Source organism: Bradyrhizobium sp. UFLA05-109 (assembly GCF_054185165.1).
This window is the reverse complement of record NZ_JBBIAR010000034.1, coordinates 1-57494: the sequence shown is the minus strand read 5'-3', so window position 1 is coordinate 57494 and position 57494 is coordinate 1. Positions and strand designations below refer to the sequence as shown.

Sequence of the window (57494 nt, the reverse complement as noted above, 5' to 3'; positions counted from 1 at the left end):
CCGCCTCTTTCATTTTGATCTACGCGCGATCCAAGCCGTCATTGCAATCAGGGGAAAGAGCAACATGACCGAGAAAGACCTGCACTTCTACGAGCCCGCCAAGGGCCATGGCCTCAAGCATGATCCCTTCAACGCCATCATCGCGCCGCGGCCGATCGGCTGGATCTCCTCCCGTGACACGAACGGGCACGTCAACCTCGCGCCCTACAGCTTCTTCAACGCCTTCTGCTACACCCCGCCGATCATCGGCTTTTCCTCCACCAACTGGAAGGACACCGTCGGCAATATCGAAGCGACGAAAGAGTTCGTCTGGAATCTCGCCACCATGGACCTGGCGAAGCAGATGAACGCGACCGCCGCCCACGTCGCCCCCGAGGTCGACGAATTCGAGATCGCGGGGCTCACCGCCGTGCCCGGCAGGCTCGTCAACGTGCCGCGCGTCGGCGAGAGCCCGGTTGCCTTTGAATGCAGAGTGTCCGACATCGTGCGCCTCAAGGGCGCCGACGGCCGGCAGGCCGATGCCTGGCTGACGCTCGGCGAGGTCGTCGCCGTCCACATCGACAAGGCCTTCATCAAGGACGGCGTCTACCAGACGGCTGCGCCCCGTCCGATCGTCCGCGCGGGACGGCGCGGCGACTATTTCGAGATCAAGCTGGAAAACATGTTCGAGATGATCAGGCCGGATTGATCTCTCTCTCTCTCTCGTCGATGCGTGGCCCGGATGGAGCGCAGCCAAATCCGCGTAATTCTTGCACGGCTCCCCGGATTGCGCTTCGCTCCATCCGGGCTACGAAAACATCCTCAAACGAGAGACGCATGACCGAACAGACCAATATCGAACCGCGTGGTGATCTCTGCATCCGTACCCTCGCGATGCCCGCCGACACCAACGCCAACGGCGACATCTTCGGCGGCTGGCTGCTCAGCCAGATGGACGTCGGCGGCGGCGTGTTCGCCTCGAAGGTCGCGAAGTCGCGCACCGTGACGGTCGCGATCGAGGCGATGAATTTTCGTAAAGCGGTCTATGTCGGAGATCTTGTGTCGGTCTACGCCAATCTCGTGCGCGTGGGGCGCACTTCGCTCACCGTGCATCTCGAAGCCTGGGCGCTGCGTCGCGGCGAACAGCATCCGTTCCTCGTCACCGACGGCAATTTCACCTATGTGTCGATCGACGAGCACGGCCGCCCGCAGACCGTCAGCCGCACCGAACCGCCGATCGCGACGTAAGCGCGCAGGGCCCAGCGGCTGTGTTGCCTTAACGCATGTGGTGATCGTGCGCCGCGGATGTCGCGGCTTCGCCAAGAACAAGTCATAAAACGGATGAGGTCGCAGCGTACTCCATTGCGTGTCGATTCGGGGTGGAAACGGTCCGCAACGCCCATAGGAACCTTTGGGTAGGAGCACCGTTATTTGCCCGCACTCGAGGAATCACGGGCAATGCCGGACAGCTACATCATCGAAGTCAATTCGCAGACCGCAGGTATCGTCGTACGCAACCCGGAAGGATACCGCTTCTTCGCTTCCTCCCACCGCTTCAACCGCCTCGAAGGCCAGATCTTCCGCAACGCTCGCGAAGCGGAACGTGCCGCGCGGCGGTTGGCAAACGGAGATTTGAAGGAAGCGGCGTGAGGAGTTCGCACAATGCTTCCCTTCTTCCCTTGCAAGGGGAGAGGGGAAGTACATCATAGTTTCGTCGCGGCGCGCGACAGCAGCTTCCAGTCGTCGCCCTGCTTCTGCCAGTTCATCAGGATGTGAAGGTTGGTCGGCACTTTTTTCCCATCCGCTGCCATCTCCTGTTCGGCGATCCAGTGGAAGCGCACGATAGCGGCGGGGCCAACGACCTTGATGGTCGGATCCTTGTACTCAATCGACAGGAATTTCGATTTTCCATCCGTTGCGTTGGCGATGAAGGTCGCCTTGTCCTCGACCTTGCCGCTGGAATGGCTGTAGCTGAGATCGTCCCAGCAGAGCGCGCCGAGTGCCTTGGGATCCGCCGCAATCTGGGCAAGACGAAAGGCCTCGACCTTTTTCGCCACCGCTTCCTCATCCGCCGAGCCAGCAAGCACGGGAGCCGCGCCGACTGCCGTCAGTACAAGGGCCGCGGCGGCCAGTTCGCGCCGATTGATGGTCATCGTTTCCTCCTTTTTGCTCTTTCCGCAAGTGTTACAGCCGCGCGGTATTTTGTCGAGCGCCATCCTCCGCCGCGCCTTTCGGCGCGTCCCCGCAATGACGAACGAGTATTTCTCCGCTATTGGTGCGTTGCGACTTGAGAGGAATCACCGGAATGTCAGAGGCCATGGGCCAGGCGCTGTTGTTCGACATCGACGGCACGCTCGCCGATACCGACGCGCTGCATCGCGAGGCGTTCAATCAGATCTTCGGCCCGCGCGGTCATGTGTTCGACCACGCCAGGTTTTCCAAGGAGTTGCAGGGCTTCTCCAATGTGTCGATCGGCGAGCGATTCTTGGCCGACGAGCTGCCAGAGCGGCGCGCGGCGATCCTCGACGAGAAAGAGCAGATCTTCCGCACGCTGGTGGCCGGGCAGATCAAGCCGGTGCCGGGCCTGATGGCGCTGCTCGACAAGGCGGACGCGAGGGGTATTCCCATGGTCGCCGTCACCAACGCGCCGCGGCTGAATGCGGAGATGCTGCTGTCGGGGCTCGGCATCATGGATCGCTTCAAGGCGATCGTGATCGGCGACGAACTGCCGCACGGCAAGCCGCATCCGCTGCCTTATCTGGAAGGGTTGCGCTTCGCCGCCGCTGCCGCCCATGCCTCGATCGCGTTCGAGGATTCTCGCTCCGGAATTCAATCGGCCGCCGCCGCGGGCATACCGACGATCGGCATGCGGACGTCGCTCAGTCACGACGATCTGGTCGCTGTCGGCGCCGTCGCCTCGGCCAGCACTTACGATGATGATGCCCTGATGAAGCTGGTCGCGGCCGCCATGAAGTGGTGAGGGCAGGGCGCCGACGCGCTGTTCGTTAACTTTACCGTGCTCTCTCGTTGACCTAGGCGTCGAACCGCCGCACCATGCAAAACTCTGATGTGAGGTTGCCGCCGTGACCGGATTGACCCATCGCCAGGCCGAAATCCTCAACATCGCCCGCGCCTCGGGCCGTGTGATGGTCGAGGAACTTGCGCGCCGTTTCGAGGTTTCGGCGCAGACCATCCGAAAAGATCTCAACGATCTCTGCGAGCGCCGCTCTCTGACCCGGATCCACGGCGGCGCCATCATCGCCTCAGGCGTCGAAAACCTCGCCTACGAGGCGCGCCGCTTCGTCGCCGCCGATGAGAAGAAGGCGATCGGGGCTGCGGCCGCCTCTCTCATCCCGAACGGCTGCTCGCTCTTCATCAACATCGGCACTACGACGGAAGAGGTCGCAAGCGCGCTGACCTCGCATGAGGACCTGCTCGTCATCACCAACAATCTCAACGTCGCGATGCTGCTCTATCGCCATCCCCGCATCGAGGTGGTGGTCGCCGGTGGCACCGTGCGGCGCGCCGACGGTGCGGTGGTCGGCTCGACCGCGACGCAGCTGATCGGCCAGTTCAAGGTCGACTACGCCATCATCGGTGCGTCTGCGATCGATGAAGAAGGCGCGCTGCTCGACTTCGACTATCGCGAGGTGCAGGTGGCACAGGCGATCATTGCGAATGCGCGCAGCGTCATGCTGGTTGCCGATTCCACAAAGCTTCGCCGCAGCGCGCCGGTGCGCATCGCTCATATCAGCCAGATCCAGACCTTCGTCACCGACCAGGAATTGCCCGAGCGCCTCGCTACGATCTGCCACAGCAAGGGCATCGAGGTGGTCGAGGCGATGCCGAAAGGCTCGCCCGACGACGACGTCGCGACGGAACCTGCACAGGATTCCGCGCCGGAGGCGGCGCCGGTGGTGCGGTTGAGGTAGTCACTCATTCCCAGCCCACATTTCCGCGTGCTCTATGTGAACTTCACAACGGGAGAGGGCGGCAGGACTGCCCACCCTTTCATCTAACTGCGCAGCAAAAGCCCCCCAATTGCCCACGAAAAAAGTTCCATTTTCGCTTTCTTTCGCCTTGCTTTCGTTTTCGGTTCTGATCTAATCGAAAGCGAAAGCAAAATCGCCCAAGCGAATGGGCGATCGCCGGGGGATGCGTCTGTTGGAGCGTATTTTCGACCTCGCCATTATTGGAGGCGGTGTTAACGGTTGCGGCATCGCTCGCGATGCGGTTGGCCGGGGCAACACGGTTTTCCTGTGCGAAATGAACGACCTGGCGAGCGGGACGTCGTCCTGGTCGACCAAGCTCGTGCATGGCGGCCTGCGCTATCTCGAATATTACGAATTCCGCCTGGTCCGCGAAGCGCTGATCGAGCGCGAGATCCTCTGGGGCGTGGCGCCCCACATCATCCGCCCCCTGCGTTTCGTTTTGCCGCACCACGCCGGCCTGCGCCCGGCCTGGCTCTTGCGGCTCGGTCTCTTTCTCTACGACCATATCGGCGGCCGCCATCTGTTGCCGGCGACGCGTTCGGTCGATCTGACCAAGGATGAAGTCGGTCGTCCGCTGATCCCGAACCGCTATTCACGCGCTTTCGAATATTCCGACTGTTTCGTCGACGACGCCCGCCTCGTCGTGCTCAACGCGCGCGATGCCGCCGACAAGGGTGCGGAGATCCGCACCCGCACCCGTGCCACCGAAATCCGCCAGTCCGACGGCGTCTGGACCGTCAGCATGGTCGACGCCATCACCGGCGCACGCTCGATGATCCGCGCCCGCGCACTGGTCAATGCCGGCGGTCCCTGGGTCGAGGATGTGCTCGGCCGTGGCGCCGGCGTGAACGCGAAGGCAAAAGTCCGCCTGGTGCAGGGCTCGCACATCGTCGTGAAAAAGCTCTACGACCACGACCGCGCCTACATGTTCCAGAATGCGGACGGCCGCATCATCTTCGTCATTCCCTACCAGGACGACTTCACGCTGATCGGCACCACCGACCGCGACTACGACGGCGATCCCGCCAAGGTGAAGGCAACGGCCGAAGAGATCCAATATCTCTGCGCCGCCGCGAGCGAATATCTGGCCAAGCCGGTGAAGCCCGAGGACGTCGTCTGGACCTATTCCGGCGTGCGCCCGCTCTATGACGATGGCGCCAGCGAGGCCAAGGCCGCGACCCGCGACTACGTCTTCGAGCTCGACACGCCCGGCGGCGCTCCGCTGCTGTCGATCTATGGCGGCAAGATCACGACCTATCGCCGCCTTGCCGAGGAGGCACTCGAGCGTCTCGCTCCCTATTTGCGTAGCGCCAAGGCGCGCGAGGGCTGGACCGGCAAATGGCCGCTGCCCGGCGGCGACATGGACGTGTCGGCGGTCGACGCGCTGATCGCGGACCTGCAGCGCGGCTATCCCTTCCTCTCCGTCGAGCATGCCCGCCGCCTGGCGCGGGCCTATGGCACCCGCGCCATCAAGCTCCTGGGCGATGCCAGATCGGCGGCCGATCTCGGCCAGTCCTTCGGCGCGACGCTGACGGAACGCGAGGTTCGCTATCTCATGAACAACGAATGGGCGGTGACCGCCGAGGATATCGTCTGGCGGCGCTCCAAGCTTGGCCTGCGACTAAGTGCCGATCAGATCGCGGCACTTGACGACTGGATCGCCAGCCATGCCGTGCCGCAAAGTCCCCTGCTCGAAGCAGGAGGACGCTCATGACCGTCACACTGGATCACGTCAGCCGTTCTGTGGACGGTGTTCCGCATATCCGCGACGTCTCGCTGATGCTCGACGGCGGCACGCTCAACGTGCTGCTCGGGCCGACGCTGTCGGGCAAGACCTCGATCATGCGGCTGCTCGCAGGGCTCGACAAGCCGACTTCCGGCAGGGTGCTGGTCAACGGCAAGGATGTCACTGGCATCGATGTGCGCCAGCGCTCGGTTGCGATGGTCTACCAGCAGTTCATCAACTACCCCTCGCTCACGGTCTATGAGAACATTGCCTCGCCGCTTCGCGTGCAGGGCAAGCCGCGCGAGGAGATCGAGAAGCGAGTTGCGGAGGCCGCACGGCTGCTGCGGCTCGAGCCGTTCCTGAAGCGCACGCCGCTCCAGCTCTCCGGCGGCCAGCAGCAGCGCACCGCGATCGCGCGCGCGCTTGTGAAGGGCGCCGATCTCGTGCTGCTCGACGAGCCGCTCGCCAATCTCGACTACAAGCTCCGCGAGGAGCTGCGCGCCGAGCTGCCGCGCATCTTCGAGGCCTCGGGCGCGATCTTCGTCTATGCGACGACGGAGCCCTCCGAAGCGCTGCTGCTCGGTGGCAACACCGTCTGCATGTGGGAGGGACGTGCGCTCCAGATGGGCGAGACCTCGAACGTCTACCGCCGCCCGCAAACGCTGCGCGTTGCCCAGGTATTTTCGGACCCGCCGCTCAATCTGGTCGGCATCGAGAAGAAGAATGGGCAGGTCGCATATGCCGGCGGCAGCTTGGCGCCGGCCTCCGGCCTCTATGCCGGACTTGCCGACGGACCGTATCGCGTTGGCTTTCGCGCCCATCAGCTCGGGCTCGCCAATGGCCAGACCGATCGCCACGCCTTCCACGCCACAGTGACGGTGACCGAGATCACCGGATCGGAGAGTTTCGTGCATCTGACCCGCGACGGATCGAACTGGGTTGCGGTGCTGCATGGCGTGCATGAGTTCGAGCCCGGCCAGACGCTCGACGCCGTGCTCGATCCGCAGGATGTCTTCGTGTTCGACGCGGCCGACCGCCTGGTCGCCGCGCCTGGTCCGATAGCGTTTTCAAGCGAAGTGCCTAGCGGTTCGCGTGAAGAAAACGCGTCAAAGAAGAACTCGTGAGGGAGGTGCGCCATGGCCCGCATTGACCTCGTCGATCTCGCGCACTCCTACAGCGGCAATGATGCTGCGCCCGAAAGCTTTGCGCTGAAGCCGGTGACCATGACCTGGCGGCAGGGCGGCGCCTATGCGCTGCTTGGGCCCTCGGGCTGCGGCAAGACCACGCTGCTCAACGTCATCTCCGGCATCATCACGCCCTCCCGTGGAAAAATCCTGTTCGACGGCAAGGACATCACACCGCTGTCAACCCAGAAGCGCAACATCGCCCAGGTGTTCCAGTTTCCGGTGATCTACGACACCATGACGGTGGGGGAGAACCTGGCGTTTCCGCTGAAGAACCGCGGCGTGCCGAAGGCCGATATCGACAAACGCGTGACCCAGATCGGCCGCCTGCTCGACCTCGAGCCCTATCTGAACCGCAAGGCGACGCGGCTCACGGCGGACGCCAAGCAGAAGATCTCGCTCGGCCGGGGCCTCGTGCGCAACGACGTCGCCGCCGTGCTGTTCGACGAGCCGCTGACGGTGATCGATCCCGAGCTGAAGTGGCAGCTGCGCTCGAAGCTGAAGGCGCTGCATCGCGAGCTCGACCTCACGATGATCTACGTCACGCACGACCAGACCGAGGCGCTGACCTTCGCCGACACCGTGGTGGTGATGCATGACGGCCGCGTGGTGCAGAGCGGCACGCCGGCCGAGCTGTTCGACAAGCCCGCGCATACCTTCGTCGGTTATTTCATCGGCTCGCCCGGCATGAACATCATGCCGGCGGAGGTGAAGGGTCGCGAAGCGCGGATCGACGGCCATGTCATCGCGCTCAACCGCAGCTACGACAACCTGCCCACGGGGGCCAAGATCGAGATCGGCGTGCGTCCGGAATTCGTCGACGTGGTCGCGCCGGCGCCGGGGCTGCTCACCTCGAAGATCGACCGGATCGATGATCTCGGCCGCATCCGTTTCGCCCGCGTGCGCGTCGGCGATGCCAAGCTCGCTGCCCGCGCGCCGGGCGGCTTCACCAGCTCCGACGGCTCCGCCGGGCTGAAATTCGATCCGTCCCATGTCCACGTCTATGCGGACAGCCTTCTGGTAGAGGGAGCCGTCTGATGGACAAGACCGTCAATCAAAAAGCCTGGTTCCTGGTTCTGCCGGTGTTCCTGGTCGTCGCCTTCTCTGCGGTGATTCCGTTGATGACGGTGGTGAACTATTCGATGCAGGACACCTTCGGCAACAACCAGTTCTTCTGGAACGGCGTCGGCTGGTTCAAGGAGCTGCTCGATCCCTCGACCGATCTCGGCGGTCGCTTCCTGGCCTCGCTCGGCCGCAACCTGTTCTTCTCGCTCGTCATCCTCGCCATCGAGGTGCCGCTCGGCATCGTCATCGCACTGTCGATGCCGCGCGAGGGCTGGACGGTGGCCGCCTGCCTCGTGATCCTCGCGCTGCCGCTGTTGATTCCGTGGAATGTGGTCGGCACCATCTGGCAGATCTTCGGCCGGCCCGACATCGGCCTACTCGGCTATACGCTGAACAGCCTCGGCATCAACTACAACTACGTCGCGAACGAGATCGACGCCTGGGTCACCGTCATCGTGATGGATGTCTGGCACTGGACCAGCCTGGTCGCGCTGCTGTGCTACGCCGGCCTGAAGTCGATCCCCGACGCCTATTACCAGGCGGCGCAGATCGACGGCGCCTCGCGCTGGGCGGTGTTCACGGCGATCCAGCTGCCGAAGATGAATCGCGTGCTGCTGATCGCGGTGCTGCTGCGCTTCATGGACAGCTTCATGATCTACACCGAGCCGTTCGTCGTCACCGGCGGCGGTCCGGGTAATTCCACGACCTTCGTCTCGATCGAGCTCGTCAAGATCGCGCTCGGCCAGTTCGATCTCGGCAAGGCCGCGGCCCTGTCGCTGGTCTACAATCTGATCATCCTGATCGTCTGCTGGGTGTTCTACACCGTGATGACCAACGCCGGCGTCGAGCGCAAGACGCAGGCGGAGAAAGAGCCTGCGGCGGAGCTCAAGCCCGCCGGCGCGCTCCAGCCCGCGCATGCGCTTCAGCCCAAGGAAGGAGTGGCCTGATGCACTCGATCCCCGGCCGACGCGTCATCATGGTGGCGTTCCTGATCTTCCTGCTGTTGCCGATCTACTGGCTCGTCAACATGAGCTTCAAGACCAACGGCGAGATCGTCTCGACGATGACGCTATGGCCGCACGCGCCGACGCTGCAGCACTACAAGCGCATCTTTACCGACGAGAGCTGGTATTCCGGCTACATCAATTCGCTCGAATACGTCGTCCTCAACACCCTGATCTCGATCACGGTGGCGCTGCCGGCAGCCTACGCCTTCTCGCGCTACCGCTTCCTCGGCGACAAGCACCTGTTCTTCTGGCTGCTGTCGAACCGCATGGCGCCGGCCGCGGTCTATGCGCTGCCCTTCTTCAACCTCTATTCGGCGATCGGGCTGTTCGATACGCCCTGGGCGGTTGCGCTCGCGCACTGCATCTTCAACGTGCCGCTGGCGGTATGGATCCTCGAAGGCTTCGTGTCCGGCGTGCCGCGCGAGATCGACGAGACGGCGTTCCTCGACGGCTATTCCTTCCCGCGCTTCTTCGTGAAGATCCTGATCCCGCTGATCGCAAGCGGCATCGGCGTCGCTGCGTTCTTCTGCTTCATGTTCTCCTGGGTCGAGCTCCTGCTCGCGCGCACGTTGACCTCGGTGCAGGCCAAGCCGATTGCGGCGATCATGACGCGCACGGTGTCCGCGGCCGGCATGGATTGGGGGCTGCTCGCAGCCGCCGGCGTGCTCACCATCATTCCGGGCGCGCTCGTGATCTGGTTCGTCCGCAACTATATCGCGCGCGGTTTCGCGCTCGGCCGCGTGTAAGGAGGCGACCATGGAATCGATCGCATGGATGGCCTGGACGATACCGACCGCGATCTTCTTCGGCGCGCTCGCCTGCACGCTCGCAGTGATGACGTATCTCGCCGCGGTCTATCCCGAGGCGGAGCGCGTCGGCGTTCTGCGCATTCCGACCACGCGTGGCGACCGCCTGTTCATCTCGCTGATCACGGCGGCCATCATCCACCTCGCGTGGATCGGCCTCGTCGGCACCGACACGATCGCAACGCTGCCGGTCGGGGAGGAGGGATTTGAGCTCTCGAGCCTGTGGCTCGCATCAGGAATTTCGCTTGTCACGGCCGCGCTCATATTCCGCACGGTCTGAAGCTCGCGAAGAAGACCAGATCCGGGGTCAACCCGGGCCTGTTAGAGTTTGTCGCTGCAACGGAGGAACAACATGCGACAGTTTAGGAGAAGGAAAGGTCCATTGACCAAGATCAGCTTTCTGACGGTATCTAGTGCCGCAGCTATCATTGCGGCTGCATTCACGACCTCGGCGCCGGTTCGCGCCGCTGACGACGCCACGATCGAGAAGTGGATCGCGGAATTCCAGCCCTCGACCCTGTCGAAGGACGACCAGAAGAAGGAGCTCGAGTGGTTCGCCAAGGCCGCCGAACCCTTCAAGGGCATGGAGATCAACGTCGTCTCGGAAACGATCGCGACTCACGAATACGAGTCGCAGACGCTCGCCAAGGCGTTCACTGAACTCACCGGCATCAAGCTCAAGCACGACATCATCCAGGAAGGTGACGTCGTCGAGAAGCTGCAGACCCAGATGCAGTCCGGCAAGAACGTGTACGACGGCTGGATCAACGACTCCGACCTGATCGGCACCCACTTCCGCTACGGCCAGACCATCGTGCTGTCGGACTACATGACGGGCGAGGGCAAGGACGTCACCGACCCGATGCTCGACGTCAACGACTTCATCGGCAAGTCCTTCGGTACGGCGCCGGACGGCAAGCTCTATCAGCTGCCCGACCAGCAGTTCGCGAACCTCTACTGGTTCCGCTACGACTGGTTCACCAACCCGGACTACAAGGCCAAGTTCAAGGCCAAGTATGGCTACGAGCTCGGCGTGCCCGTGAACTGGTCGGCCTATGAAGACATCGCCGAGTTCTTCACCAACGACATCAAGGAGATCAACGGCGTCAAGGTCTACGGCCATATGGACTATGGCAAGAAGGACCCCTCGCTCGGATGGCGTTTCACCGACGCCTGGCTCTCGATGGCCGGCAACGGTGACAAGGGCATTCCGAACGGTCTGCCGGTCGACGAATGGGGCATCCGCATGGAAGGCTGCCGTCCGGTCGGCTCGAGCGTCGATCGCGGTGGTGACACCAACGGTCCGGCCTCGGTCTACGCCATCACGAAGTATCTCGAATGGCTGAAGAAGTATGCGCCGCCGCAGGCGCAGGGCATGACCTTCTCTGAGTCAGGTCCAGTGCCGGCGCAGGGCAACATCGCCCAGCAGATCTTCTGGTACACCGCCTTCACCGCCGACATGGTGAAGCCGGGCATCGCCGTGATGAACGCGGACGGTACGCCGAAGTGGCGTATGGCTCCGTCGCCGCACGGCGCGTACTGGAAGGACGGCATGAAGCTCGGCTATCAGGACGCGGGTTCGCTCACGCTTCTGAAGTCGACCCCGGCTGACCGTCGCAAGGCGGCCTGGCTCTATCTCCAGTTCATCGTCTCCAAGTCGGTGTCCCTGAAGAAGAGCCATGTCGGTCTCACCTTCATCCGTGAATCCGACATCTGGGACAAGTCGTTCACTGAGCGTGCGCCGAAGCTCGGCGGCCTGATCGAGTTCTACCGTTCGCCCGCCCGCGTGCAGTGGACCCCGACCGGCAACAACGTGCCTGACTATCCGAAGCTCGCGCAGCTCTGGTGGCAGAACATCGGCGATGCGTCGTCGGGTGCCAAGACGGCGCAAGCCGCGATGGACTCGCTCGCCGCCGCGCAGGACTCCGTCATGGAACGCATCGAGAAGTCGGGCGTGCAGGGTGCCTGCGGTCCGAAGCTCCACAAGAAGGAGTCGGCCGAGTTCTGGTTCGCGAAGGCCGAGAAGGACGGCACCATCGCGCCCCAGCGCAAGCTTGCGAACGAGAAGCCGAAGGGCGAAACGATCGACTACGACACGCTGATCAAGTCGTGGCCGGCCACTCCGCCCAAGCGCGCGGAAGTGAAGTAAGCCTCGGGCATCACGTCATCCAAAACGAAAGGCCGGGAGCGATCCCGGCCTTTTTCTTTTCGGCGCGTCACTACGCTCGCGATGCGAAGTGAGGGGCATTGCCTCCCCAAAGTCGTGCTGGCGAAAGTCTGGACCCATTGCTCCGACTGCCTGTGTGACAATGACGCTCGGGTCACCCGCCTCTATCGCCGCTCCTTTTTCTCCTTCGGTGGCGGTGCGGGCTTGCGTGGCGCTGGCCGTTGCAGGCCAGGAAGCCGCTGCTGCAATCCGCCTTGGTGCTGCACGCCGCCTTGCGGCGGCTGGACGGCGGGCGGGCTGGATTGACCCTGCTGGCCGGCCCGCGGTGTCTGCTGTTGAGGCGTCGCGCCTGCCGGAGCTTGCCCGCTGTGCGGCGCTTGCGGATTGATCGCCCCGCCTGGCGGCGTCTGTCCCGTGCGCGGCGCACCCTGCTGCTGGCCTTGTCCGGTGCGCGGCGTGCCCGGCTGACCCGCGCTGCCTTGTCCTTGGCGCTGCGGCTGCTGCTTGCCCTGACGGTTCGGCGCACCCGGCTGCTGCTGGCCTGGACGGTTGTTCTGTCCGGGCTGGCCACCCGGCCGCTGCGGCTGCGGTCCAGGCTGACCGTTCGGCCGCGGCTGTTGCTGCGGTTGAGCCGGCTGGACCGGCCGCGGAATGCGCGGGGTCGCGCCCGGATTGGCCCTTCGGAATTCGCGCTGCTCGGTCACGATCTGCCGGCCGGTGGTCTGGGCCTGATGCACCTGGCTCACGAAGACGCGGTCGCGTGCGACCTGTTGCGGGGCAATCGTGATCGGCACCGCGGCAAAGCGCGCACCACCGGTGCCGGGGCGGATCGCAAAGCCCGACGCGCCTTGCGTCAGCGCGCCGAGCCGCGCGCCGCTTGTGCGGTCGTTGACGTCGATGTGGCCGACCCTGCCGTCAGCGTCGGGATAGAGCTTGATGTTGACGTTGTTGGCCGCAGCCGTCGCAGCACTTGCGTTGGCCGGCACGTCGATGACGCCGGTGGTGCCGCGGATGCCGAGCGTCGCGGTCGGCGTCGTGATCTTCATGTCGCCGGTCTTGGCGACCGCTGCGGCAACGAAGGCAACCGTGCCCTTGCCGATGTCGAAGATCGCGGAATTCTGCTTGCCGCCGTCCTCGTAGACGTAGTTGTCGATCGTGATCTTGGCGCTGGCCGACAGATTGAACGTGGTGGAATCGTTGAAGGCGATGCTGAGCGAGGAGTTCGAGGCGGTCTGCACGACGTCGTTGAGATAGATGTCGTCGCGCACCCTCAGCGGATAAGAATTCTTGTCGCGGATCACCGTGGCGATTCCCGTCACGGTCGCGACGTTGCCGATCGGCTCTTCAGGCGCGGCGGTTTGCGTGTCAGTCGCTGGTGTCGCGGGTGCCTGCGAGGGAGACGGTGTCGGCGTCACCTGCGGCGCCGGCTGCACCTGCGCGAGCAGGGTCGCATCGGATGCGCATGCGTCCGTCGCGCCAGCCAGCGACAAGACCAGCAGCGGAAGCGCGAGCACGCAGCGGCGCCAAGCCAGCATCAAAGCCACAGTGAGGTCCCGGTGAAGACACGAGGCGAGATCAGCCGATTTCAGCCTGAGACGGCTGAATGGCGGATGAACATCAGTCGCACGGGCGTTGCCAACGTTCAAACGCCACGTCCCGGATTTCGGGACGTGGCGCCATCATAAGAACAAGAAGGCTTGCCAGCGGCGTCGATGACGCCTTCGTCGTCAGATCACGCGCTTCCAGGTCTGGCCGCCGCAGAATATGCCGCCGAAGGCACAGCCCTGCACGTGGAGCAGGTTCGGGCCCTTCATCGCAATCGTGGAGTCATAGTTGCGGCCCGAGTCGGGATCGTGAATGCGGCCGCTCCACCTGGCGCCGTCAGGCTGCATGTTGATCAAGATCTTCTCGTTGGTCTTCTCGGCGTAGCCGCAGAGGTTGGCGCCGCATTGCTCGACGCGCACATTGCCCTTGTCCTCCTCGGTCGCCCACAGGCCGAGCGGCGTGGTCGGAGCGGGCGCAGCCGCAACCGGGGCCGGAGCGGGCGCGGTCACGACCGGTGCGGCAACGGGAGCCGGCGGTGCAATGGGCGCGGCCTGTTGCGTGACGTTGGCGGCCGCATTGGTGGTTGGTGAGGCAGCGGTCGTGGACGGCGCAGGCGGCACAGCCACGACTGGCGCGGCAGGCGCGGTCGCCTGCACCTGTGGCTGCGGCGCAGGTTGCCGTGCGGCGGGTGCCGGAGACGGCGGGGCCGTTGTTGTCGTGCCCGACGACGTTGTGTCGTCATCGTCCTTGGAGCCAAAACCGCTGAGGTTGATGTTATTCAGCCTGATCGGCTTGCCCGACAGGCCGGGCACCACGATGGAGACACAGTCCAGCGAGGCGCAGTTGCTCGGAGCCTGGATGTGGATGCTCTGCCCGTCGATCTCGAAGGAGATCGCATTGCCGGCATGGGCAATGGCGGTCGAAGCGAGGAAGAGCGCGGTAGCGGCGACAGAAAGCCTGGTCATGGCAGCCTCTTGAATGCAGTGTGGAAACGGTGTGGCCGGATGTCGGTTATCGACTGAGCATGGTTCGATCCTACGCGGAGCCCACGCGGCTTCCGTGACTGATGTCACAACGGCTGGTCCCGCTCGCGTGAGTTGCGTCACAATTCGGCGCGAGAACGCGTTCCCGCTTCTGTCCAATTTGTAATCGCTGTTCGTCGAACCGCTCTCGCCTTTGCTGGCGACCGATCACTGAAGATCGCTGCAAGGGAGAGCCAACATGTCCCGCCTCATTCTCGTCGCCGCACTGCTGGTTTGCAGCGTCATTGCGGCGCATGCTGACAACGACATCTATCGCAACGCGCTCAAGCGGCAGCGCGGTCCTGACGAGCTGCAAGTGGACGGTGCATTCTGTGACGTGCAGTTCGGCAGGCCGCAGAACGGCACGCTGACCTCGCGCGAGTACAAGCGCTGCATGCTGTCGCGCGGCTGGCGCTTCAGCCATACCGTTCGACAGAGGGACGACCGTTATCCCGACCCCGACAATCCCGGCATGATGTGCCGCGATTTCAAGATCGGCGGCGTCACGGGATCGGAGTGCTCGAATTACGACTAAGCTGTGCCGTGTCTGGCTCGGCGCGCCATGACCACGCATGCGAGATCGCGCGAGGCGGCCCCGCCTGCCGTCGTCGATGTCTGGAAACTAGATCACGCCGAGCACAATGGCTCCGACAAAGGCTATTGCGAGGTACGCAGTCACAACGCTCAGTCTGCCGACGAACGTCATAAGGGAGCTCCTCTGTTCGCGCGTCTTTGCGCGCAACTGAGAACATTAACAGCGAGTCTGTCAGCGAAAAAGCCAGCCTTGCTGTCGCTCGCCCGCCGCGCGCGCCGGCTCGCATGGTTAAAGAAACGTAAAATCAAAGCGTTGAAGAGTCTTTAAGTAAATTCACCGAACCTGTGCGCATGACGCGCGGAGTTCGTTTGTATCTCGTCGGCTCCATCGTCCTTGTTTCGCTTGCGGGTTGCGGACGCGGCTTCTTCCAGGCCGAGCGCGAACCGTGGCGGGCCGAGGCGGAAGCCGCCTGCCTGAAGTCAGGCGCGGTGAAAGAGAGTGCCGAGATCGTCCGCATCGAGCCGATCTCCGGCCCCGGCGCCTGCGGTGCCGAATTTCCGCTGAAAGTGGCCGCCATCGGCGAAGCCTCCGGCACCTTTGGTTTTGCCGATGAGGAACTGCGCCCGCCGGCGAGCATTGGCAACCAGCCGCGCTGGCCGGGAACTCAGCCCAGCTATCCGCAAGGCCAGAACTATCCGAACCAATCCTATCCGAACGCCTCGATCTATCCGCAGGGCCAAAACCAGCCGTCCGGCTATGGTGGAGCCTCAGGCCCGATCTCGCTCAGCGCGCCCGGCGTCGCACCGCCGCAGGAGGACGAGATCGACCTGCCGCCGGAGGGCACCGATGCGGCGGGAGCGGCGCGCTACATGAACGCGCCGAGCTATCCGGCGCGGCCGAATTACTCGTCGCAGTCGCAGCCATCTTATTCGCAGCGCCCCGAGCAGCAGCCCCTGCCGCGGCTTGGTCCAGCGCAGGGCAGTCCCGTCGGCACCGTCGGCCCGGTCGCGGTGAAGCCGACCGCGACGCTGGCCTGTCCGATCGTCTCAGAACTCGACCGCTGGTTCGCCGACACCGTGCAGCCGTCGGCGATGCGCTGGTTCGGCCAGCGCGTGGTCGAGATCAAGCAGATCTCCGCCTATTCCTGCCGCGGCATGAACGGCAATCCGCATGCCCATATCTCGGAGCACGCCTTCGGCAACGCGCTCGACATCGCAGCCTTCACGCTCGGCGATGGCCGCCGTATCTCGGTGAAGGACGGCTGGCGCGGCTTGCCGGAGGAGCAGGGTTTTCTGCGCGACGTGCAGTCGGGCGCGTGCGCGCATTTCACGACCGTGCTCGCGCCGGGCTCCAACGTCTATCACTACGATCACATCCACGTCGACTTGATGCGTCGCGCCAGCCGCCGCCTGATCTGCCAGCCGGCCGCCGTCTCCGGAGAAGAGGTCGCCGCGCGCGCGCAAGCGCGTAATCCCTACGCCAACTCCCGCGATCCCTACGTGACCGGCTCGCTCGGTCGGAAGGGCAAGCGCGAGAAGGTCAATGAGGAAGACGAGTTCGAGGACGAGTAGGGCGCTCGTACGCGTGTGATCGTTGAACTTACTTTGCGGCCCGCATCGATGGTGCCGGAACCAGCCCCATGCAGCGCTGCACCTCACCCGGCACGTTGTAGTCGCGCATGACGGGACGGCTGTCGCGTATGCCGCAAGCCTCCCGCTGCACCACGAACATCCAGAGCGCGTGGCCCGCCTCCATCACCAGGGCGCGCCGCGCCTGTTGCGTCGATGCCGGCGTGTCCAAAGGCGGATGGGCCGCATCGAAGTCCCGCAAGCGGGCGAGGGCTTGTTCCAGCGCTCGCCCCATCCGCCCGAACGCAGAGGCCTGCTCCTGGACGATCTCATAGTTGAGAACATCGACCGGCGTGCGGTGAAGGCGAAGGTCAGGGGGCATGGCTTATGTATAGCGTCAGGGGGGACGCTAGCAACGTCGTGGTTAGAGAAACGCCCTGCGCTACGGCGGTGGCACTAGCTCACTTCGCCCGGTAAGCCGCCAAAAACATCCGCGTCGCGCTGTCAACCACGGCCGTGATGCGCTCCTCCGTCGGGGCCGGCGCGGCCTGGAAGATGAAGGGGAGGAACAGCGAGGCCTTGCACACCTCCATGAACTGGGAGGCGGCGAGGTCGCAATCGTCGATGGCGAGATCGCCCGGCGCAACATGCGCCTTCAGATAGTCGGCGAGCCGGTTGACGGTCTTGTCCAGCACGCACGCGTAATAGCGGCGGCCGAGCTCGGGCATGCGCTCGGCGATCGCCATCACGGTGCGGATCGCCGATCCCCCGCCGGGCCGGCAGAGCAAATGGATATAGGCCTTGCCGAACTCCTTCAGCGTGGTCTCGGCATCGCGCGAGGGGTCGAAGTTGAACACGACCTGGCCGTGCTGGAGCGCTTCCTCCTCGAGGATGGCTCCGAACAGCGCGCATTTGTCGGCGAAGTAGACGTAGAGTGTGCCCTTGGAGACGGCAGCTGCGCGCGCGATCTCGCCCATGCTGGCGCCGTCGAATCCGAGGTCCATGAACACCTTGCGGGCGCCGTCGAGGATCTGGCGGCGCTTGGAGCTGTCCTCCTCTGAGACGATAGCGACAGTGTCGCGAACGGCTGCAACCATTGATTCAGGGTTCCCTGAGGTTTTTGGCGCCGGAACCCCAAAGAAACTGAAAGAAAGGATTCCGGCCACTAGGGTCCGATGGGGCTATAATCTATATTGACCGAACGGTTCGGTCAATGATATTTATCAATTGGCGAAGGCAAGGGGGCCGCGTCGTGGCCCGCCCGATCGCGTGTTTTTGTGGGGAGGCCTTCATGGCCGTATCGAGAGACCAGGCCGCTCGCGTCCTTCGCCAGGATTCCCTGGAGCAGGCGCCAGCTCGGGGCGACGCTGCGAGCGACGATCCGGCGGCACTGGCCGAGCAGCTGCGGACCGTGGCCGAAGAGGGCAAGCGCCGCACGGCCGACACACCGGAGAAGCCGGCAATCGAGAAGCCCGCCCCGAGCATGCCGGCAACCGGCGCGCCTGCGCCGAGCGCTGCCCCGCCGAAATCCGGCAAACGCAAATTCATTCTGATGGGCGTCGGCCTTCTGCTTGCGCTCGCGGCCGCGAGCTATGCCGGCTACTACACGCTGGTTGGCCGCTTCTACGTCTCGACCGACGACGCCTATGTGCGCGCCAACAACACCATGCTGGGTGCGCGCGTTGCTGGCCACATCTCCTCGATCCTGCCCGGCGACAACGCGCTGGTGCATGCCGGCGATGTCGTCTTCCGCATCGACGACGGCGACTACAAGATCGCAGTCGACGCCGCCGCGACCCGGATCGCAACCCAGCAGGCCACCATCGATCGCATCGGCCGCCAGGTCGCAGCGCTCGAGAGCCAGGTCGTGCAGGCCAAGGCGCAGCTCGTTTCCGCGGAAGCGGGCCTCAAGCGCGCAGACCTCGACTATGAGCGCCAGCAGGCGCTGAGCAGCAAGGGCTTTGCCTCGCGCGCCACGTTCGAAACCTCGGAAGCCGGACGCGATCAGGGCGCCGCCGCCGTCAAGGCCGCGCAGGCCGCTTACGACGTCGCAGTCAGCAATGTCGACGTCGCCAAGGCACAGCAGGCCGAAGCGCAGGCGCAGCTTGCTGAGTTGAAGACCACGCTCGCGAAAGCCGAGCGCGACCTCAACTTCACCTCGGTGCGCGCGCCGGTCGACGGCACCTTCTCCAACCGCCTCGTCAACACCGGCGACTTCGTCGCGGTCGGCCAGCGGCTCGGCAACATCGTGCCGCTCGACGAGGTCTATATCGACGCTAATTTCAAGGAAACCCAGCTCAAGCGCATCCGTCCCGGCCAGCCGGTGACGATCAAGGTCGATGCCTACGGCTTCCGCAAGTTCTCCGGCATCGTCGACAGCATCTCGCCGGCCGCGGGCTCGGTGTTCACGCTGCTGCCGCCCGACAACGCCACGGGCAATTTCACCAAGATCGTGCAGCGCCTGCCGGTCCGCATCCGCGTGCCGAAATCGGTCGCGCGCCAGAACCTGCTCCGCGCCGGCATGTCGGTCTACGCGACGGTCGACACCAACAAGGGCGCGGCCGACGCCGACAGCGAAATCGATCTCGACGATCCCACGATGATCCATCCGCAGTAAGCGAACAGCGCTGCGAGGCCTGACGATGGCGACCGCCACGACCGCTAGTCCCGCCATGATGGCGAACCCCGCTTCGGAACGCATCGAGCCGAAGCGGCTGTTCGCCTTCATCATCATGGTGTTCGGGATGTTCATGTCGATCCTGGACATCCAGATCGTCTCGGCCTCGCTGTCCGAGATCCAGGCGGGCCTGTCGGCGAGCCAGAGCGAAGTCTCCTGGGTGCAGACCGCCTATCTGATCGCCGAAGTTATCGCGATCCCGCTGTCGGGATTCCTGTCGCGCGCGCTCGGTACGCGGTTGTTGTTTGCGATCTCGGCGGCGGGCTTCACCGCATCCAGCCTGCTCTGCGGCTTCGCCTCCTCGATTGAGCAGATGATCTTGTGGCGCGCGCTTCAGGGATTCCTAGGTGCAGGCATGATTCCGACCGTGTTCGCCTCCGCCTACACGGTGTTTCCACGCACGAAATTCCACATCGTCGGCCCCATCATCGGTCTCGTCGCGACCCTGGCGCCGACCGTGGGTCCGACGGTCGGTGGCTACATCACCGACCTCATGTCCTGGCACTGGCTGTTCTTCATCAATGTCGTGCCCGGCATCGGCATCACGCTGGGCGTGCTGGCGTTGGTCGATTTCGACGAGCCGCATTTCGAGCTGCTCGACCGCTTCGACTGGTGGGGCCTGATCTTCATGGCCGGCTTCCTCGGCTCGCTGGAATATGTGCTCGAGGAAGGCCCGCAATATGAATGGCTCCAGGACACGTCCGTCGCGATCTTAGCCTGGGTTTGCGCGATCTCGGCGATCGCATTCTTCTGGCGCGTCTTCACCGCGGCTGAGCCGATCGTCAACCTGCGTACCTTCACCAACCGCAATTTCGCGGTCGGCTGCGTGCTGCAGTTCTGCATCGGCATCGGTCTCTATGGTCTGACCTACATCTATCCGCGCTATCTCGCCGAAGTCCGCGGCTACAGCGCGCTGATGATCGGCGAGACCATGTTCGTCTCCGGTGCCACCATGTTCCTGGTCGCGCCGCTGGTCGGCCGTCTCATGCTGCGCTTCGACCTGCGCTACATGATTGCCTTCGGGCTGATCGTGTTCGCTATCGGCTCCTACCAGATGACCTGGATCACCCGCGACTTCGATTTCTACGAGCTGCTGCTGCCGCAGATCCTCCGCGGCATCGGCATGATGTTCGCGATGGTGCCGACCAACAACATCGCGCTCGGCACGCTGGCGCCGGAGCGGGTGAAGAATGCCTCGGGCCTGTTCAACCTGATGCGCAACCTCGGCGGCGCCGTCGGTCTCGCGGTGATCAATACCGTGCTCAACGACCGCACCGATCTGCACATTACGCGGCTTCAGGAGCGCGTGACCTGGGGCAACGCGACGGCGACCGAGACGCTCAACACCTTCATGCAGAAATTCCAGGGCCTGGGCGACGCCACGCTGATGGCGATGAAGCAGCTCACCCAGATCGTGCACCGTCAGGCCGTCGTGATGGGGTATGGCGATGCCTTCTTCATGCTGACGCTGTTCTATCTCAGCTTGAGCCTGCTGGTGACGCTCCTGAACAAGCCAGCGTCCCTCGCAGGCGGCGGCGACGCGCATTAAATTTGCAACACTCGCGCGACATCTTGCGCGAGCCGTGTTGCAAATCGCAACCGACACATCTATAAAGCGCGTCTCATTGCTCGAACCGGGGAGAGATTTGCATGATTTCGACGCATTCGCAGATCGCACGCCCGCGCTCGATGTCTATGTTTTTCCAGCTCGGTGTGTGCTCGGTCCTTTAGAGGCCGTTTTCGCCAGCTTCGACCGGGCCTGATTCCCCGGTTGCTCCAACTCCCAAACGACAACCTGATTTAGCGACGCCATTTTCGGCCCTCGTAGCCGTCATGCGTCCATCGATGGAGCCGGACTGCGCGGGAAGCGCAGCCGGATAACGCCATGACCGTACTGTCAAAAAAGCCCGCGGCGATACGCGTGGTGCTGCCCTTCGTGTTCCGCCACTGGCTGAAGCAGCCGGGGCGCGCGCTCGCGGTCGCCGGCGGCCTGTTAGGTGCGACGGTCGCCGACCTCTTCATGCCGGTATTCTCCGGGCGTCTCGTCGACGCCCTGACGCACGGGTCCGACGATCCCGTCGCGCGCCACGCAGCGCTGGTCGCATTCGGCGCGATCGTGGCGCTCGGCTTCACGTCGATGGTGCTGCGGCTGGCCGGTTTGCAGGTGATCGTGCCGTTCACGCTGAAGCTGATGTCCGACATCGCGCAGGACGCCTTCTTGCGCGTGCAGCGCTTTTCGACCGACTGGCACGCCAACTCGTTCGCCGGCTCGACGGTGCGCAAGATCACGCGCGGCATGTGGGCGCTCGACCTCTTGAACGACACGATCCTGCTGGCGCTGCTGCCTTCGCTCTGCGTGCTCGTCGGCTCGATGATCCTGCTCGGGGTGCACTGGGCCTCGCTCGGCGCGGTAATCGCGCTCGGCGCACTGGTCTATGTGACGATGACGGCGCTGTTCTCTACGCGCTACATCGCGCCGGCTGCGCGCGTCTCCAACGCCTGGGACACCAAGGTCGGGGGAACGCTGGCGGATGCGCTGACTTGCAATGCGGTGGTGAAGTCGTTCGGTGCGGAGGCGCGCGAGGATGCGCGGCTCGCCCGCGTCATCAAGCGCTGGAGCGTGCGCGTGCGGCGGACCTGGCTGCGCTACAACTACACTGCGCTGGCGCAGCTCTCGCTGCTGCTATGCCTGCGCGCATCGGTGATCGGCGGCTCGGTGCTGCTGTGGATGGCGGGGCGTGCCTCGCCCGGCGACGTCACCTATGTGCTGACGAGCTACTACATCATCCACGCCTATCTTCGTGACGTCGGCATGCACATCAACAACCTGCAGCGCTCGGTCAATGACATGGAGGAGCTGGTCGCGATCCATGACGAGCCGATCGGCATTGCCGATGCGCCGGATGCAACGCCGATCCTGATCGAGGGGGGCCGCATCGTGTTCGACGACGTGACCTTCCACTACGGTGGCCACCCCGCACCGCTGTATGACGGCCTGTCGATCGACATCCGCGCTGGCGAGCGCGTGGGACTTGTCGGCCGCTCCGGCTCTGGCAAGACGACCTTCGTCAAGCTGGTGCAGCGGCTCTACGACGTTTCTGATGGCCGCGTGCTGATCGACGGGCAGGATATCGCGAAGGCGACGCAGCAATCGCTGCGCAGCCAGATCGCGATCGTGCAGCAGGAGCCGATCCTGTTCCACCGCTCGCTTGCCGAGAACATCGCCTATGGCCGGCCCGGCGCCAGCCTGGAAGCGATCGAGCATGCAGCGCGGCTGGCGAATGCGCACGACTTCATCCTGCGCCTGCCCAAGGGTTATGGCACCCTGGTTGGCGAGCGCGGCGTAAAGCTGTCGGGCGGTGAGCGGCAGCGCGTCGCGCTGGCGCGTGCATTCCTCGCGGATGCACCGGTGCTGATCCTGGACGAGGCGACCTCGAGCCTGGACTCGGAATCGGAGGCGCTGATCCAGCAGGCAATGGAGCGGCTGATGAAGGGCCGCACCTCGATCGTGATCGCACACCGCCTGTCGACGGTGCGCAGCCTGGATCGCATCCTGGTGTTCGACCGCGGCGAGATCGTCGAGCAGGGTACCCATAAGGCGCTGACGGCGCGGCCAGGTGGCCTCTATCGCGGCCTGTTCGAACGTCAGGTGATCGAGTTCGGGCGCGACGTCGCAGCGGAGTGAGGACAGGAGGCGTGGCCGGGGAATGAACGCTCCGAAGCCACGCCGGAAATGGAAATTGACATGAAAGACCTGACACGCGGCTCCATCGTAAGCCACATCCTGACGATGGCCCCTCCGATCGTGGTTGGCATGATCACGATCATGATCTGCCAACTCGTCGATCTCTATTTTGTTTCGGGACTGGGCGAGGCCGCCATCGCGGGCGTGGCCGCGGCCGGCAATGCCGGCTTCCTCGTCAATGCGCTGATGCAGGTGCTCGGCGTCGGCACGGTCGCGCTGATCGCGCATGCCGTGGGTCGCAAAGACCGGGATGACGCCAACCTGATCTTCAACCAGTCGGTCGCCCTGGCGTTGCTGTTCGGACTGCTGACGCTCGTCGCCGGTGCCGTGCTGGCGCGTCCCTATATGCGCGGGATCGCTGCCGACGCAGCCACGATCGAAGCGGGCACCACCTATCTCCTCTGGTTCATGCCGGCGCTGGCGCTGCAATTCGCCATCCAGGTGATGGCGTCGGCGCTGCGCGCGACCGGCGTCGTGCGGCCGACCATGTTGGTGCAGGCGCTCGCCCTGATCGTCAACATCGCGCTGGCGCCGGTGCTGATCTCGGGCTGGGGCACCGGCCGCGCTTTCGGGGTTGCCGGCGCTGGCCTCGCAAGCACGATCGGCGTCCTGGCCGGCGCGCTGATGCTCTATGTCTATTTCCACAGACTGGAGCGCTATGTCGCCTTCGACCCAGCGCAATGGCGTCCGCAGTTCCATCATTGGAAGCGGATTCTCAATGTCGGCCTGCCGGCCGGCGGCGAGTTCGCGATGATGTTCATCTTCATGGCGGTGGTCTATTACGTCCTGCGCGATTTCGGCGCGCCGGCGCAGGCGGGATTCGGGATCGGGCAGCGGGTGCTCGGCCTGATCCAGATGCCGGGGCTTGCGGTTGCGCTCGCGGCCGGGCCGATCGCCGGCCAGAATGTCGGCGCCGGAAACGGTGCGCGCGTGCGGGAAACCTTCGTCAAGGCGGTGCTGATCGTCACCGTCGTGATGATCGGCTTCATGATCCTTGCGCAATCGAAGCCACAGTGGCTGCTCGCTGGATTCTCGAACGACCGCGAGACCATGAGGATTGCCTTCCTGTTCCTGCGGATCATCTCGTTCAACATGGTGGCGCAGGGCGTGATCTTCACCTGCTCGAGCATGTTCCAGGGCCTCGGCAACACCAAGCCGGTGCTGCTGAGCTCGATGACACGCGTGCTCACCTACTCGCTGCCGGCGATCTGGCTGTCGACGCGACCGGGCTTTCGGATCGAGCAGGTCTGGTACCTCTCGATCGCGGCGACGACGTTGCAAGCCGCCTTGAGCCTGTGGCTCTTGCGCCGCGAGTTCAAGAAGCGCCTGCCTCCCTCGGAGGCTGGTCCTGTGCGCGATGGGGTGGAGATCGCGGCCATCGGCACGACCGCGGCCGAATAGGCTCCTTCTGGTTATCCCGCAACCACGGCTCCGGCTGACTTGCCGGCGCCGTGGGGGCAGCGCTAGTGCGCACCAAAGCTGTTCCAGACGAGGCCGACACCCGACAGGAACAACAGGCCAAGCACGACGTCGCCGAAATGCTTGTCGCTGAGCGCGTGGTAGACGCGGGCACCACACCAGGCGCCGACCAGCGTGCCCGGAAACGCGATCAGCGCAAGCCAGACCACCTGCGTCGCGACCAGGCCTGATGCCGTCTGCAACACCAGCGCGGCTGCCAGCACCGTGAAATTGAAGAGCTGGAAGATGCCGCGCCGCTCATGCTTGTTCCAGCCGCGGATGTTGGCCCAGAGGATCGGCAGCGGCCCCGACAATCCGGCAAGGCCGCCCAAAATGCCGCCGGCGAAACCGATCGCGCCATCGGCGATCCTGCCGCCGAACTTGAAGGCGAGGGGCCGCTTGTTGAGGTAGAGCGCGGTCGGAAAGATCAGCAGCAAGACGCCGATGCTGAGCTTGAACACTTTTGGATCGGCCTGGGCGACCATCATGGTCCCCAGCGGGACGCCGGCCAGCCCGCCGATCAGGAACGGCCAGACCAGTGAGAGGTCAAAGCTCTTCCACATCGAGGGCAGCGTCGAGGCCTGCGCGATGACTGAACAGATCAGCACCAGCGGTACCGCGAGCGACGGCGGCAAGACATAGAGCCAGATGCCGAGCGCCATCAGCGCGGTGCCGAAACCGGCCAGCCCGGAGACGAAGCCGCCGGCCAATGCGCCGAAAAGCAACAGCGCGTAGTTGAACGTGCCCACCACTTGTGTCCTTGTTGTTGTTTGCGGTGTACTAGAGCATGATCCGGAAAAGTGTGAAGCGGTTTTCCGAAAAGATCATGCTCAAACAACAACCTAAAGCACGATGATGATTCATCTCGATCTCTTCGCGCTTTAGACGATCTGCCGGGCGTCGACCGGCCTGTGCAGCGCATTGAGGAGAATCTGCAACGCCTGGCCGAGCTCAGCGCGATTACGTGCGGCGCCGAGCGATAGTCGTGCCGCATGCGGCGGATGATCGCCGACCACGAAGGCGTCACTCGCGATGACGGCAAGCCCGTTGCGCAGCAGTTGCGCCGATATCTCCGTCCGGCTCCGGCCCTCCGGAAGCCGCAGCCAGAGATGATGTGCGGCAGGTTTGGCAAGGAACTGAAAACCCTTCAGCGCGCGCTGTGCGAGCTGCTGGCGGCCGATCGCTTCGTTGCGGATCGCGGTGATGATGCGGTCCGCAACCCCGATCTCGAGCCAATGGGTGACGAGCGCGACCATCAGCGGCGCAGGCATCTGCACGGCTGCCTGAAGATAGCTGCGCATCTCTTGCTGCGCGGCTGCGTCGGGCGTCACCAGATAGGCCACGCGCAGCGCCGGCGCGATGCATTTGGAGAGTGTGGTCGCAAGATAAGTCCGCTCCGGAATGAGATTGGCGATCGGCGAAGCCGAGCGGTCGAGCAGGCCATAGGCATCGTCCTCGATCAGCGTCGTGTCGGCGTCGCGGACGATTTTTGCGATTGCGCTCCGCCGCTCGGCCGACAACGTCGCCGTCGTCGGATTGTGCAGCGTCGGAATGAGATAGACCGCCTTCGGCTTGTTTTCCCGGCACGCCCTGGCCAGTGCTTCAGGCAGGATGCCGCCTTCATCCATCGCAACGCCGACCAGTTTGACGCCGAGCCGTGCGGCGACCGCCTTGATGCCGGGAAAGGTGAGGGCTTCCGTCAACACGACGTCGCCGGGCCCGGCGAGATAGGCGATGACGTTGAACAGGATCGTCTGCGTGCCGGGAAAGATCAAGAGCCGGTCAGGGCGGACATGGGGAACGCGCGTGCGTATCCACTTCGCCGCGACATCGAGCTCGTGCGGGCTGCCGCCCGGTGGCTGATAGTTGAGAAATGCTGTCAGGCCGGATTGCTGGCGCATTGCCTCGAGCCCGGCAAGGATCCGCTCGTCGAGTTGCGCCTCCAGCGGATGCGGCGGCACATTCATCGACAGATCGATCGTGACCGGGTGGGGCAGGTCGACCGTTCGTCGCGCGCTGGTCTCCGAGACAAACGAGCCCTGTCCGACCCGTGCCTCGAGAATCCCGCGGCGTCGCGCCTCCGTATAGGCGCGCGTCACCGTCGTCAGATCAATGCCGAGCGACTTGGCCAGCGCGCGCTGCGTCGGCAATTGCTGGCCGCGCACCAGCCTTCCGGCGGCGATGTCGGCCTCCATGGCTTCGACGATGCGCTGGTAGCGCGGGCCGCTGAGCTCCGCGATTGTAGGGACCCAATCCATGCAAATCTGGCCGTTTTCTTTGAATGTATGGATGCAAGATACTATTGTATGGATCGTTGGAAAGAAAGAGGTGTGGTCATGGCGACCGGTTCAGTCTCTCTGGCGAAGGCGATGTGGCGCGGGTTTTCCGGCAGGTGTCCGCATTGCGGCGAAGGCCATTTGTTCAAGCGCTTCCTGAAAGTGGCGGACAGCTGCGACGTCTGCGGCGAGGAGCTCTTTCACCACCGCGCCGACGATCTTCCCGCCTATCTCGTCATCGTCGTGGTCGGCCATCTCGTGGTGCCGGCGATCCTCGCTATCGAGACGGCTTATGCGCCGCCGGTCTGGTTGCAATTGGCAGTGTGGCTGCCGGTGACGCTGTTTGCTTCACTCGCCTTGTTGCAGCCGACCAAGGGCGCCATTGTCGGACTGCAATGGCAGGTCGGCATGCACGGCTTCGAGGAGAGCAAACATCGGCGCGAAGCCGGCCAGCTCGCGCCGGTGCTCGTCAAGACCAAGTCCGCAGTGCGAGCTGCCTAAGGGGGCGCGACGTTTACATCGCGCGGTCGGCCGCTACACTCCATCGTAGCCGAGAAGAAACGATGGAAATGTCGATGATCGAACGCTCGCCCAAAACCTTCCTGCTCTGTCACGGCGCCTGGTCGGGAGGGTGGGCGTGGAAGAAGATGCATCCGCTGATGGCGCAGGCTGGCCACTGCCTGGTGGCGCCAACCTACACCGGCCTCGGCGAGCGGTCGCATCTTGCAAATCCTTCAATCGACCTGGAGACACATATCCAGGATATCCTCAACGTCATCAGGTTCGACGATCTCAGCGACATCGTGCTGCTCGGCCATAGCTATGGCGGCATGGTTGCAACCGGCGTTGCCGACCGCGCCAGCGACCGGGTCGCGCAGTTGATCTATCTGGATGCCTTCGTGCCGCGCGACGGTCAGTCGCTGTTCGATCTCAACGAACAGGGGCGCGAGCCGATGCGTAAAGCTGCGGCCGCAGGCGATGGCTATCGCATCCCGCCTAACCCACCGCCGCCGGATACTCCGCAAGCCGATCTCGACTGGCTCGATGCGCACCGTGTCAACATGCCGGTCAAATGCTTCGGGACGAAGCTGAAGCTCGAACACGGCGAGCCGGCGATGCCCCGCAGCTACATCTACTGCACGCGCGTTCCACCGGGTGACGTGTTCGGGCAGTTCGCCAGGCGCACGAAGGGCGAGGCGGGCTGGCGGTATTTCGAGCTCGACGCCAGCCACGCGCCGAATGTCACGGCGCCGGAGACGTTGATGGCGGTGCTTGAGAAGATCGTGGTGTAGCCCTTCTCCGTCATTCCGGGGCGCGACGAAGTCGCGAGCCCGGAATCCATCATTCCACGAACACTGCGGCCCGATGGATTCCGGATTCTCGCTTCGCGAGCCCCGGAATGACGGCGTCAGAAATGGTGAGGGGCCCGGCGCGTTGGCGCCGAACCCCTCGTTGCTTCCTTAGCAAGATGCGTTTTCTTCACGCGAACCGGAAAACCACTTCGCTCGAAAACGCTTTAGAACATCAGCCGGCCTGTAAGCCGGGTTCTGTAGGGCACCGCCTGCTTGCGCAGGCGATACGTGACGGCCATTCCTCTGGGACAATGTTTGCACATTGCCTCGAGCAACCTACCCGGACGGCGGGCCTGACATCGCCCCGCGGCGTTATCGCTTGCGCGAACAGCCCGCTTAAGCCGTCCCTATTCGGTTTTGCTCCCGGTGGGGTTTGCCATGCCGGCTCCGTTGCCGGAACCGCGGTGCGCTCTTACCGCACCTTTTCACCCTTGCCCCGCGAAGCCCGAAGGCAAGCGGGGCGGTTCGTTCTCTGTGGCACTTTCCCTAGGGTTGCCCCCGCCGGACGTTATCCGGCACCGCATGTCAAGGGAGCCCGGACTTTCCTCCCCGGCGGCCTTTCGGCGCTTGCAGGGGCGGCCGTCCGGCCGACTGACGGCTTACGCAATGGGCATTTATGACGGTTTCGTCAAGGCGATATCGTTCCGCACGACATGCGAAAATAATTTATCCTGAAGATGTCGTTTGATGTGTGCCCCGTTCGACTGGATGTCGGCGATCCAGCCGAGCAACAGGAGTGAGCGATGCAGTATCTGCTGCTGATTTATCGGAACGAAGCTGAACTGGGCAAGATGACGCCCGAGGACCGACAGAAGATGTCGGCGGAGTATGGTGTTTACACGCAATCGATCATCCAGAGCGGCAATTTCAAGGCCGGCGACGGGCTGCAGCCGACCACGACAGCCACGACGGTGCGCGTGCGCGATGGCAAGATCCTGACGACCGACGGTCCCTTCGCGGAGACACGCGAGCAGCTTGGCGGCTACTATCTCGTCGAGGCCAAGGACCTCGACGCCGCGATCGGGATGGCGGCGAGGATTCCCGGCGCCAAGAACGGATCGATCGAGGTCAGGCCGATCATGATCTACAAGTGATCTCGTCCACCGACATCGACAAGATCTTTCGCGACGAGGCGGGGCGGGCGCTGGCCACGCTGATCCGCCTCGTCGGTGATTTCGATCTCGCCGAAGATGTACTCCAGGACGCCTTTGCGGCTGCACTGGAGCGGTGGTCGACATTTGAGCTTCCCGACAACCCGCGCGCCTGGCTCGTCAATGTCGGGCGCAACAAGGCGATCGACCGCATTCGCCGCCAGGTCGCGTTTCGCGGCAAGCAGCAGGCGCTCGTGCATGAGCTCGCGTTGAATGACCAGGCGCCCGATGAGCCGGCGACGATGCTCGACGACGATATGCTGCGGCTGATCTTCACCTGCTGTCATCCAGCTTTCGCGCCCGAAGTCCAGGTCGCGCTGACGCTGCGTACGGTGTGCGGGCTCACCACGGCACAGGTCGCGCGTGCCTTTCTCGTCAGCGAGGAGGCGATGGGGCAGCGTCTCGTCCGTGCCAAGCAGAAGATCAGGCTCGCCGGCATTCCCTATGAGGTGCCGGAGCGCGACGCGCTGGAGCCACGGCTGCGCGGCGTTCTTGCCGTCATCTATCTCGTCTTCACCGAAGGCTATGTCGCAACGTCAGGTGCAGACCTGATGCGGCCCGATCTCGCGATCGAGGCGATCCGGCTTGGCCGCCTGCTCGATCGTTTGATACCAGAGCGCGGCGAGATCAAGGGGCTGCTGTCACTGATGCTGCTGCACGATGCGCGCCGCGCCGGGCGCGAGACGTCGGCCGGCGACATCGTGCTGCTGGAAGAGCAGGACCGCACGCTGTGGGATCGTGCGCAGATCGAGCAAGGCTTGTGTCTGGTCGACGACGCGCTGCGCTTGCCCGGCCGACCGCAGCCCTACGCCGTGCAGGCCGCGATTGCCGCGCTCCATGCGCGGGCGCCGAGTTATGAGGAGACTGACTGGCCGCAGATCGCCGGACTCTACGAAGTGCTGCTACGGATCAATCCCTCGCCCGTGATCGAGCTCAATCATGCTGCGGCCGTGTCCATGGTCGATGGCCCCGCCCGCGCGCTCGATCTCGTCGACGCGATCGCGGCGCGCGGCGGGCTCGACGGCTATGAGCTGTTGCCCGCTGTGCGCGCTGATTTGTTGCGACGGCTTGGCCGGAAGGAAGAGGCGCGAGAGGCATATGTCGCGGCGACCGAGGCGACGCAACTCGAGCCGCTGCGGAGGCTGTATGCGCGAAGGATGAGGGAGATTGGGTAGTCAGTTCCTCATCCTGAGGAGCGCGGAACGCGCGTCTCGAAGGATGAAGGCCCCGCTGGTGGCCTCGCCCTTCGAGACGCGCGCGAAGAGCGCGCTCCTCAGGGTGAGGGTCTATTCAGTTGCCCTGCTTGGAATGACGGAGGTTGTGGCCCGTGCCGTCACTTCGCTGCGACGGTCGTGCCATCGGTCGGCAAGCTCGCGAGCAGCGCCTGCAAGGTCGACAGCGTCGAGTGATCGGCGACGCCATCCAGCCGCGCCGGGCGGAAATGGCGCTGGAAGGCAGTGATCACCTCCATTGTCGTCGCATCGTACTTGCCGGTGAGCGGGACGCCGTAACCATATTTGGCGAGCGCCTGCTGCAGGCTCAACACCTCATCGCTGATGGTGCCGAGCATCAGGCTTTCGCCGCGCACGATCGGCGCCGGCGTCACCCAGTGGCCGACGCCGGAATTGGCCAGCGAGTGCCACGGGAATTTCTCGCCGGGATCCTTCTTGCGCGCGGGCGCGACGTCGGAATGTCCGAGCACCCGATGCGGCGCCACCTTGCGGCGGAGCATGATGCCGCGGCACAGCGCGATCACGGCGGCGATCTGGCGCAGCGGAAACTCGGGATAGCCCCAATCATGGCCCCGATTGACGATCTCGATACCGATCGAACAGGAATTGATGTCGTCCTCGCCCGCCCATGATGAGACGCCGGCGTGCCAGGCGCGCTTGCTCTCCGGCACGCATTGCACGATGCGGCCGTCCTCCAGCACGACATAGTGAGCCGAGACCTCGGTGCCCGCCGTGCACAGCCGCGCCAGCGCGCCCTCGACATCGGGCATGCCGGTGTAGTGCAGCAGGATCATGTCCGGCTGACGGCCCTTGTTGCGCTCGCCATAGTTCGGCGAAGGGATGATGTCGGAGACGATGGAGGAATCGGGGTCGAACGTCCGCATGCTCGCTGCGGCCTTGGGAACCGGGAGCGCACGTTGACGCTTCGAATCAGATCCTGGTGACGCGGACGAACCGGACGACATCATAAGGCTCAATCGGATGGGAGGAGCGGGCCCTTCACCCCCTTCACTTTACTATTCCTTTACCCTTGCGGCCGCGCAATCGCCGGCATCGGTTAACGCGCGCATTTTGCAGAAAGTGTGTGGATGACGCATCACCACGGATTTTACCTTTTTGACTTGTAATCGAACCATCAACGCTTTCTTAACGCTAAGGGCCGTTACTGAGAGATGAAGAGCCGACCCGCGTCCGGAGGCGGCCAACGCGTTTTTTGCTCGAAATCCCATGGCTGCCCGACAAATTCCATGCGGAAAACAGGGTTTGCGGCCTGGGACCGCCGGGCTTGGCGAACGCGCCGTACAGGGGTTGAGCCGTGGAACCGCCGCCAAGCGGAACAATTCGAGACGTGATGGGTGCGTTAACCATCGTTCTCGTCCGCGCCGCTTGCGAGCCGGGCGCATGAGCTCGGCTGCCCACATTCCCGTTCTCGGTCGCGAGGCGTTCGAGCATCTCGCGCCGCGCGAGGGCGGCGTCTATGTCGATGCGACCTTCGGTGGCGGCGGTTACAGCCGCGCCATCCTCGATGTGCCGGGAACCCGTGTCATCGGCATCGACCGCGATCGCACGGCGATCGCCGGTGGCTTTGATCTGGTCGACCGCTCTGGTGGCCGCCTGACGCTTGTCGAAGACCGCTTCTCGAATCTCGCCGAGGTCTGCGCCGCTCAAGGCGTTGACGTCGTCGACGGTGTCGTCATGGACGTCGGCGTCTCCTCGATGCAGCTCGACCAGGCCGGCCGCGGCTTCTCGTTCCGGCTCGACGGTCCGCTCGACATGCGGATGGGGCAGGCGGGACCGACCGCTGCCGACGTCGTCGCAAAAGCGTCCGAGAGCGATCTCGCCGACATCATCTATCTCTTCGGCGAGGAGCGGCATTCGCGCAAAGTCGCGCGCGCCATCGTCGCGGCGCGCGCGGAAGCACCGATCACCACCACGCGCGCGCTCGCCGACCTCGTCGCAAGAGTCGTGCGCTCGAAACCGGGCGATATCCATCCGGCGACGCGGACGTTCCAGGGATTGCGCATCTTCGTCAATGAAGAGCTCGAAGAGCTTCAGACGGCGCTTGGAGCGGCCGAGCGCGTGCTGAGGCCTGGCGGGCGGCTGGTCGTGGTGTCCTTCCATTCGCTGGAAGACCGCATCGTCAAGAATTTCCTCGGCGAACGCGCCAAGACCGGCGGCGGCTCCCGGCATCTGCCTGAGGTCGCGCAGGTCCCACCGAGCTTCCAGCTTCTGACGCGACGTCCGGTCGTTGCGGGCGAGGCGGAGGTCGCGCACAATCCGCGCGCGCGTTCCGCCAAGCTGCGCGCCGCCGAGCGGACCGCGGCTGGCGCGCATGCCGAGGACGAGTCGTCGTCCTGGCCGAGCCTTTCCGTCGTCATGAGGGGTGGCTAGCGCATGCGCATCATTCACCTCTTCGTCATCGGCGCGCTGATCTTCGCCGCGGCCTATGTCTACCGGATCAAGATGGAATCCACCGCTCGCACAGAGCGGGTGCTGCGCCTGCATGCGGATATCCGCGAACAGCGCGATGCCATCGCCGCGCTGCGCTCCGAATGGGCCAAGCTCGATGCGCCGCTGCGGCTGCAAGGACTTGCCGAGCGGCATCTGCCGCTCAAGCCCGTCAACGGCACGCAATACGACTCGCTGAAGAATCTGCCCGATCGTCCGCCGCGGCTGGTCAAGCCGGGCGAGCCCGATCCGATCGGCGCCATGATCAACACCATCGAAGCCGCGACCGATGCCGACACGGTCACGGGATCGGTGCCGCATCCGGAGGACAAGCAATGAGCGCTGCCACTCCGGGCAAACCCGCAAAGCCAGAACCCTGGCGTCAGCGGTTGATCCGCAGCCTGCTCTACGGGCGCAACGTCGATCGCGCGGCGAAGGCGCGCGCGCGTGTGGGCCTTGCGATCCTGGCGTTCTCGGCCGTGTATGTGCTGATCGCCGGCCGGCTCGTGATGTTCGCCATCGGAGCCGACGTCCACAGCGCCCGCCGCGGCGGCGCGCAGGACGTGGTTGCGACCGCGCGGCCCGACATCGTCGACCGCAACGGCGAGATCCTTGCCACTGACGTCAAGGCGCCGAGCCTGTTCGGCGAACCGCGCCGCATCATCGACAAGGACGAGGCGATCGAACTCCTCACGGCGACCGTCCCGGATCTCGACGAGGCCGAGGTGCGCGAGAGGCTGAGCTCGCGGAAAGGCTTCGTCTGGCTCAAGCGCGAGATCACGCCGAAGCAGCAGCAGGAGATCCACAAGCTCGGCATTCCCGGCATCGGCTTTTTCCGCGAGAACAAGCGAGTCTATCCGACCGGCAACGAGGTCGCCCACCTCATCGGTCTCGTCAACATCGACAACCAGGGCATCGCCGGCATGGAGAAGTGGCTCGACAATAACGGGCTCGCCGACCTGCACCGCGCGGGCTTTGCCACCGATCGTCTGCAAAAGCCGATCGAGCTGTCGGTGGATTTGCGCGTCGAGCATGCGCTGCGTGACGAACTGCTGAAAGCCAAGGAAAAGTTTCAAGCCAAGGCGGCCTCCGGCCTCGTGACCAATGTCAACACCGGCGAGATCATCGCCATGGTGTCATTGCCCGACTTCGATCCGAACAACCCGAAGGAAGTGCACGATCCCGATCGCATCAACCGCCTGACAACAGGTGTCTACGAGATGGGCTCGACCTTCAAGGCGTTCACGCTGGCGATGGCGCTCGACACCGGCAAGTACGGCCTCGACTCGCTGTGGGATGCACGCGGGCCGCTGCACTACGGCAAATTTGCGATCCATGACGACGAGCCGAAGGGTCGCTTCCTGAACATGAAGGAAGTGTTCACCTTCTCCTCCAACGTCGGCGCGGGGCGGATCGCTCTGTCGCAGGGCGTGGAGGCGCACAAGGCGTTCCTGCGCAAGATGGGTCAGCTCGATCGGCTGCGTACGGAATTGCCCGAGAGCGCGTCGCCGATCCTGCCGCGACGTTGGAGCGAATTGAACACCGTTACCATTGCGTTCGGCCACGGCATTGCGGTGGCGCCGTTGCAGGCGGTGATGGGCGTCAGCGCGCTCGCCAATGGCGGCCTTCTCATTCCGCCGACCTTCCTCAAGCGCTCCGAAGAGGAAGCGCGGGCGATCGCAAAGCGCGTGATCAAGCCCGAGACGTCGGACAAGATGCGGTTCCTGATGCGCCTGAACGCAGAGATCGGCACCGCCAAGAGGGCGAATGTTCCCGGTTACTACATCGGCGGCAAGACCGGCACCGCCGAAAAGGTGGTCAACGGCCGTTATGCCAAGAAGAAGGTGCTGACTGCGTTCACCGCGATCCTGCCGGCCGACAAGCCGAAGTACCAGCTCCTGATCATGCTCGACGAGCCGCAGCCGCTGAAGGAAACCTACGGCTTCATCCAGTCCGGCTGGAACGCCGTCCCGACCGCGGGCAAGGTCATCGCCCGTATCGCGCCGCTGCTCGGAATCGAGCCACGGTTCGACCTGCCGCCTGCGGACCGCCTTATTCTTGCAGCATCCAGGACAACCCAGTAAGCCGTACCCAGGCTGCCCTGAGTCGGGTTTCCCCCTGGATCCGGCTTGGCATTTCGACTGGAAAGCCATGAAACTGCGCGACCTCCTAGGTCAGGATCTTCTGGGCAATGATGCCGCAATCGAGCCCGCTGCCGCGGCGCTCGACGCGACTGGCGCGCTTGAGGTGACGGGGCTCGCGCTCGACAGCCGCGTGGTCAAATCAGGTGATCTCTTCTTCGCGCTTGCGGGCAGCAAGACCGACGGGGCGCGGTTCATCGACACTGCCGTTGCGGCGGGTGCGGCGGCCGTCGTCGGCGACCATGCGCCGGATGCCTGCAAGGTGCCGTTCATCGCGGTCTCCAATCCACGCCGCGCGCTGGCTCTGGCCGCGGCAAGATTCTTTCCGGCGCAGCCCGCGACCATCGCGGCGGTGACCGGCACCAGCGGCAAGACCTCGGTCGCAGCGTTTACTCGGCAGATATGGGAGCGGCTCGGCCACGTCTCCGCCAGCATCGGGACCATCGGCCTGGTCTCGCCGAAGCGCACGGTCTATGGCTCGCTGACGACGCCCGATCCGATCGCGCTGCATCGGCAGCTCGATGAGATCGCGCGTGATGGCGTCACTCATCTGGCGTTCGAAGCGTCCTCGCACGGGCTCGACCAATACCGCCTCGACGGCGTGCGCATCGCGGCCGGCGGCTTCACTAATCTTTCGCGCGACCACATGGATTATCATCCGACCGTCGCGCATTATCTTGCTGCGAAGCTGCGGCTGTTCCGCGATCTGGTCCCGCCGGGCGGCGCGGCCGTGATCTCCGCCGATCATGATTGTTCGACCGATGCGATCGAGGCCGCAAGATCGCGCGGCTTGCGCGTCATGGCAGTCGGCCGCAGCGGCGACGGGGCAGGCGAGGGCATTCGCCTCGTCGATGCCAAGGTCGACGGCTTTTCCCAAGCGCTCGCAATCGAGCACCGCGGAAAGGCCTATTCAATCAGGCTGCCGCTGGTCGGCGCGTTCCAGATCGAGAACGCGCTGGTCGCCGCGGGCCTTGCGATCGGCACCGGCAGCGATCCGGAAGGCGTGTTTGCGAGCCTCGAACGTCTTGAAGGCGCCAAGGGTCGGCTCGAACTCGTCGGCGAACGCAACGGCGCGCCGATCTTCGTCGACTACGCGCACAAACCGGACGCACTGGTCAAGGCACTTCAGGCACTGCGGCCCTATGCGAAGCGCAAGCTGATCGTCGTGTTCGGCGCCGGCGGCGATCGCGATGCCGGCAAGCGACCGATCATGGGGGCGATCGCGGCCGAGAATGCCGACGGCGTCATCATCACGGACGACAATCCGCGCAGCGAAAATCCGCAAGCCATTCGCGCCGCGATCCTTGGCGCTGCAAAAGGCGCGAAGGAGATTGGTGATCGCGCAGCGGCGATCCGCGCTGCAATCGATGAACTCGAACCGGGCGATGCGCTGCTGATTGCCGGCAAGGGCCACGAGACCGGGCAGATCATCGGCGGCGATGTGCTGCCGTTCAGCGATCACGAGGCGGTCGCCGCCGCACTAGCCACGAGGGTTTCATGAGCGCGCCATTGTGGACGATTGCCGAGGTGGCGCGAGCGCTGGGCATCGCGGGATCGTTCCCGGAGACAGTCATCGACTTCGTCACCCAGGACAGCCGCCTGGTGAAGCCGGGCAGCCTGTTCGTCGCGCTGAGCGGCACGCCGAGCGGCGGCTTCATCTCGGCCTTCGCCAGCGCGCGCGACGGCTGGGAGTTTGCGGACAAGGCGGAAGCTTCGGGCGCGGTCGCGATGATCGTGCCGCACGAGATCGCGGGCATCCGTATTCCGCAGCTCGTCGTCAAGGACACGCTGATCGACGGCCTCTGGGGCCTCGCGCGTGCGGCCCGTGCGCGCTTCAAGGGGCCGGTGATCGGGCTCACGGGAAGCGCCGGCAAGACCAGCACCAAGGAATATCTCGCCGCCTATCCGAACGCCTATGCGAACCCGTCCAGCTTCAACAATTTCTGGGGCGTGCCGCTGACGCTGTGCAATGCGAGGCCTGATGCGAGCCTCTGGGTCGTCGAGATGGGCATGAACCAGACCGGCGAGATCGCGCGGCTGAGCGAGCTGACGCGGCCGACGGTGGCGCTGGTCGTCAACGTGCAGCCGGTGCATCTGGAAAAGCTCGGCTCGCTCGAAGCGATCCGGCGCGAGAAGCTCTCCATCGCGCTCGGCCTGCCGAACGACGGCGTGCTGGTGCTGCCGGCCGATATCGCCGCACCCGAATGGCGCGGCAAGGTCATCCGCTTCGGCGACGGCACCGAGGTCCGCGAGCTCGGGCACACGCCGCAGGGCGAAAGCTGGCAGGTGAGGGCGCAAGTCGGCGGCAAGGAGATCGATTTCAGTCTCACGCCCGGCGCGCCGCACCGCGTCCACAACGCGCTGGCCGCGCTGGCCTCGATTCACGCGGCCCATCTCGATGCGGCTGCGCTCGCTTCAAGGCTCGACGGCGTCGGCATCATGACCGGCCGCGGCGTCGAGCAGACCGTGGGCGGCATCACCGTGATCGACGACAGCTTCAACGGCAATCCGGCCAGCATGGCGGCGGCTCTGGAAAGCCTCAAGGCGCGCCACATGAACGTTGGTCGCCGCATCGCCGTGATCGGCGACATGCTCGAGCTGGGAACTGACGCGCCGTCCTATCATGTAAACCTTGCAAAGCATCTCGATGGGATCGACGGCGTCTACTGCGTCGGTCCCTTGATGCATCATCTCTACCAGAAGCTGCCGCCGGCCAAGAGCCTTGGCTGGCATGACGATCCCGCCACGCTGGCCCCGCGAGATGTCGCTGATCTGCTGAAGGCAGGCGATGTCGTGGTTGTCAAGGGCAGCAAAAAGATGTTCTGGGTCAACAAGTTTGTGCCGGGGCTAGTGGCCGCCTTGCAGGCAAAGGCGTAAACTCGTGAAGCGCCGTGTCTGATCCCACCATTCCCGGCCGTCCGGTTTTTTGAGGGTCGCCCGACCACATGATGAAAGCCGGCGAACGCGCCAAAAGCGCTTTCCGGCAAGGCCGCATGCGAAGAGGCGGTATAGGACTGTCTGAATGTTTTATTGGCTGATCGAGCTCTCCAACACGTTTCCGAGCCTCGGCGCGTTTCGTACCGTGCTGAACGTCTTCCGTTACATCACGTTTCGCACCGGTGGCGCCGTCGTCACCGGCGCGTTGTTCGTGTTCCTGTTCGGGCCCTGGATCATCGATCATTTGCGCATCCGCCAGGGCAAAGGCCAGCCGATCCGGGAAGATGGCCCGCAATCGCATCTCAGCAAGAAGGGCACGCCCACCATGGGCGGGCTGATGATCCTGTCCGGCCTTACTGTCGGCACGGTGCTGTGGGCCAACCCGCTCAATCCCTATGTCTGGATCGTGCTCGCGGTGACGCTCGGCTTCGGCTTCGTCGGCTTCTACGACGATTACCTCAAGGTAACCAAGCAGACGACGAGTGGGTTCGGCGGCAAGCTTCGCCTGCTGATCGAGGCGATCATCGCGCTGGTTGCCTGTTACGCGCTGGTGCGCCTCAACCGCGATCCCTCCTCCACCGCGCTCGCGATTCCCTTCTTCAAGGATGTCGTGCTCCATTTCGGCTGGTTCTTCGTGATCTTCGGCGCGTTCGTCATCGTCGGCGCCGGCAATGCGGTGAACCTCACCGACGGCCTCGATGGCCTCGCCATCGTGCCGGTGATGATCGCGACTGCAAGCTTTGCCATGATCGCTTATCTCGCCGGTAACGCCGTGTTCGCCGATTACCTCCAGATCAAGTATGTCGCCGGCACCGGCGAGCTCGCCGTGCTCTGCGGAGCGCTGCTGGGAGCAGGCCTCGGCTTCCTCTGGTTCAATGCGCCGCCGGCATCGATCTTCATGGGCGACACCGGCTCGCTCGCGCTCGGCGGCATGCTCGGCTCGATCGCCGTTGCGGTGAAGCACGAGATCGTGCTCGCCGTGATCGGCGGCCTTTTCGTGCTGGAGGCGGTCTCGGTGATCGTGCAGGTCGTCTCGTTCAAGCTGACGGGAAAACGCATCTTCAGGATGGCGCCGATTCATCACCATTTCGAGCAGCTCGGCTGGACCGAACCGCAGATCGTGATCCGCTTCTGGATCATCTCGGTGATGCTGGCGCTCGCCGGCCTCTCCACGCTGAAGCTGCGGTGATCGATCGATGATCCCGGTCACATCGTATGCGGGCAAGACGGTCGCGGTGTTCGGGCTCGGCGGCTCGGGTCTCGCAAGCTGTCGCGCCCTGAAAGCCGGCGGCGCCGAGGTGATCGCCGGCGACGACGGTGCCGACAATCTCGCCAAGGCGGCGCAGGCCGGTTTCATCACCGCCGATCTGCGCACCGTGTCATGGGCGAACTTTTCGGCGCTGGTGCTCGCGCCCGGCGTGCCGCTCACGCACCCTGCGCCGCACTGGAGCGTGCTGAAAGCGCGCGAGGCCGGCATCGAGGTGATCGGCGACATCGAGCTGTTCTGCCGCGAGCGGCGGCGCCACGCGCCTAACGCGCCGTTCGTCGCGATCACCGGCACCAACGGCAAGTCGACCACGACCGCGCTGATCGCGCATCTGACCAGGGTTGCCGGCTACGACAGCCAGATGGGCGGCAATATCGGCACCGCGATCCTGTCGCTGGAGCCGCCGCGCATGGGCCGCGTCCATGTCGTGGAGATGTCGTCCTATCAGATCGACCTCACGCCGTCGCTCGATCCCTCCGTCGGCATTTTGCTCAACGTCAGCGAGGACCACATCGACCGCCACGGCACCATCCAGCACTATGCCGAGGTGAAGGAGCATCTCGTCGCCGGCGTGCAAGCGGGCGGCACCTCGATCGTCGGCGTCGACGACGGCTGGTGCCGCGACATCGCTGACCGCCTCGACCGCGCCGGCAAGAAGGTCGTGCGCATCTCCGTCAAGAATCCGGTCGCCGACGGCATCTATGTCGAGCGTGGCACGATCGTGCGTGCTTCGGGCGGTGCCCGCAGCGAAGTTGCAAAGCTCGGCGGCATCGGTTCGCTACGCGGCCTGCACAATGCGCAGAACGCCGCCTGCGCCTCGGCCGCTGCGCTCGCCATGGGCATCAGCCTCGACATGCTTCAGAACGGCCTGCGCAGCTTCCCCGGCCTTGCGCATCGCATGGAGCAGGTCGGTCGCCGCGGCAACGTGCTGTTCGTCAACGACTCCAAGGGCACCAACGCGGATGCCGCCGCGCACGCGCTGTCGTCCTTTGCCGACATCTTCTGGATCGCGGGCGGCAAGCCGAAGATGGGCGGCATCACCAGCTTGACCAGCTTCTTCCCTCGCATCCGAAAGGCCTATCTGATCGGCGAGGCCGCGCAGGAGTTTTCGGGCACGCTCGGCACGCAGGTGGCCCACGAGATCAGTCAAACGCTCGATGTTGCAGTGGAACACGCCGCGCGCGACGCAGAAGCCTCCGGCCTCGGCGAAGCCGTCGTCCTGCTCTCGCCCGCCTGCGCCTCCTTCGACCAGTACCGCAATTTCGAGATTCGCGGCGCCAGGTTCCGCGAACTGGTCCAGGCGCTGCCCGATGTGAAACCGGTGGTCTAGGGCGCGCTGGTCCCTCGTTCTCTGCTGTCATCGCCCGCGAAGGCGGGCGATCGAGTATTCCAGAGGCGGCGATGGATACGGATAGGCTGCGGCGTCTCGTTGGCCCGGTCAAGCCGGGCCATGCGAGCATTTGTGAAGGCGCTGTGCGCTATCTCCAAAGTGATCGACTTCATTAACCCCCCGTAAACCAACCTCGGCGACCAATGGGCTGATCTCTGTCCCAAGGTCGGCCGCCCATGCTCTCCCGTGAAGAACGCACCCCCTTTTCCGAGTGGTGGTGGACCGTCGATAAGCCGCTGCTCGGCGTCATCCTGGCGCTGATGCTGACCGGGGTCATCCTGTCGCTGGCGGCGAGCCCGCCGGTTGCGACCCGCATCGGGCTTGATCCCTTCCACTTCTTCAGCCGGCACGTGATGTTTCTGCTGCCGTCCTTCATCGTGCTGATCGGCGTGTCGTTTCTGTCGCCGCGCGCGATCCGCCGCAGCGCGCTGATCATCTTCGCGATCAGCATCATCCTGATCGTGGTGACGCTCGCCATCGGTCCCGAGGTGAAGGGCTCGCGGCGCTGGATCACGCTGCTCGGCGTCAACATCCAGGCCTCCGAGGCCGCAAAGCCGTCCTTCGTCGTCATCGCTGCCTGGCTGTTCGCGGAATCGACCAAGCGGCCGGAGATGCCCGCGACCTCGATGGCGTTGGTGCTGCTGTTGATGCTGGTCTCGCTTCTCATCATGGAGCCCGATTTTGGTCAGACCATGCTGATCCTGATGGTCTGGGGCGCGCTGTTCTTCATCGCCGGCATGCGGATGATCTGGGTGTTCGGGCTCGCCGGCGCGGCCGGCGTCGGCCTGTTCACCGCCTATCTCTTCGTTCCGCACGTTGCAGGTCGCATCAAGCGCTTCATGAATCCGGCTTCCGGCGATACCTTCCAGGTCGATACCGCGATGGAAGCCTTCTACAACGGCGGCTGGTTCGGCCTGGGGCCGGGCGAGGGCATCGCCAAGCGCAGCCTGCCGGACAGCCACACCGACTTCGTGTTCGCGGTCGCCGCCGAAGAGTTTGGCATCATTCTGTGCCTTGCGATGGTGGCGCTGTTCGCCTTCATCGTCATCCGCACGCTGTCGCGCGCCTATGCCAATGAGGATATGTTCTCGCGCTTCGCGGCCTCCGGCCTTGCCATCCTGTTCGGTGTGCAGGCCGCGATCAACATGTCGGTCAATCTCCAGCTCATCCCGGCCAAGGGCATGACGCTGCCCTTCATCTCCTATGGCGGCTCCTCCATCGTGACACTCGCCTATGGCGTCGGCATGATGCTGGCATTGACGCGGCTGCGCCCCCGCACCGAGGTCGAGTCGATCGGCCACGCCGAGGCGATGCGCAGCTACGCGTGAGTTGCTCTCGTGCCCCGGACAAGCGAAGCGCAGATCCGGGGCCCAGATCGTCGCAAGGATGGGCCCCGGTTCAGCAACGCAACACGCCGTGCAAAACGCGCGCTGCGCTGCGCCCGAGGCATGAGAACCATCCTCGTTGCCTGCCTCGCAATGAAGGCTGACTGCCTGTAAAACCCTCCATCATGGACACTTCCCCCTTGATTCTTCTCGCCGCGGGCGGCACCGGCGGTCATCTGTTTCCGGCCGAGGCGCTCGGTGTCGAGCTGGTCCGGCGCGGATTTCGTGTGCGGCTCGTCACGGACGCGAGGGCGCTCCGCTATAGCGGGCTGTTCAGCAAGGACATGATCGACGTCGTGGCAAGCGAGACCGCACGTGGCCGCAATCCAATTCAGCTTGCCCATGCCGGCCTCACGCTTGCCACCGGCACGCTATCGGCCTTCAGTCTGATGCGCCGATTGAAGCCGGTCGCGGTCGTCGGTTTCGGCGGCTATCCGACGCTGCCGCCCTTGATCGCCGCAAAACTCGCCGGCGTGCCGGGTATCATCCACGATGCCAACGCGGTGCTCGGCCGCGCCAACCGCTTCCTGGCCCGTTATGTCCGCGCGATCGCGACGTCCTTGCCAGGTGTGCTCGAACGCGATCCCGCGCTAGCGCCGAAGACCACGACGGTCGGCACGCCGATGCGCCCGGCGATCCTCGCAGCCGCCGCGGTGAAGTACGCCCCGCCGGAGCCGAACGGGCCGCTTCGCCTGCTCGTCGTTGGCGGCAGCCAGGGCGCGCGCATCATGGCCGATATCGTGCCGGGCGCGATCGAGCAGCTCGCGCCTGCGATCTGGAGCCGGCTGATCCTCACCCAGCAGGTCCGCGATGAGGACATGACGCGGGTGCGCGCGGTCTACGACAAGCTCAAGATCAATGCCGAGCTCGCGCCGTTCTTCACGGATTTGCCGGCGCGGCTTGCCTCCAATCATCTGGTGGTGTCGCGCTCCGGCGCTGGCACGGTCGCCGAGCTCGCCGCGATCGGACGGCCCTCGATCCTGGTGCCGCTGCCCGGCTCGATCGACCAGGACCAGTTCGCCAATGCCGGCGTGCTCGCCCAGGTGAACGGCGGCTTGCGTATCCCGCAGACCGAGTTCACCTCGGATCGGCTGGCTGGCGAGATCTCTGCTTTCGCTGCCGAGCCTGCCCGCCTTGCCGCCATGGCCGAGGCTGCCCGCGGCGCCGGCCGGCTCGATGCCGCCGAGCGGCTGGCCGATCTGGTGGTCAAAGTGGCGGGACTCTGACGCCAGTTCCGCCCCGGAATGACCAAAAATGCCCCTTGTCATGCCCCGCGAAAGCGGGGCATCCAGTAACCGGCGCGGGCCGATTTGAATCTCAGGCTTCGCGGAGTACTGGATCGTCCCGCCCCAGTGCGCAAGAGCGCACAAGGCGGACGGTGACGTCGAGGAGACAACATGAGACTGCCGCGTGGGATCGGACCCATCCACTTCGTCGGGATCGGCGGCATCGGCATGAGCGGCATCGCCGAGGTGCTGGTCAATCTCGGCTACACCGTGCAGGGCTCCGACGCCTCTGACAATTACAATCTCGACCGGCTGCGCAAGAAGGGCGCAAGGGTCTCGGTTGGCCACAAGGCCGAGAATGTCGATGGCGCCGACGTCGTCGTGGTGTCGTCTGCGATCAAGCGCGACAATCCGGAATTGATGGCGGCGCGCGCGCAGCGCATTCCCGTGGTGCGCCGTGCCGAGATGCTGGCCGAATTGATGCGGCTGAAGAGCTGCGTCGCGATCGCCGGCACCCACGGCAAGACCACGACGACGACGATGGTCGCGACACTCCTCGATGCCGGCGGCCTCGATCCGACCGTGATCAACGGTGGCATCATCAACGCCTATGGCTCGAATGCACGCTTGGGTGCCGGCGAATGGATGGTGGTGGAAGCCGACGAGAGCGACGGCACCTTTTTGAAGCTGCCGACGGATGTCGCGATCGTCACCAATGTCGACCCCGAGCATCTCGATCACTTCAAGACGTTCGAAGCCGTGCAGGATGCGTTCCGCAACTTCGTCGAGAACCTGCCGTTCTACGGCTTTGCCGTGATGTGCATCGATCACCCGACCGTGCAGAGCCTGGTCGGCAAGATCGAGGATCGCCGCATCATCACCTATGGCGAGAACCCGCAGGCCGATGCGCGGCTCCTCGATCTCACGCCGATGGGCGGTGGATCGAAATTCAAGGTCGCGATCCGCGATCGAAAAACCGGTGCCGTGCATGAGATCGCTGATCTCATGCTGCCGATGCCGGGACGTCACAACGCCTCCAACGCCACCGCCGCGATCGCGGTAGCGCATGAGCTCGGCGTCTCTGACGAGGCGATCCGCAAGGCGATGGCCACCTTCGGCGGCGTGAAGCGCCGCTTCACCAAGACCGGCGAGTGGAACGGCATCACGGTGATCGACGATTACGGTCACCATCCCGTCGAGATCGCTGCCGTGCTGAAGGCGGCGCGCGAATCCACCAATGGCAAGATCCTCGCCGTGGTGCAGCCGCATCGCTTCACCCGCCTGCAATCGCTGTTCGAGGAATTTTGTACCTGCTTCAACGATGCGGATGCGGTGATCGTCGCCGAGGTCTATCCCGCCGGCGAGGCGCCGATCGAAGGCATCGATCGCGATCATTTCGTCGCCGGGCTGCGCGCCCACGGCCACCGCCAGGTGATTCCGCTGCCGGCATCCTCGGATCTCGCCGGCATCGTCAAGGGCGTGGCGAAGTCAGGCGATCTCGTCGTGTGCCTGGGCGCCGGCAACATCACGCAATGGGCGTACGCGCTGCCCGGCGAATTGAAGGCGCTGGGGTGAGCAGTCGCATGACTTTCCCCGACATCACACCCGAGCTGAAAACCGCGATGCCTGAGCTGCGCGGGCGGCTCCTGGCGAACCAGTCGCTGGCAGAGCTCACCTGGTTTCGCGTCGGTGGTCCGGCGCAGATCTTGTTCACGCCGGCCGATGAAGACGATCTCGCTTATTTCCTGGCGCATCTCTCAACCGACGTTCCGGTCTACGTCGTCGGCGTCGGCTCCAACCTGATCGTGCGCGATGGCGGCATGTCGGGCGTCGTGATCCGCCTTGCGCCGCGCGCCTTTGGCGATGCGCGTGCGAGCGGCGACATCGTCGCAGCAGGGGCTGCCGCGCTCGACAAGCGTGTTGCGGAAGTGGCGGCCAACGCTGATATCGGTGGGCTCGAGTTCTTCTACGGCATTCCCGGCACGATCGGCGGCGCGCTGCGCATGAATGCGGGAGCCAATGGCGGTGAGACCAAGGACGTGCTGAGCGAGGCGACCGGCATCGGTCGCGACGGCACGAAGCACATCTTCTCCAATGCCGACATGAAGTTCGTCTACCGCAACAGCGGTGTCGATCCCTCGATCATCTTCACTTCGGCGCGCTTTCGCGGCGTCATCAAGGATGCGGACGCGATCCGCGCCCGCATGGCGGAGGTGCAGAACCATCGGGAGACGGCGCAGCCGATTCGCGAAAAGACCGGCGGCTCGACCTTCAAGAATCCACCCGGTCACTCTGCCTGGAAGCTGATCGACGCCGCCGGCTGCCGCGGCCTGCGTGTCGGCGGCGCGCAGGTGTCGGAGATGCACTGCAACTTCCTGATCAACACGGGCGATGCGACCGGCCACGACATCGAGACACTGGGCGAGACCGTGCGCGAACGCGTGAAGGCGAACTCGGGAATCGAGCTACACTGGGAAATCAAAAGGATCGGGGTTCCAGCGTAGCTGTCTTTCCGGGGCGCGCCGAAGTCGCGAGCCCGGAATCCATAACCACCAGCCGGGGTTATGGATTCCGGGCCTACGCCTAACGGCGCATCACGGAATGACGAAGGTGGAAAGGTAGCGAATCAAAAATGCGCATCACCATTCTCTTCGGCGGCTCCAACAGGGAGCGTCTGGTCTCGGTCGCAAGCGCGCAGGCCCTGCAGCAGGCCTTGCCCGAAGCCGATCTCTGGTTCTGGGATGTCCAGGACAATGTGCATGTCGTCCAGTCCAAGCAGCTCGTCGAACACGCTCGTCCCTTCGAGGTTGAGTTCAATCCGGGCACCCGCGGCATTCCACTGGAGCAGGCGCTGGACCGGGCCAAGGCCGAGGATCGTGTGCTGGTGCTCGCGCTCCATGGCGGCCGTGCCGAGAACGGCGAATTGCAGGTGATGTGCGAATCGCGCGGCGTGGCTTTCACCGGTTCGGGCTCGGCTTCCTCGCATCTCGCCTTCGACAAGATCGCCGCCAAACAGTTTGCCGCGCTCGGCGGCGTGACGCCGCCAAACGGCATCGCGTTGGAAGATATCGACGAGGCCTTTGCCGAATACGGCAGGCTGATTGCAAAGCCAGCGCGCGATGGATCGAGTTACGGTCTGATATTCGTCAACGCCAAGCAGGATATTGTCGCTGTCCGCAATGCTGCCAAGCATGAAGAATACGTCATCGAACCCTATATCGCCGGGATCGAAGCAACCTGCGGCGTCCTGGAGCGGCCGGACGGCTCGATGATGTCGCTGCCGCCGATCGAGATCATCCCGGGCGAGGGCAATTTCGATTACGCCGCAAAATATCTCTTGAAGTCGACCCAGGAGATCTGCCCCGGCCGCTTTTCACCTGACGTCACCGCTGCGCTGATGGACCAGGCGATGCGGGCGCACCGGGCGATGTCCTGCACCGGCTATTCGCGTTCGGATTTCATCGTGTCGGACAAGGGCCTGGTCTATCTCGAGACCAACACCCTGCCAGGTCTCACCAAGTCCTCGCTCTATCCCAAGGCGCTGAAGGCGCAGGGCATCGAGTTCGCCGATTTCCTGCGTGACCTGGTCGAACTCGCCGAACGGCGCGTGCGGAAATAATTAGGGTTGGTTAACGGCCGGTCGGGCGAAACCGCCCGTTTTGGAACCCAAAAATCGATAAAATGCCGGGGATAGCGGCATAAATGCCTCACAAGACGAGGCAAAAAGCTCCGGTCGTTAACGACCTTTACCTTTTGTTTACCAGGAAGTCCGAAGGTTAACGCTGGCGGCGCATATGGCGATTTGGCTGCCGGCGCGTGGGCTGTCGCGGGTGTTCCCGTCTCCGGCCAACGCTTTGAAGGGGAGAGGCTTCTTCTGCTGAAGACCACCCGGCCGGCCGGTCCGAGACGTCATGGGCGCCAGAACCCGCGAATTTTCCGCGGGCTAACTGTTGACGAGCTCGTGCAATGGATGGTGCAGGCAGCCTCACCCGGTCACTACTTCGATCGCTGAGGCCCCAAACTGACCTGAAGGCGGCCGCTATCGGAGCGGTCGTGCTCTTGCGCGAGTGGGTCGAGCAGAAGCGCGAAGAGAAGCTCCAGGAAAAGCGCGCCCGCGCCAAGGCCGTTCCGGAGCGCGAGCCGACGCCGCGCATCGTCGCGCTGGTCGAGCGCTTCCTGCCGCGCCGGGTCGGGATCAGCCTGACCGTCATCCTGCTCGCAGGCGCGACCGGCCTCGGCATCGTCAAGGGCGGCCATCTCCAGGATTTCATCGCCGCTGTCAGCGATGCCCGCAATGCGCTGGCCAATTCCGCTGGCTTCCGCATCACGTCCGTCGTCATCAATGGCCGCAAGCAGCTCAGCCAGGACGAGATCCTTGCCATCGGCGGCGTCAGCGGCCGCTCCTCGCTGCTGTTCCTCGATGCCGACGGCCTGCGCGACAAGCTCAAGGCCAATCCCTGGATCGCGGACGCGACCGTGCTGAAGCTCTACCCGGGCCAGCTCCAGATCGACCTCACCGAGCGCAAGGCGTTCGCGCTGTGGCAGGAAGCTGGCCGGCTCTCCGTGATCGCCGACGACGGCGCCGTGCTCGAGCCCTACGTTTCGCGCCGCTTCCTGACTCTGCCGCTCGTGGTCGGCAAGGGCGCTGCCACCCAGGCGCGCGATTTCCTCGCGCTGCTCGCACGCTATCCGCAGGTGCAGTCGGTGACCAAGGCGGCGATCTTCATCGGCGAGCGCCGCTGGAATCTGCGGTTGAAGGACGGCCTTGACGTGCGGCTGCCCGAGCAGGACGTCGGCAATGCGCTTGCCGCCCTGTCCAAGCTCGACAAGGAGGAGAAGCTGTTCTCCAAGGACATCGTCGCCGTCGACATGCGTCTGCCCGATCGTCTCGTGGTGCAGCTCTCCGACGACGCCGCGAAGGCGCGCGAAGAGTTGTTCAAGGACAAGAAGTCCAAGAAGAAGGCCGGTGATTCCGCATGACCGGTCTCGATCGCACCCAGACGCCGAAGACCCGCCCGATGCCGCATAAGCGCGCCGGGCTCGTCGCTTGTCTCGACATCGGCACCAGCAAGATCGCCTGCATGATCGCACGGTTGAAGCCGTCTGCGCCGAGCGAGGCCCTGCGCGGCCGCACCCATGCAGTGGAATTGACCGGGTACAGCCAGATCCAGGCGCGTGGCATGAAGGCCGGCGCGGTGATCGATCTCGGCGAATGCGAGCAGGCGGTGCGCCAGGCCGTCGGGCTTGCGGAGAAGATGGCCAAGGTGCGGGTCGAATCCGTGCTGCTGTCGGTCTCCGGCGGCAGGCTCGCCGGGCATATGGTGGAAGCCGCCGCCGACATCCGCGGCGGCGCGGTCACGCCGGCCGACGTCAGTCGCGTCACCTCCACCGGCATGCGCCACGCCACCGGCGCGGGCCGCACCGTGCTGCACGCGCTCCCCGTCGGCTATACTCTCGATGGCGTCAAGGGCATCCGAGATGCTCGCGGCATGGTCGCGCGGCAGTTCGGCGTCGACATGAACGTGGTCACCTGCGACGCCACCGTGGCGCGCAACCTGATGCTCGCAGTTGAACGCTGCCACATCAACGTCGAAGCCATGGCGGCGAGCCCCTATGTCGCCGGCCTTTCCGTGCTGACCGACGACGAGGCCGATCTCGGCGCCGCCGTCGTCGAGATGGGTGCGGGCACCACGACCATCGCCGTCTATTCCGGCGGACGCTTCGTACATGCGGCAGGCTTTGCGGTCGGCGGCCATCACATCACGATGGACCTGGCGCGCGGACTGTCGGCCACCATCGCCGACGCCGAGCGCATCAAGACGCTTTACGGCACGGTCATCACCGGCGGATCGGACTCGCGCGAGCTGATGTCGGTGCCGACCGCAGGCGACGAACAGGATCTGCCGCAGATCGTCTCCCGCGCGACCATTGCCAACATCGTCAAGCACCGGGCCGAGGAAATCTTCGAGATGGTCCGCGACAAGCTGAAGGAATCGCCCTTCGCGGCCGAGCCGAATGGCCGCGTCGTTCTCAGCGGCGGTGCATCGCAGCTCACCGGGCTCGTCGAGCTCGGCACGCAAATTATCGGCCGTCCCGTGCGGATCGGCCGACCGCTCGGCTTCGGCCGGCTGCCCAATGAGGCGAAGAACGCCGCCTTCGCGGTGCCCGCCGGGCTCCTGGTCTACCCGCAATATGTTCACCTTGAACATGTCGAACCGCGGCATACGCGGCAGATCAAGACAGGGACCGGCGGTTATTTCGGAAAGGTCGGACGATGGCTTCGCGAGGGCTTCTGATGACTCGTTTCCACGTTCCCGGATTTTCACCAACTCCCGCGGCCGCCGGCCGGGGCGAACCCACGCGCGCGTGATCGAGAGGCAACCATGACCATCAGTATCAACGTTCCTGATATTCACGAACTGAAGCCGCGGATCACCGTATTTGGCGTCGGCGGCGCCGGCGGAAACGCCGTCAACAACATGATCACGGCGGGCCTTCAGGGCGTCGACTTCGTGGTCGCCAATACCGACGCGCAGGCGCTGACGATGTCGAAGGCGCAGCGCATCGTGCAGATGGGTACGCAGGTGACGCAGGGGTTGGGCGCTGGTTCGCAGCCCAACGTCGGCGCGGCCGCCGCGGAAGAGGTGATCGACGAGCTCCGCGACCATCTCTCGGGCGCCAACATGGTGTTCGTCACCGCCGGCATGGGCGGCGGCACCGGCACCGGTGCAGCTCCGGTGATCGCCAAGACAGCGCGCGACATGGGCATCCTCACCGTCGGCGTGGTGACCAAGCCTTTCCACTTCGAAGGCGGCCGCCGCATGCGCACCGCTGAAGCCGGCATCAACGAGCTGCACAAGGTCGTCGATACGCTCCTGATCATTCCGAACCAGAACCTGTTCCGGGTCGCCAACGAGAAAACCACCTTCGCCGACGCCTTCGCGATGGCCGACCAGGTGCTTTATTCGGGCGTTGCCTGCATCACCGACCTGATGGTGAAGGAAGGTCTGATCAACCTCGACTTCGCCGACGTCCGCGCCGTAATGCGTGAGATGGGCAAGGCGATGATGGGTACGGGCGAAGCCTCCGGCGACAAGCGTGCGCTGACCGCCGCTGAAGCTGCGATCGCCAATCCTCTGATCGACGATTCCTCGATGAAGGGTGCCAAGGGCCTGCTGATCTCGATCACCGGCGGCAAGGACCTCACTTTGTTCGAGGTCGACGAAGCCGCGACCCGCATCCGCGAGGAGGTCGACCAGGACGCCAACATCATCGTCGGCGCCACCTTCGACGAAGCCCTCGACGGCCTGATCCGCGTCTCGGTCGTCGCCACCGGTATCGAGCAGGCGGCGATCGCCCGCAACAGCCTGGCCTCGAGCGCACCGGCCGTCGCCGTTGCCGCCCCGCAGGCACCCGCTGCCGTGGCTGAAACCCGGCTCGCCGATCTCACCGCGCGGCTGCGCGCGGACAATCAGCGGCTCGCCGAGCGCGCCCAGAGGCTGGAAGCGCAGATCCCGCCGGCGGCGGCCGCACCGGTCGCTGCCGCCCCGATGGCGCCACGTCCCAATGTCGAGCGTGCTGCGCTGGCTGCGATTGCCGCCGCTGTGGCTCCTGAAGTGCCGCAGGCCCCGGCGCCCCAGACCTATGGCGATGTCACCGTGCGCCCGATCGCGCAAAAGCCCTCACTGTTCCCCGAGCCGGAAGCAGCACCCGTCGCGATGCAGGAGCCGATGACCCCGGAAACCTTCATCCCGCCGCAGGCCGAACGTCCGCCTGTGCGTGCGCCCCGGATGCCGCGCCTCGAGGACCTGCCGATGCCGGCCCAGGCCGAGATTCGCCAAGGCCGCGAGACCGAGGACGAGCCGACCCAGAAGACCCGTCTGTCGCTATTGCAGCGCCTTGCCAATGTCGGCCTCGGCCGTCGCGACGAGGAGAGCGAGCCGCCGGTTGTCGCCCGCAGCGCAGGTCCCGCGATGCCGCCGCTGCCCGACCGCAAACCGCAGCGCAGTGTAGCCCAGCAGATCGCAGGCAGCGAACCGGTATCCGAGTATGCTCGACGGCCCGCACCGCAAGGTTTGGACGTCCATGGCCGCCCTGCGCCTGTTGCACCGGCGCCACAGGGAGACGACCATCTTGATATCCCGGCTTTCCTGCGCCGGCAGGCGACGTGAGGATTGTTACAATCAAGGCGACGAAAAAGGTCCCGGCGAAATGTTTGCCGGGACCTTTGTATTTGGTCCGCCGAATCTCGGGTTGCGATCGCAACCAACTGATTCTAAATGATTAATTATGTATTTCGTGGTGGAGTAAAGTTGCCGGAACCGGCTCCAAACGTGGCCCAAATTGGTTCACGCCTCGCTCGAATGCGGCAGAGTTGGGGTAACAATTGGTAAAAAAGCGTGAGTTGGCTTGTTTGGGTCAGTGACTATGGTTTGCGCGTGACTTGGGGATACGAGATTCGAGCTGGTGCCTCAGACGGCCAGTTCGGTCCAGTATAAGTCGCAGTAGGTCGTAGGGTGGGCAGTTCCTGATGAAATTTAGCCGGCAAACAACGCTCCGCGCGCAGGCCACAGTGGTTGGCGTCGGCGTTCATTCCGGTCTCCCCGTCACGCTGACCTTGGGGCCTGCACCTGTCGATGCAGGCCTGGTTTTTGTCCGCACCGGCCTCGAAGGTTGCGACCGCGAAGTGCACGCCACTGCCGAGCAGGTCATCGCGACCGATTTCGCGACCGTGCTCGGCGACAGCGACGGTGCGCTGGTGTCAACAGCCGAGCACGTGCTTGCTGCACTGCGTGGCATGGGTGTGGACAACGCCACCATCGAGATCGACGGTCCGGAAGTACCGATCATGGACGGCAGCGCGGCGGCGTTCGTCGCGGCGATCGACCAAGCCGGTATCGTCAGCCAGCCGGCGCAGCGCCGGTTCATCCAGATTTTAAAGCCGGTCTCGGTTGCGATCGGCGATTCCTTCGGCGAGCTGCGGCCTTACGCCAACGGCTTCCGCGCCGAGGTCGAGATCAATTTCGCCAATCCCGTGATCGGCCGGCAGGCCTACACGTTTGAGCTCAGCCCGGAGCGTTTCCGCCGCGAGATCGCGCGGGCACGCACCTTCGGCCTGATGTGCGATCAGGCGCGTCTCTGGAGCGCAGGTTTCGCGCGGGGCGCCTCCTTCGAGAATACCGTGGTGTTCGACGATGAGCGGCTGCTGAATACCGAAGGCCTGCGCTACGCCGACGAATGCGTGCGCCACAAGGTGCTGGACGTGGTGGGGGATCTGGCGCTGGCCGGCCTGCCGCTGCTCGGCGCCTATCGCTCGGTCCGCGGCGGCCATAAGCTCAACCACGCCGTCCTGACCGCGCTGCTTGCCGATCGGACAGCCTGGCGGGTGGTCGAAGGTGAGACGGCTCGCCGCACCCCGCGTCCCGTGGTCGAGGTCGGCAGCGGTATCGTGGGTGGCCGGATTGCCGCCGCCTACGGGCCGGACGTGTCCTGAACGGCCGATTCCGGCTGCTTTGGCTGACCTGCGCATTTCCTGGTAACCATGATCGACTAGCATCGGCACACCGTCGCCTTAATCCGGGCGAAATGCCTGCCTATCCGGGACGTTGACGATCGTTTTTTAGGTCCACCGGCTTGGTCGCATGGCAGGGCGCCAAGGCACGGGCAAAACTAGCGGATTTCGCGGCCATGGCGGGGTCATGGCATGGCGGGCAGCGCATCACAGGACGTCAGGTCTTAAATTCATGTCAGCACAGCGTATGACGCGCGAATCATTCACGGCTTCGCTCGCGCCCTCGGCGCGACGATTGCTGCAGGCTGCCGCGTTCCTCGCGCTCGCGCTGCCGCTCGGCGGCTGCGGCGCGGGCGAGCTGTGGGACAAGTTCACCGCCAAGGACGACACCTTCGTCGAGGAGCCGGCCGACAAGCTCTACAATGAGGGCCTGTACCTCATGAACGAGAAGAAGGACATCAAGGCGGCGAACAAGAAGTTCGAGGAGGTCGACCGACAGCACCCCTATTCCGATCTGGCCCGCAAGTCGCTTCTGATGTCGGCTTACGCGTCCTACCAGGCCGGCGACTATGACAGCTGCATCGGCTCTGCGAGCCGCTACGTCACCCTGCATCCCGGCAGCCCGGATGCGGCCTACGCGCAATATCTGATCGCGGCCTCCCATTACGACCAGATCCCCGACGTCAGCCGCGACCAGACCCGTACCGAGAAGGCGATCGCCTCGCTCGAAGAGGTGGTGCGCAAATATCCGAACTCTGAATACGCGACCAGCGCCAAGGCCAAGATCGAGGGCGGGCGCGACCAGCTCGCCGGCAAGGAGATGGCCGTCGGCCGCTATTACGCGCAGAAGCGCGACTTCACGGCCGCGATCAACCGCTACAAGACCGTGGTCACGCAGTACCAGACCACGCGTCACGTCGAGGAGGCGCTCTACCGCCTGACCGAGGCCTATATGGCGATCGGCATCGTCGGCGAGGCGCAGACCGCGGCCGCTGTGCTCGGGCACAATTTTCCTGACAGCCGCTGGTACAAGGACGCCTATAATCTTGTAAAATCCGGCGGTCTCGAGCCGAGCGAGAATCAGGGGTCCTGGATCAGCAGGACCTTCAAGAAGATGGGCCTCGGCGGCTAGGAAATTTGGGGTTCCATGCTGGCGCGTCTGTCGATCCGTGACATCGTCCTGATCGAACGGCTCGATATCGAATTCGCGACCGGCCTTGCGGTTTTGACCGGCGAGACCGGCGCGGGAAAATCCATCCTGCTCGATGCCTTTGCGCTGGCGCTCGGCGGCCGCGGCGATGCCGGCCTCGTGCGGCACGGCGCGGAGCAGGGGCAGGTCACGGCCGTGTTCGACGTGCCCAAGGCCCATCCCGCGACGAAGATCCTCGCCGAGAACGGGCTCGACGACACCGGCGAGATGATCCTGCGCCGCGTGCAGTTCGCCGACGGCCGCACTCGTGCCTTCATCAACGACCAGTCGATCAGCGTGCAGACCCTCAAGGCTGTCGGCGCTGCGCTGGTCGAGATCCACGGCCAGCATGACGAGCGCGCGCTGGTCGATGCCTCCACGCACCGCCGCCTGCTCGATGCGTTTGCCGGGCTGGAGAAGGATGTCACCGCTGTCGAATCGCTGTGGGACGCGCGCCGCACGGCAAATACGGCGCTGGAGGAGCATCGCGCCGGCATGGAGCGCGCCGCGCGCGAGGCGGATTATTTGCGCCATGCCTCGGATGAATTGAAGCAGCTCGCGCCGAAGGACGGCGAGGAGACGGCGCTGGCCTCCCGCCGCACCACCATGATGCAGGGCGAGAAGATCGCCTCCGATCTGCGCGAGGCGCAGGAGATCGTCGGCGGTCACAATTCGCCGGTCGCGGCTCTTGCGGCTGCCGTGCGCAGGCTGGAGCGCCGCGGCGTCAATTCGCCGGCGCTGGTCGAGCCCGCGGTGAAGGCGATCGACGCCGCGATCAATTCGTTGGAGGAAGCCGACCAGCATCTCCAGGCCGCGCTCGCCGCCACCGATTTCGACCCCTCGGAGCTCGAACGTATCGAGGAACGGCTGTTCGCGCTGCGTGCCGCCTCGCGCAAATATTCGACACCAGTCGACGGTCTGGCGGCGCTCGCCGCGAAATATGCGGCCGACGTCCGGCTGATCGATGCCGGCGCCGAACAGTTGAAGAAGCTCGAGCAGGCCGCGATCGAGGCCGACGCGCGGTACGCTGCTGCTGCAAAGAAGCTGTCGGCTGCGCGGCAGAAATCGGCGGAGAAGCTCAACAAGGCCGTCAACGCCGAGCTTGCCCCGCTCAAGCTCGAACGCGCGAAATTCATGACCCAGGTCGAGACCGATGAGCGCGCTCCAGGGCCGCAGGGTTTCGATCGCGTCGAGTTCTGGGTGCAGACCAATCCGGGCACCAAGCCAGGGCCGATGATGAAGGTCGCCTCCGGCGGCGAGCTGTCGCGCTTCCTTCTCGCGCTGAAGGTCGTGCTGTCCGACCGTGGCTCGGCGCCGACCCTGGTGTTCGACGAAATCGACACCGGCGTTGGCGGCGCGGTGGCTGACGCCATCGGCGCGCGTCTCGCGCGGCTTGCCGGCCAGGTGCAGGTGATGGCCGTGACCCACGCCCCGCAGGTTGCCGCCCGCGCCGATCAGCATCTCCTGATTTCCAAGGACGCCCTCGACAAGGGCAAGCGCGTCGCCACCCGCGTCAATGCGCTTGCCGCCGACCACCGCCGCGAGGAGATCGCGCGCATGCTGGCGGGGGCGGAGATCACCGCGGAGGCGAGGGCGGCGGCGGAACGCTTGCTGAGGGCCGCAACGGCTTAATTCTCGCGTCCCGGACCCGCGTAGCGCGACCCGGGACCCAGAGCGCTGCCACATGGGCCCCGGCTCTGCAGCGCACCGCTGAAGAAGCGCTGCGGTGCGTCCGGGGCACGAAACTGTAACCGCCTTTACCGTCCCGCCCGCTCCGTCGTATCCAAGCACAATGGCAAGAGCAGCAAAATCCAAAGCGAAGACGCTTCCCGACGTCGCCGATCTCACTAAGGCACAGGCCAAGGTCGAGCATATGCGGCTTGCCCTCGAACTCGAGGGGCACGACAAACGCTACTACCAGGACGACGCACCGACGATAACCGATGCCGAATATGACGCCCTGCGCCAACGCTTCAACGCGATCGAGAAGCGCTTCCCCGAATTCGTGAGTGCGGAGTCGCCGTCGCAGAAGATCGGCGCGGCGCCGTCCGGGCGCTTCAAGAAGGTCCGGCACGCAGTGCCGATGCTGTCCCTCGACAACGCCTTTGCGGAAGGAGACGTGCGCGATTTCGTTGGGCGAATCGCGCGCTTCCTGAAGCTTGCCGACGACCGGATCGATTTCTCCGCCGAGCCCAAGATCGACGGGCTCTCGATGTCGCTACGCTATGAGGGTGGCGAACTCGTCACCGCGGCGACGCGTGGCGACGGCGCGGAGGGCGAGGACGTCACCGCCAACATCCGTACGCTCGAGGACGTGCCGAAGACGCTCAAAGGCCGCAACGTTCCCGACATCTGCGAGGTGCGGGGCGAGGTCTACATGACCAAGAAGGCGTTCCTGGCGCTCAACGAGCGGCAGAAGGCGGCCGGCGACACCATCTTCGCCAATCCGCGCAACTCGGCAGCAGGCTCCTTGCGGCAAAAGGATCCCGGCATCACCGCCTCGCGCCCGCTTGGCTTCTTCGCCTATGCGTGGGGGCAGATGAGCGCGATGCCGGAAGGCACGCAGAGCGGCATGATCCACTGGTTCGAGCGCTGCGGCTTCAAGACCAATCCGCTGACGAGGCTCTGTCACTCCGTCGAGGAGCTGCTCGCGTTTCATCATTCAATCGAAGAGCAGCGTGCCGAGCTCGACTACGACATCGACGGCGTCGTTTACAAGGTCGACCGCATCGACTGGCAGGAACGGCTCGGCTTCGTGTCGCGCACGCCGCGCTGGGGCATTGCGCACAAGTTTCCGGCCGAGCGTGCCATGACGGTACTGCGCGACATCGAGATCCAGGTCGGTCGCACCGGCTCGTTCACGCCGGTTGGCAAGCTCGAACCGATCGGCGTCGGCGGCGTGATCGTGCAGAACGTCACACTGCACAACGAGGATTACATCAAGGGCATCGGCAACAAGGGCGAGGTGCTGCGCGAAGGCCGCGACATTCGGATCGGCGACACCGTCGTGATCCAGCGCGCCGGCGACGTCATTCCGCAGGTCGTCGACGTCGTGATCGACAAGCGGCCGAAGAATGCGAAGGAATTCCAGTTCCCGAAGAAGTGCCCGTGCCCGCTGCACACCGATGTGGTGCGCGAGGAGACGGCGACGGGCGAGGAGGGGTCGCGCGCCCGCTGCACCGGCGAGTTCGCCTGTCCCTATCAGAAGATCGAGCATTTGAAGCTGTTCGTGTCGCGGCGGGCGTTCGACATCGATGGCCTCGGCGAGAAGCAGCTTCAGTACTTCTTCGACGAAGGTTTTGTGAAGGAGCCCGCCGACATCTTCACGCTACAGAAGCGGAATGCGAAGCTGAAGCTAGAGGAGATCGAGGGTTACGGCGAGACCTCGATACGCAACCTCTTCGGCGCCATCGAAAGCCGGCGCAACATCGCGCTGGAACGTTTCATCTATGCACTCGGCATGCGTCATGTCGGCGAGACGACGGCCCTGGCGCTGGCGCGCGGCTATGGCTC

General features: G+C 64.6%; 50 protein-coding genes and 1 other RNA gene. 42 read left to right on the top strand and 9 right to left on the bottom strand.

What is annotated here, in order from left to right; translation table 11 throughout:
• The first annotated feature begins 64 nt into the window (after nucleotides 1-64).
• The 3 genes from Q3C01_RS24360 (at nucleotide 65) to Q3C01_RS24350 (ending at nucleotide 1629) form a co-directional block, all read left to right on the top strand.
• On the top strand, nucleotides 65-688 hold the full coding sequence (locus Q3C01_RS24360; protein ID WP_458147840.1) for a flavin reductase family protein: 624 nt from the start codon (nucleotides 65-67) through the stop codon (nucleotides 686-688).
• A 128-nt stretch (nucleotides 689-816) separates the two neighbouring features.
• Nucleotides 817-1227, top strand: a complete 411-nt coding sequence (locus tag Q3C01_RS24355) for an acyl-CoA thioesterase (RefSeq protein ID WP_458147839.1) — start codon at nucleotides 817-819, stop codon at nucleotides 1225-1227.
• A gap of 210 nt (nucleotides 1228-1437) precedes the next feature.
• The gene (locus Q3C01_RS24350) at nucleotides 1438-1629 is read left to right on the top strand and encodes a hypothetical protein (protein WP_449380506.1); all 192 of its coding nucleotides are present in this window, start codon (nucleotides 1438-1440) and stop codon (nucleotides 1627-1629) included.
• 53 nt (nucleotides 1630-1682) lie between these two features.
• Here the strand turns inward: Q3C01_RS24350 and Q3C01_RS24345 are convergent, their stop codons facing one another.
• Complete coding sequence (locus Q3C01_RS24345) at nucleotides 1683-2132, bottom strand: nuclear transport factor 2 family protein (protein ID WP_458147838.1); 450 nt, start codon at nucleotides 2130-2132, stop codon at nucleotides 1683-1685.
• A 152-nt stretch (nucleotides 2133-2284) separates the two neighbouring features.
• On the opposite strand from Q3C01_RS24345, the gene Q3C01_RS24340 reads away from it, so the two are divergent.
• The 9 genes from Q3C01_RS24340 to Q3C01_RS24300 all read left to right on the top strand — a co-directional run bounded on the left by Q3C01_RS24340 (nucleotide 2285) and on the right by Q3C01_RS24300 (nucleotide 11908).
• Entirely contained in the window at nucleotides 2285-2959 is a 675-nt protein-coding gene (locus tag Q3C01_RS24340; RefSeq protein ID WP_458147837.1) for an HAD family hydrolase, read from the top strand.
• 103 nt (nucleotides 2960-3062) lie between these two features.
• A complete protein-coding gene (locus Q3C01_RS24335) occupies nucleotides 3063-3911 on the top strand; it encodes a DeoR/GlpR family DNA-binding transcription regulator (protein WP_458147836.1) in 849 nt (282 codons plus the stop codon).
• A gap of 223 nt (nucleotides 3912-4134) precedes the next feature.
• Nucleotides 4135-5685, top strand: a complete 1551-nt coding sequence (glpD, locus tag Q3C01_RS24330; protein ID WP_458147835.1) for a glycerol-3-phosphate dehydrogenase — start codon at nucleotides 4135-4137, stop codon at nucleotides 5683-5685.
• Nucleotides 5682-6821 (top strand): ABC transporter ATP-binding protein, encoded by a 1140-nt coding sequence (locus Q3C01_RS24325; RefSeq protein WP_458147834.1) that lies wholly within the window; start codon nucleotides 5682-5684, stop codon nucleotides 6819-6821. Before glpD ends, Q3C01_RS24325 begins: the two co-directional genes overlap by 4 nt.
• A 12-nt stretch (nucleotides 6822-6833) precedes the next feature.
• Entirely contained in the window at nucleotides 6834-7919 is a 1086-nt protein-coding gene (locus Q3C01_RS24320; protein WP_458147833.1) for an ABC transporter ATP-binding protein, read from the top strand.
• Nucleotides 7919-8893: a carbohydrate ABC transporter permease gene (locus Q3C01_RS24315; RefSeq protein ID WP_458147832.1), complete on the top strand. Its 975-nt coding sequence runs from the start codon at nucleotides 7919-7921 to the stop codon at nucleotides 8891-8893. Before Q3C01_RS24320 ends, Q3C01_RS24315 begins: the two co-directional genes overlap by 1 nt.
• Entirely contained in the window at nucleotides 8893-9699 is an 807-nt protein-coding gene (locus tag Q3C01_RS24310) for a carbohydrate ABC transporter permease (RefSeq protein WP_458147831.1), read from the top strand. The genes Q3C01_RS24315 and Q3C01_RS24310 overlap by 1 nt, the downstream gene beginning before the upstream one ends.
• A 10-nt stretch (nucleotides 9700-9709) precedes the next feature.
• A complete protein-coding gene (locus Q3C01_RS24305; protein ID WP_458147830.1) occupies nucleotides 9710-10039 on the top strand; it encodes a DUF2160 domain-containing protein in 330 nt (109 codons plus the stop codon).
• 72 nt (nucleotides 10040-10111) lie between these two features.
• Nucleotides 10112-11908: an ABC transporter substrate-binding protein gene (locus tag Q3C01_RS24300; RefSeq protein WP_458147829.1), complete on the top strand. Its 1797-nt coding sequence runs from the start codon at nucleotides 10112-10114 to the stop codon at nucleotides 11906-11908.
• A 182-nt stretch (nucleotides 11909-12090) separates the two neighbouring features.
• Here the strand turns inward: Q3C01_RS24300 and Q3C01_RS24295 are convergent, their stop codons facing one another.
• Both Q3C01_RS24295 and Q3C01_RS24290 read right to left on the bottom strand, forming a co-directional pair.
• A complete protein-coding gene (locus tag Q3C01_RS24295; protein WP_458147828.1) occupies nucleotides 12091-13461 on the bottom strand; it encodes a FecR family protein in 1371 nt (456 codons plus the stop codon).
• Nucleotides 13462-13653: 192 nt separating this feature from the next.
• Nucleotides 13654-14436: a DUF2147 domain-containing protein gene (locus tag Q3C01_RS24290; protein WP_458147827.1), complete on the bottom strand. Its 783-nt coding sequence runs from the start codon at nucleotides 14434-14436 to the stop codon at nucleotides 13654-13656.
• Between the two features lie 256 nt (nucleotides 14437-14692).
• On the opposite strand from Q3C01_RS24290, the gene Q3C01_RS24285 reads away from it, so the two are divergent.
• From Q3C01_RS24285 to Q3C01_RS24275, 3 genes are read left to right on the top strand one after another with little or no spacing between them, the layout of a single operon-like run.
• Entirely contained in the window at nucleotides 14693-15028 is a 336-nt protein-coding gene (locus Q3C01_RS24285) for a hypothetical protein (protein ID WP_458147826.1), read from the top strand.
• 27 nt (nucleotides 15029-15055) lie between these two features.
• Complete coding sequence (locus Q3C01_RS24280; RefSeq protein ID WP_458147825.1) at nucleotides 15056-15355, top strand: hypothetical protein; 300 nt, start codon at nucleotides 15056-15058, stop codon at nucleotides 15353-15355.
• A 23-nt stretch (nucleotides 15356-15378) separates the two neighbouring features.
• The gene (locus Q3C01_RS24275; protein ID WP_458147824.1) at nucleotides 15379-16599 is read left to right on the top strand and encodes an extensin-like domain-containing protein; all 1221 of its coding nucleotides are present in this window, start codon (nucleotides 15379-15381) and stop codon (nucleotides 16597-16599) included.
• 28 nt (nucleotides 16600-16627) lie between these two features.
• Here Q3C01_RS24275 and Q3C01_RS24270 read toward each other — a convergent pair whose 3' ends face one another.
• Nucleotides 16628-16978 (bottom strand): DUF6665 family protein, encoded by a 351-nt coding sequence (locus Q3C01_RS24270; RefSeq protein ID WP_458147823.1) that lies wholly within the window; start codon nucleotides 16976-16978, stop codon nucleotides 16628-16630.
• A gap of 79 nt (nucleotides 16979-17057) precedes the next feature.
• The gene (locus Q3C01_RS24265; protein WP_458147822.1) at nucleotides 17058-17693 is read right to left on the bottom strand and encodes a TetR/AcrR family transcriptional regulator; all 636 of its coding nucleotides are present in this window, start codon (nucleotides 17691-17693) and stop codon (nucleotides 17058-17060) included.
• Between the two features lie 194 nt (nucleotides 17694-17887).
• Between Q3C01_RS24265 and Q3C01_RS24260 the strand changes: the two genes are divergently transcribed.
• From Q3C01_RS24260 to Q3C01_RS24245, 4 genes are all read left to right on the top strand, one after another.
• Nucleotides 17888-19213 (top strand): HlyD family efflux transporter periplasmic adaptor subunit, encoded by a 1326-nt coding sequence (locus Q3C01_RS24260; protein WP_458147821.1) that lies wholly within the window; start codon nucleotides 17888-17890, stop codon nucleotides 19211-19213.
• 25 nt (nucleotides 19214-19238) lie between these two features.
• The gene (locus tag Q3C01_RS24255) at nucleotides 19239-20822 is read left to right on the top strand and encodes a DHA2 family efflux MFS transporter permease subunit (protein ID WP_458147820.1); all 1584 of its coding nucleotides are present in this window, start codon (nucleotides 19239-19241) and stop codon (nucleotides 20820-20822) included.
• Nucleotides 20823-21158: 336 nt separating this feature from the next.
• A complete protein-coding gene (locus tag Q3C01_RS24250) occupies nucleotides 21159-22958 on the top strand; it encodes an ABC transporter ATP-binding protein (protein WP_458147819.1) in 1800 nt (599 codons plus the stop codon).
• 60 nt (nucleotides 22959-23018) lie between these two features.
• Nucleotides 23019-24419: an MATE family efflux transporter gene (locus tag Q3C01_RS24245; protein ID WP_458147818.1), complete on the top strand. Its 1401-nt coding sequence runs from the start codon at nucleotides 23019-23021 to the stop codon at nucleotides 24417-24419.
• A 62-nt stretch (nucleotides 24420-24481) separates the two neighbouring features.
• Here Q3C01_RS24245 and Q3C01_RS24240 read toward each other — a convergent pair whose 3' ends face one another.
• Nucleotides 24482-25225, bottom strand: coding sequence for a sulfite exporter TauE/SafE family protein (locus Q3C01_RS24240; protein WP_458147817.1), 744 nt, complete (start codon nucleotides 25223-25225; stop codon nucleotides 24482-24484).
• A gap of 132 nt (nucleotides 25226-25357) precedes the next feature.
• Nucleotides 25358-26734, bottom strand: a complete 1377-nt coding sequence (locus Q3C01_RS24235) for an aminotransferase-like domain-containing protein (protein ID WP_458147816.1) — start codon at nucleotides 26732-26734, stop codon at nucleotides 25358-25360.
• A gap of 48 nt (nucleotides 26735-26782) precedes the next feature.
• On the opposite strand from Q3C01_RS24235, the gene Q3C01_RS24230 reads away from it, so the two are divergent.
• A complete protein-coding gene (locus tag Q3C01_RS24230) occupies nucleotides 26783-27253 on the top strand; it encodes a DUF983 domain-containing protein (protein WP_458147815.1) in 471 nt (156 codons plus the stop codon).
• 74 nt (nucleotides 27254-27327) lie between these two features.
• Nucleotides 27328-28044: an alpha/beta fold hydrolase gene (locus Q3C01_RS24225; RefSeq protein ID WP_458147814.1), complete on the top strand. Its 717-nt coding sequence runs from the start codon at nucleotides 27328-27330 to the stop codon at nucleotides 28042-28044.
• A 228-nt stretch (nucleotides 28045-28272) separates the two neighbouring features.
• On the opposite strand, the gene rnpB is transcribed toward Q3C01_RS24225, so the two are convergent.
• Nucleotides 28273-28699, bottom strand: an RNA gene (rnpB, locus tag Q3C01_RS24220) — RNase P RNA component class A.
• A gap of 148 nt (nucleotides 28700-28847) precedes the next feature.
• Here rnpB and Q3C01_RS24215 point away from each other — a divergent pair.
• Entirely contained in the window at nucleotides 28848-29198 is a 351-nt protein-coding gene (locus Q3C01_RS24215; RefSeq protein WP_458147813.1) for a YciI family protein, read from the top strand.
• Nucleotides 29195-30430 (top strand): RNA polymerase sigma factor, encoded by a 1236-nt coding sequence (locus tag Q3C01_RS24210; RefSeq protein WP_458147812.1) that lies wholly within the window; start codon nucleotides 29195-29197, stop codon nucleotides 30428-30430. Before Q3C01_RS24215 ends, Q3C01_RS24210 begins: the two co-directional genes overlap by 4 nt.
• A gap of 158 nt (nucleotides 30431-30588) precedes the next feature.
• On the opposite strand, the gene Q3C01_RS24205 is transcribed toward Q3C01_RS24210, so the two are convergent.
• On the bottom strand, nucleotides 30589-31371 hold the full coding sequence (locus tag Q3C01_RS24205) for an N-acetylmuramoyl-L-alanine amidase (protein ID WP_458147811.1): 783 nt from the start codon (nucleotides 31369-31371) through the stop codon (nucleotides 30589-30591).
• A gap of 517 nt (nucleotides 31372-31888) precedes the next feature.
• On the opposite strand from Q3C01_RS24205, the gene rsmH reads away from it, so the two are divergent.
• The 19 genes from rsmH to ligA form a co-directional block, all read left to right on the top strand.
• Nucleotides 31889-32878, top strand: a complete 990-nt coding sequence (gene rsmH / locus Q3C01_RS24200; protein WP_458147810.1) for a 16S rRNA (cytosine(1402)-N(4))-methyltransferase RsmH — start codon at nucleotides 31889-31891, stop codon at nucleotides 32876-32878.
• A 3-nt stretch (nucleotides 32879-32881) separates the two neighbouring features.
• On the top strand, nucleotides 32882-33274 hold the full coding sequence (gene ftsL, locus Q3C01_RS24195) for a cell division protein FtsL (protein ID WP_458147809.1): 393 nt from the start codon (nucleotides 32882-32884) through the stop codon (nucleotides 33272-33274).
• Entirely contained in the window at nucleotides 33271-35019 is a 1749-nt protein-coding gene (locus Q3C01_RS24190) for a peptidoglycan D,D-transpeptidase FtsI family protein (RefSeq protein WP_458147808.1), read from the top strand. The genes ftsL and Q3C01_RS24190 overlap by 4 nt, the downstream gene beginning before the upstream one ends.
• A gap of 67 nt (nucleotides 35020-35086) precedes the next feature.
• Complete coding sequence (locus Q3C01_RS24185) at nucleotides 35087-36577, top strand: UDP-N-acetylmuramoyl-L-alanyl-D-glutamate--2,6-diaminopimelate ligase (protein WP_458147807.1); 1491 nt, start codon at nucleotides 35087-35089, stop codon at nucleotides 36575-36577.
• Nucleotides 36574-37953, top strand: coding sequence for a UDP-N-acetylmuramoyl-tripeptide--D-alanyl-D-alanine ligase (locus Q3C01_RS24180; protein WP_458147806.1), 1380 nt, complete (start codon nucleotides 36574-36576; stop codon nucleotides 37951-37953). The genes Q3C01_RS24185 and Q3C01_RS24180 overlap by 4 nt, the downstream gene beginning before the upstream one ends.
• A 145-nt stretch (nucleotides 37954-38098) precedes the next feature.
• Nucleotides 38099-39202, top strand: a complete 1104-nt coding sequence (gene mraY, locus Q3C01_RS24175) for a phospho-N-acetylmuramoyl-pentapeptide-transferase (protein ID WP_458147805.1) — start codon at nucleotides 38099-38101, stop codon at nucleotides 39200-39202.
• Nucleotides 39203-39209: 7 nt separating this feature from the next.
• The gene (gene murD, locus Q3C01_RS24170) at nucleotides 39210-40610 is read left to right on the top strand and encodes a UDP-N-acetylmuramoyl-L-alanine--D-glutamate ligase (protein ID WP_458147804.1); all 1401 of its coding nucleotides are present in this window, start codon (nucleotides 39210-39212) and stop codon (nucleotides 40608-40610) included.
• A gap of 236 nt (nucleotides 40611-40846) precedes the next feature.
• Nucleotides 40847-41998 (top strand): putative lipid II flippase FtsW, encoded by a 1152-nt coding sequence (ftsW, locus tag Q3C01_RS24165; protein WP_458147803.1) that lies wholly within the window; start codon nucleotides 40847-40849, stop codon nucleotides 41996-41998.
• Between the two features lie 182 nt (nucleotides 41999-42180).
• Complete coding sequence (murG, locus tag Q3C01_RS24160; protein WP_458147802.1) at nucleotides 42181-43281, top strand: undecaprenyldiphospho-muramoylpentapeptide beta-N-acetylglucosaminyltransferase; 1101 nt, start codon at nucleotides 42181-42183, stop codon at nucleotides 43279-43281.
• 171 nt (nucleotides 43282-43452) lie between these two features.
• Nucleotides 43453-44856, top strand: coding sequence for a UDP-N-acetylmuramate--L-alanine ligase (gene murC / locus Q3C01_RS24155; protein ID WP_458147801.1), 1404 nt, complete (start codon nucleotides 43453-43455; stop codon nucleotides 44854-44856).
• Between the two features lie 8 nt (nucleotides 44857-44864).
• Nucleotides 44865-45785, top strand: a complete 921-nt coding sequence (murB, locus tag Q3C01_RS24150; protein ID WP_458147800.1) for a UDP-N-acetylmuramate dehydrogenase — start codon at nucleotides 44865-44867, stop codon at nucleotides 45783-45785.
• A gap of 128 nt (nucleotides 45786-45913) precedes the next feature.
• Nucleotides 45914-46900 carry a D-alanine--D-alanine ligase family protein gene (locus Q3C01_RS24145; protein ID WP_458147799.1) on the top strand — a complete coding sequence of 329 codons (987 nt, stop codon included), beginning with the start codon at nucleotides 45914-45916 and terminating at the stop codon, nucleotides 46898-46900.
• A 347-nt stretch (nucleotides 46901-47247) separates the two neighbouring features.
• Nucleotides 47248-48261: a cell division protein FtsQ/DivIB gene (locus tag Q3C01_RS24140; RefSeq protein WP_458147798.1), complete on the top strand. Its 1014-nt coding sequence runs from the start codon at nucleotides 47248-47250 to the stop codon at nucleotides 48259-48261.
• Nucleotides 48258-49577 carry a cell division protein FtsA gene (ftsA, locus tag Q3C01_RS24135; protein WP_458147797.1) on the top strand — a complete coding sequence of 440 codons (1320 nt, stop codon included), beginning with the start codon at nucleotides 48258-48260 and terminating at the stop codon, nucleotides 49575-49577. The genes Q3C01_RS24140 and ftsA overlap by 4 nt, the downstream gene beginning before the upstream one ends.
• Nucleotides 49578-49664: 87 nt before the next feature.
• The gene (ftsZ, locus tag Q3C01_RS24130) at nucleotides 49665-51452 is read left to right on the top strand and encodes a cell division protein FtsZ (RefSeq protein WP_458147796.1); all 1788 of its coding nucleotides are present in this window, start codon (nucleotides 49665-49667) and stop codon (nucleotides 51450-51452) included.
• Nucleotides 51453-51811: 359 nt separating this feature from the next.
• Entirely contained in the window at nucleotides 51812-52774 is a 963-nt protein-coding gene (gene lpxC, locus Q3C01_RS24125) for a UDP-3-O-acyl-N-acetylglucosamine deacetylase (protein WP_458147795.1), read from the top strand.
• A gap of 250 nt (nucleotides 52775-53024) precedes the next feature.
• Nucleotides 53025-53924 (top strand): outer membrane protein assembly factor BamD, encoded by a 900-nt coding sequence (locus Q3C01_RS24120; protein WP_458147794.1) that lies wholly within the window; start codon nucleotides 53025-53027, stop codon nucleotides 53922-53924.
• Between the two features lie 15 nt (nucleotides 53925-53939).
• Entirely contained in the window at nucleotides 53940-55613 is a 1674-nt protein-coding gene (recN, locus tag Q3C01_RS24115; protein WP_458147793.1) for a DNA repair protein RecN, read from the top strand.
• 160 nt (nucleotides 55614-55773) lie between these two features.
• The coding region (gene ligA / locus Q3C01_RS24110) for an NAD-dependent DNA ligase LigA (RefSeq protein WP_458147792.1) at nucleotides 55774-57494 on the top strand (1721 nt) is incomplete at its 3' end.

Bases quoted from the DNA above. Each gene is read 5' to 3' on its own strand.
- Q3C01_RS24360 (WP_458147840.1), top strand. From the start codon at position 65: ATGACCGAGAAAGACCTGCACTTCTACGAGCCCGCCAAGGGCCATGGC.
- Q3C01_RS24355 (WP_458147839.1), top strand. From the start codon at position 817: ATGACCGAACAGACCAATATCGAACCGCGTGGTGATCTCTGCATCCGT.
- Q3C01_RS24350 (WP_449380506.1), top strand. From the start codon at position 1,438: ATGCCGGACAGCTACATCATCGAAGTCAATTCGCAGACCGCAGGTATC.
- Q3C01_RS24345 (WP_458147838.1), bottom strand. From the start codon at position 2,132: ATGACCATCAATCGGCGCGAACTGGCCGCCGCGGCCCTTGTACTGACG.
- Q3C01_RS24340 (WP_458147837.1), top strand. From the start codon at position 2,285: ATGTCAGAGGCCATGGGCCAGGCGCTGTTGTTCGACATCGACGGCACG.
- glpD (WP_458147835.1), top strand. From the start codon at position 4,135: ATGCGTCTGTTGGAGCGTATTTTCGACCTCGCCATTATTGGAGGCGGT.
- Q3C01_RS24325 (WP_458147834.1), top strand. From the start codon at position 5,682: ATGACCGTCACACTGGATCACGTCAGCCGTTCTGTGGACGGTGTTCCG.
- Q3C01_RS24320 (WP_458147833.1), top strand. From the start codon at position 6,834: ATGGCCCGCATTGACCTCGTCGATCTCGCGCACTCCTACAGCGGCAAT.
- Q3C01_RS24315 (WP_458147832.1), top strand. From the start codon at position 7,919: ATGGACAAGACCGTCAATCAAAAAGCCTGGTTCCTGGTTCTGCCGGTG.
- Q3C01_RS24310 (WP_458147831.1), top strand. From the start codon at position 8,893: ATGCACTCGATCCCCGGCCGACGCGTCATCATGGTGGCGTTCCTGATC.
- Q3C01_RS24305 (WP_458147830.1), top strand. From the start codon at position 9,710: ATGGAATCGATCGCATGGATGGCCTGGACGATACCGACCGCGATCTTC.
- Q3C01_RS24300 (WP_458147829.1), top strand. From the start codon at position 10,112: ATGCGACAGTTTAGGAGAAGGAAAGGTCCATTGACCAAGATCAGCTTT.
- Q3C01_RS24295 (WP_458147828.1), bottom strand. From the start codon at position 13,461: ATGCTGGCTTGGCGCCGCTGCGTGCTCGCGCTTCCGCTGCTGGTCTTG.
- Q3C01_RS24290 (WP_458147827.1), bottom strand. From the start codon at position 14,436: ATGACCAGGCTTTCTGTCGCCGCTACCGCGCTCTTCCTCGCTTCGACC.
- Q3C01_RS24285 (WP_458147826.1), top strand. From the start codon at position 14,693: ATGTCCCGCCTCATTCTCGTCGCCGCACTGCTGGTTTGCAGCGTCATT.
- Q3C01_RS24280 (WP_458147825.1), top strand. From the start codon at position 15,056: ATGACCACGCATGCGAGATCGCGCGAGGCGGCCCCGCCTGCCGTCGTC.
- Q3C01_RS24275 (WP_458147824.1), top strand. From the start codon at position 15,379: ATGACGCGCGGAGTTCGTTTGTATCTCGTCGGCTCCATCGTCCTTGTT.
- Q3C01_RS24270 (WP_458147823.1), bottom strand. From the start codon at position 16,978: ATGCCCCCTGACCTTCGCCTTCACCGCACGCCGGTCGATGTTCTCAAC.
- Q3C01_RS24265 (WP_458147822.1), bottom strand. From the start codon at position 17,693: ATGGTTGCAGCCGTTCGCGACACTGTCGCTATCGTCTCAGAGGAGGAC.
- Q3C01_RS24260 (WP_458147821.1), top strand. From the start codon at position 17,888: ATGGCCGTATCGAGAGACCAGGCCGCTCGCGTCCTTCGCCAGGATTCC.
- Q3C01_RS24255 (WP_458147820.1), top strand. From the start codon at position 19,239: ATGGCGACCGCCACGACCGCTAGTCCCGCCATGATGGCGAACCCCGCT.
- Q3C01_RS24250 (WP_458147819.1), top strand. From the start codon at position 21,159: ATGACCGTACTGTCAAAAAAGCCCGCGGCGATACGCGTGGTGCTGCCC.
- Q3C01_RS24245 (WP_458147818.1), top strand. From the start codon at position 23,019: ATGAAAGACCTGACACGCGGCTCCATCGTAAGCCACATCCTGACGATG.
- Q3C01_RS24235 (WP_458147816.1), bottom strand. From the start codon at position 26,734: ATGGATTGGGTCCCTACAATCGCGGAGCTCAGCGGCCCGCGCTACCAG.
- Q3C01_RS24230 (WP_458147815.1), top strand. From the start codon at position 26,783: ATGGATCGTTGGAAAGAAAGAGGTGTGGTCATGGCGACCGGTTCAGTC.
- Q3C01_RS24225 (WP_458147814.1), top strand. From the start codon at position 27,328: ATGATCGAACGCTCGCCCAAAACCTTCCTGCTCTGTCACGGCGCCTGG.
- Q3C01_RS24215 (WP_458147813.1), top strand. From the start codon at position 28,848: ATGCAGTATCTGCTGCTGATTTATCGGAACGAAGCTGAACTGGGCAAG.
- Q3C01_RS24205 (WP_458147811.1), bottom strand. From the start codon at position 31,371: ATGCGGACGTTCGACCCCGATTCCTCCATCGTCTCCGACATCATCCCT.
- rsmH (WP_458147810.1), top strand. From the start codon at position 31,889: ATGAGCTCGGCTGCCCACATTCCCGTTCTCGGTCGCGAGGCGTTCGAG.
- ftsL (WP_458147809.1), top strand. From the start codon at position 32,882: ATGCGCATCATTCACCTCTTCGTCATCGGCGCGCTGATCTTCGCCGCG.
- Q3C01_RS24190 (WP_458147808.1), top strand. From the start codon at position 33,271: ATGAGCGCTGCCACTCCGGGCAAACCCGCAAAGCCAGAACCCTGGCGT.
- Q3C01_RS24185 (WP_458147807.1), top strand. From the start codon at position 35,087: ATGAAACTGCGCGACCTCCTAGGTCAGGATCTTCTGGGCAATGATGCC.
- Q3C01_RS24180 (WP_458147806.1), top strand. From the start codon at position 36,574: ATGAGCGCGCCATTGTGGACGATTGCCGAGGTGGCGCGAGCGCTGGGC.
- mraY (WP_458147805.1), top strand. From the start codon at position 38,099: ATGTTTTATTGGCTGATCGAGCTCTCCAACACGTTTCCGAGCCTCGGC.
- murD (WP_458147804.1), top strand. From the start codon at position 39,210: ATGATCCCGGTCACATCGTATGCGGGCAAGACGGTCGCGGTGTTCGGG.
- ftsW (WP_458147803.1), top strand. From the start codon at position 40,847: ATGCTCTCCCGTGAAGAACGCACCCCCTTTTCCGAGTGGTGGTGGACC.
- murG (WP_458147802.1), top strand. From the start codon at position 42,181: ATGGACACTTCCCCCTTGATTCTTCTCGCCGCGGGCGGCACCGGCGGT.
- murC (WP_458147801.1), top strand. From the start codon at position 43,453: ATGAGACTGCCGCGTGGGATCGGACCCATCCACTTCGTCGGGATCGGC.
- murB (WP_458147800.1), top strand. From the start codon at position 44,865: ATGACTTTCCCCGACATCACACCCGAGCTGAAAACCGCGATGCCTGAG.
- Q3C01_RS24145 (WP_458147799.1), top strand. From the start codon at position 45,914: ATGCGCATCACCATTCTCTTCGGCGGCTCCAACAGGGAGCGTCTGGTC.
- Q3C01_RS24140 (WP_458147798.1), top strand. From the start codon at position 47,248: ATGGATGGTGCAGGCAGCCTCACCCGGTCACTACTTCGATCGCTGAGG.
- ftsA (WP_458147797.1), top strand. From the start codon at position 48,258: ATGACCGGTCTCGATCGCACCCAGACGCCGAAGACCCGCCCGATGCCG.
- ftsZ (WP_458147796.1), top strand. From the start codon at position 49,665: ATGACCATCAGTATCAACGTTCCTGATATTCACGAACTGAAGCCGCGG.
- lpxC (WP_458147795.1), top strand. From the start codon at position 51,812: ATGAAATTTAGCCGGCAAACAACGCTCCGCGCGCAGGCCACAGTGGTT.
- Q3C01_RS24120 (WP_458147794.1), top strand. From the start codon at position 53,025: ATGTCAGCACAGCGTATGACGCGCGAATCATTCACGGCTTCGCTCGCG.
- recN (WP_458147793.1), top strand. From the start codon at position 53,940: ATGCTGGCGCGTCTGTCGATCCGTGACATCGTCCTGATCGAACGGCTC.